Annotated in this window: 55 protein-coding genes and 5 pseudogenes (2 of these 60 running past the window's edge); 35 read left to right on the forward strand and 25 right to left on the reverse strand. The window is 50.8% G+C overall.

The genetic code is table 11. The annotated features are described in order from the left end of the window. Nucleotides 1-342: the 5' portion of a hypothetical protein gene (locus VV869_RS19030; protein ID WP_337736500.1), read on the reverse strand. The gene continues 192 nt to the left of window position 1, outside the view; the window shows 342 of its 534 coding nt (coding positions 1-342); the start codon lies at nt 340-342; its stop codon lies off the left edge, out of view. Nucleotides 343-523: 181 nt separating this feature from the next. Between VV869_RS19030 and hrpA the strand changes: the two genes are divergently transcribed. Then, the gene (hrpA, locus tag VV869_RS19035; RefSeq protein WP_337736501.1) at nt 524-4,438 is read left to right on the forward strand and encodes an ATP-dependent RNA helicase HrpA; all 3,915 of its coding nucleotides are present in this window, start codon (nt 524-526) and stop codon (nt 4,436-4,438) included. Between the two features lie 456 nt (nt 4,439-4,894). Then, a complete protein-coding gene (locus VV869_RS19040) occupies nt 4,895-6,907 on the forward strand; it encodes a methyl-accepting chemotaxis protein (protein ID WP_337736502.1) in 2,013 nt (670 codons plus the stop codon). A 145-nt stretch (nt 6,908-7,052) separates the two neighbouring features. Here VV869_RS19040 and VV869_RS19045 read toward each other — a convergent pair whose 3' ends face one another. Continuing rightward, nucleotides 7,053-8,357, reverse strand: coding sequence for an inosine/guanosine kinase (locus VV869_RS19045; protein ID WP_337736503.1), 1,305 nt, complete (start codon nt 8,355-8,357; stop codon nt 7,053-7,055). A 211-nt stretch (nt 8,358-8,568) separates the two neighbouring features. Then, nucleotides 8,569-9,264: a DUF2786 domain-containing protein gene (locus VV869_RS19050; RefSeq protein ID WP_337736504.1), complete on the reverse strand. Its 696-nt coding sequence runs from the start codon at nt 9,262-9,264 to the stop codon at nt 8,569-8,571. Between the two features lie 149 nt (nt 9,265-9,413). Between VV869_RS19050 and VV869_RS19055 the strand changes: the two genes are divergently transcribed. Beyond that, nucleotides 9,414-10,391 carry a hypothetical protein gene (locus VV869_RS19055; protein ID WP_443147343.1) on the forward strand — a complete coding sequence of 326 codons (978 nt, stop codon included), beginning with the start codon at nt 9,414-9,416 and terminating at the stop codon, nt 10,389-10,391. 85 nt (nt 10,392-10,476) lie between these two features. Here the strand turns inward: VV869_RS19055 and VV869_RS19060 are convergent, their stop codons facing one another. Further along, nucleotides 10,477-10,923 (reverse strand): DUF411 domain-containing protein, encoded by a 447-nt coding sequence (locus tag VV869_RS19060; RefSeq protein ID WP_337736506.1) that lies wholly within the window; start codon nt 10,921-10,923, stop codon nt 10,477-10,479. A 737-nt stretch (nt 10,924-11,660) separates the two neighbouring features. Here VV869_RS19060 and VV869_RS19065 point away from each other — a divergent pair. The 11 genes from VV869_RS19065 to VV869_RS19115 all read left to right on the forward strand — a co-directional run bounded on the left by VV869_RS19065 (nt 11,661) and on the right by VV869_RS19115 (nt 19,866). Beyond that, nucleotides 11,661-12,017 carry an XRE family transcriptional regulator gene (locus tag VV869_RS19065; RefSeq protein WP_337736507.1) on the forward strand — a complete coding sequence of 119 codons (357 nt, stop codon included), beginning with the start codon at nt 11,661-11,663 and terminating at the stop codon, nt 12,015-12,017. A gap of 357 nt (nt 12,018-12,374) precedes the next feature. After that, on the forward strand, nt 12,375-13,037 hold the full coding sequence (locus VV869_RS19070) for a LuxR C-terminal-related transcriptional regulator (RefSeq protein WP_337736509.1): 663 nt from the start codon (nt 12,375-12,377) through the stop codon (nt 13,035-13,037). Continuing rightward, nucleotides 13,034-13,486, forward strand: coding sequence for a CsgE family curli-type amyloid fiber assembly protein (locus VV869_RS19075; RefSeq protein ID WP_337736510.1), 453 nt, complete (start codon nt 13,034-13,036; stop codon nt 13,484-13,486). The genes VV869_RS19070 and VV869_RS19075 overlap by 4 nt, the downstream gene beginning before the upstream one ends. A gap of 11 nt (nt 13,487-13,497) precedes the next feature. Further along, a complete protein-coding gene (locus VV869_RS19080) occupies nt 13,498-13,902 on the forward strand; it encodes a curli assembly protein CsgF (RefSeq protein ID WP_337736511.1) in 405 nt (134 codons plus the stop codon). Between the two features lie 11 nt (nt 13,903-13,913). Continuing rightward, nucleotides 13,914-14,750 carry a CsgG/HfaB family protein gene (locus VV869_RS19085; RefSeq protein ID WP_337736513.1) on the forward strand — a complete coding sequence of 279 codons (837 nt, stop codon included), beginning with the start codon at nt 13,914-13,916 and terminating at the stop codon, nt 14,748-14,750. 459 nt (nt 14,751-15,209) lie between these two features. After that, the gene (locus VV869_RS19090; protein ID WP_337736514.1) at nt 15,210-15,764 is read left to right on the forward strand and encodes a hypothetical protein; all 555 of its coding nucleotides are present in this window, start codon (nt 15,210-15,212) and stop codon (nt 15,762-15,764) included. 20 nt (nt 15,765-15,784) lie between these two features. Continuing rightward, on the forward strand, nt 15,785-16,444 hold the full coding sequence (locus tag VV869_RS19095) for a hypothetical protein (RefSeq protein WP_337736515.1): 660 nt from the start codon (nt 15,785-15,787) through the stop codon (nt 16,442-16,444). 295 nt (nt 16,445-16,739) lie between these two features. Beyond that, nucleotides 16,740-17,537, forward strand: coding sequence for a hypothetical protein (locus VV869_RS19100; protein WP_337736516.1), 798 nt, complete (start codon nt 16,740-16,742; stop codon nt 17,535-17,537). Between the two features lie 4 nt (nt 17,538-17,541). Beyond that, entirely contained in the window at nt 17,542-17,859 is a 318-nt protein-coding gene (locus tag VV869_RS19105) for a hypothetical protein (RefSeq protein ID WP_337736517.1), read from the forward strand. Nucleotides 17,860-17,981: 122 nt separating this feature from the next. Further along, nucleotides 17,982-18,242, forward strand: coding sequence for a hypothetical protein (locus VV869_RS19110; RefSeq protein WP_337736518.1), 261 nt, complete (start codon nt 17,982-17,984; stop codon nt 18,240-18,242). A gap of 67 nt (nt 18,243-18,309) precedes the next feature. Next, nucleotides 18,310-19,866 (forward strand): BCCT family transporter, encoded by a 1,557-nt coding sequence (locus tag VV869_RS19115; protein ID WP_337736519.1) that lies wholly within the window; start codon nt 18,310-18,312, stop codon nt 19,864-19,866. A gap of 85 nt (nt 19,867-19,951) precedes the next feature. Here the strand turns inward: VV869_RS19115 and dgcN are convergent, their stop codons facing one another. The 8 genes and pseudogenes from dgcN to VV869_RS19155 all read right to left on the reverse strand — a co-directional run. Then, entirely contained in the window at nt 19,952-20,956 is a 1,005-nt protein-coding gene (dgcN, locus tag VV869_RS19120; RefSeq protein WP_337736520.1) for an N-acetyltransferase DgcN, read from the reverse strand. A gap of 155 nt (nt 20,957-21,111) precedes the next feature. Next, nucleotides 21,112-21,651, reverse strand: a complete 540-nt coding sequence (locus tag VV869_RS19125; protein ID WP_337736521.1) for a hypothetical protein — start codon at nt 21,649-21,651, stop codon at nt 21,112-21,114. A 159-nt stretch (nt 21,652-21,810) separates the two neighbouring features. Then, nucleotides 21,811-22,530, reverse strand: coding sequence for a DUF3581 domain-containing protein (locus VV869_RS19130; protein ID WP_337736522.1), 720 nt, complete (start codon nt 22,528-22,530; stop codon nt 21,811-21,813). A 179-nt stretch (nt 22,531-22,709) separates the two neighbouring features. Beyond that, nucleotides 22,710-23,156 carry an NUDIX domain-containing protein gene (locus tag VV869_RS19135; RefSeq protein WP_337736524.1) on the reverse strand — a complete coding sequence of 149 codons (447 nt, stop codon included), beginning with the start codon at nt 23,154-23,156 and terminating at the stop codon, nt 22,710-22,712. A 365-nt stretch (nt 23,157-23,521) separates the two neighbouring features. Then, nucleotides 23,522-25,303 (reverse strand): bifunctional molybdopterin-guanine dinucleotide biosynthesis adaptor protein MobB/molybdopterin molybdotransferase MoeA, encoded by a 1,782-nt coding sequence (locus tag VV869_RS19140; protein WP_337736525.1) that lies wholly within the window; start codon nt 25,301-25,303, stop codon nt 23,522-23,524. After that, nucleotides 25,300-25,890 carry a molybdenum cofactor guanylyltransferase MobA gene (gene mobA / locus VV869_RS19145; protein WP_337736527.1) on the reverse strand — a complete coding sequence of 197 codons (591 nt, stop codon included), beginning with the start codon at nt 25,888-25,890 and terminating at the stop codon, nt 25,300-25,302. The genes VV869_RS19140 and mobA overlap by 4 nt, the downstream gene beginning before the upstream one ends. Continuing rightward, the gene (locus VV869_RS19150; protein ID WP_337736528.1) at nt 25,871-26,494 is read right to left on the reverse strand and encodes an ATP-binding cassette domain-containing protein; all 624 of its coding nucleotides are present in this window, start codon (nt 26,492-26,494) and stop codon (nt 25,871-25,873) included. The genes mobA and VV869_RS19150 overlap by 20 nt, the downstream gene beginning before the upstream one ends. Beyond that, nucleotides 26,495-26,587 (reverse strand): annotated as a pseudogene (locus VV869_RS19155) (tungsten ABC transporter substrate-binding protein); the annotation flags it as partial. It lies immediately after the preceding gene. 60 nt (nt 26,588-26,647) lie between these two features. On the opposite strand from VV869_RS19155, the pseudogene VV869_RS19160 reads away from it, so the two are divergent. Then, nucleotides 26,648-26,848, forward strand: a pseudogene (locus tag VV869_RS19160) (ATP-binding protein); the annotation flags it as partial. Between the two features lie 467 nt (nt 26,849-27,315). Here VV869_RS19160 and VV869_RS19165 read toward each other — a convergent pair. After that, complete coding sequence (locus VV869_RS19165) at nt 27,316-28,491, reverse strand: transglycosylase SLT domain-containing protein (protein ID WP_337736529.1); 1,176 nt, start codon at nt 28,489-28,491, stop codon at nt 27,316-27,318. Nucleotides 28,492-28,830: 339 nt separating this feature from the next. Between VV869_RS19165 and VV869_RS19170 the strand changes: the two genes are divergently transcribed. The 6 genes from VV869_RS19170 (at nt 28,831) to VV869_RS19195 (ending at nt 33,018) form a co-directional block, all read left to right on the forward strand. Next, a complete protein-coding gene (locus VV869_RS19170; RefSeq protein ID WP_337736530.1) occupies nt 28,831-29,349 on the forward strand; it encodes a lecithin retinol acyltransferase family protein in 519 nt (172 codons plus the stop codon). 234 nt (nt 29,350-29,583) lie between these two features. After that, nucleotides 29,584-29,862 (forward strand): polyhydroxyalkanoic acid system family protein, encoded by a 279-nt coding sequence (locus VV869_RS19175; protein ID WP_337736531.1) that lies wholly within the window; start codon nt 29,584-29,586, stop codon nt 29,860-29,862. 216 nt (nt 29,863-30,078) lie between these two features. Continuing rightward, a complete protein-coding gene (locus VV869_RS19180; RefSeq protein WP_337736532.1) occupies nt 30,079-30,711 on the forward strand; it encodes a phasin-related domain-containing protein in 633 nt (210 codons plus the stop codon). 126 nt (nt 30,712-30,837) lie between these two features. Beyond that, the gene (locus VV869_RS19185; RefSeq protein WP_337736533.1) at nt 30,838-31,197 is read left to right on the forward strand and encodes a phasin-related domain-containing protein; all 360 of its coding nucleotides are present in this window, start codon (nt 30,838-30,840) and stop codon (nt 31,195-31,197) included. A 341-nt stretch (nt 31,198-31,538) separates the two neighbouring features. Then, nucleotides 31,539-32,426: an alpha/beta hydrolase gene (locus VV869_RS19190; RefSeq protein WP_337736534.1), complete on the forward strand. Its 888-nt coding sequence runs from the start codon at nt 31,539-31,541 to the stop codon at nt 32,424-32,426. A 214-nt stretch (nt 32,427-32,640) separates the two neighbouring features. Then, nucleotides 32,641-33,018 carry an MmcQ/YjbR family DNA-binding protein gene (locus VV869_RS19195; RefSeq protein WP_337736535.1) on the forward strand — a complete coding sequence of 126 codons (378 nt, stop codon included), beginning with the start codon at nt 32,641-32,643 and terminating at the stop codon, nt 33,016-33,018. Nucleotides 33,019-33,187: 169 nt separating this feature from the next. Here VV869_RS19195 and VV869_RS19200 read toward each other — a convergent pair whose 3' ends face one another. The 4 genes and pseudogenes from VV869_RS19200 to VV869_RS19215 form a co-directional block, all read right to left on the reverse strand. Continuing rightward, on the reverse strand, nt 33,188-34,147 hold the full coding sequence (locus VV869_RS19200; protein WP_337736536.1) for a hypothetical protein: 960 nt from the start codon (nt 34,145-34,147) through the stop codon (nt 33,188-33,190). A 262-nt stretch (nt 34,148-34,409) separates the two neighbouring features. After that, the gene (locus tag VV869_RS19205; protein ID WP_337736537.1) at nt 34,410-35,042 is read right to left on the reverse strand and encodes a TetR/AcrR family transcriptional regulator; all 633 of its coding nucleotides are present in this window, start codon (nt 35,040-35,042) and stop codon (nt 34,410-34,412) included. Between the two features lie 39 nt (nt 35,043-35,081). Continuing rightward, on the reverse strand, nt 35,082-35,597 hold the full coding sequence (locus tag VV869_RS19210; RefSeq protein WP_337736538.1) for a DUF2505 domain-containing protein: 516 nt from the start codon (nt 35,595-35,597) through the stop codon (nt 35,082-35,084). A gap of 615 nt (nt 35,598-36,212) precedes the next feature. Further along, a pseudogene (locus VV869_RS19215) lies at nt 36,213-37,029 on the reverse strand (substrate-binding domain-containing protein); the annotation flags it as partial. Between VV869_RS19215 and VV869_RS19220 the strand changes: the two are divergent. The 5 genes and pseudogenes from VV869_RS19220 to cobB all read left to right on the forward strand — a co-directional run. Continuing rightward, nucleotides 37,019-37,186: pseudogene (locus VV869_RS19220) on the forward strand (DUF3305 domain-containing protein); the annotation flags it as partial. The pseudogenes VV869_RS19215 and VV869_RS19220 sit on opposite strands and share 11 nt — an antisense overlap. Next, entirely contained in the window at nt 37,176-37,808 is a 633-nt protein-coding gene (locus VV869_RS19225; RefSeq protein WP_337736539.1) for a DUF3306 domain-containing protein, read from the forward strand. The pseudogene VV869_RS19220 and the gene VV869_RS19225, both read left to right, overlap by 11 nt. Before the next feature lie 324 nt (nt 37,809-38,132). Next, nucleotides 38,133-38,372, forward strand: a complete 240-nt coding sequence (locus tag VV869_RS19230; RefSeq protein WP_337736540.1) for a hypothetical protein — start codon at nt 38,133-38,135, stop codon at nt 38,370-38,372. Continuing rightward, nucleotides 38,335-38,766: pseudogene (locus VV869_RS19235) on the forward strand (formate dehydrogenase subunit gamma); the annotation flags it as partial. The gene VV869_RS19230 and the pseudogene VV869_RS19235, both read left to right, overlap by 38 nt. A 213-nt stretch (nt 38,767-38,979) precedes the next feature. Next, nucleotides 38,980-39,696: a Sir2 family NAD+-dependent deacetylase gene (cobB, locus tag VV869_RS19240; protein WP_337736541.1), complete on the forward strand. Its 717-nt coding sequence runs from the start codon at nt 38,980-38,982 to the stop codon at nt 39,694-39,696. A 32-nt stretch (nt 39,697-39,728) separates the two neighbouring features. On the opposite strand, the gene VV869_RS19245 is transcribed toward cobB, so the two are convergent. From VV869_RS19245 to potA, 6 genes are all read right to left on the reverse strand, one after another. Beyond that, nucleotides 39,729-40,178, reverse strand: coding sequence for a PACE efflux transporter (locus VV869_RS19245; RefSeq protein WP_337736542.1), 450 nt, complete (start codon nt 40,176-40,178; stop codon nt 39,729-39,731). A gap of 184 nt (nt 40,179-40,362) precedes the next feature. Next, nucleotides 40,363-41,406, reverse strand: coding sequence for an extracellular solute-binding protein (locus tag VV869_RS19250; RefSeq protein WP_337736543.1), 1,044 nt, complete (start codon nt 41,404-41,406; stop codon nt 40,363-40,365). Between the two features lie 310 nt (nt 41,407-41,716). Continuing rightward, nucleotides 41,717-42,748 carry an extracellular solute-binding protein gene (locus tag VV869_RS19255; RefSeq protein WP_337736544.1) on the reverse strand — a complete coding sequence of 344 codons (1,032 nt, stop codon included), beginning with the start codon at nt 42,746-42,748 and terminating at the stop codon, nt 41,717-41,719. A 91-nt stretch (nt 42,749-42,839) separates the two neighbouring features. Beyond that, a complete protein-coding gene (gene potC, locus VV869_RS19260; RefSeq protein WP_261602724.1) occupies nt 42,840-43,610 on the reverse strand; it encodes a spermidine/putrescine ABC transporter permease PotC in 771 nt (256 codons plus the stop codon). Next, complete coding sequence (gene potB, locus VV869_RS19265) at nt 43,610-44,467, reverse strand: spermidine/putrescine ABC transporter permease PotB (RefSeq protein WP_337736545.1); 858 nt, start codon at nt 44,465-44,467, stop codon at nt 43,610-43,612. Before potB ends, potC begins: the two co-directional genes overlap by 1 nt. Beyond that, the gene (potA, locus tag VV869_RS19270; protein WP_337736546.1) at nt 44,451-45,569 is read right to left on the reverse strand and encodes a spermidine/putrescine ABC transporter ATP-binding protein PotA; all 1,119 of its coding nucleotides are present in this window, start codon (nt 45,567-45,569) and stop codon (nt 44,451-44,453) included. The genes potB and potA overlap by 17 nt, the downstream gene beginning before the upstream one ends. A gap of 419 nt (nt 45,570-45,988) precedes the next feature. Here potA and VV869_RS19275 point away from each other — a divergent pair, with 419 nt between their 5' ends. Genes VV869_RS19275 through VV869_RS19285 form a run of 3 tightly spaced genes read left to right on the forward strand, consistent with a single transcriptional unit; the run spans nt 45,989 to nt 48,240 of the window. Then, on the forward strand, nt 45,989-46,786 hold the full coding sequence (locus VV869_RS19275; RefSeq protein ID WP_337736547.1) for a hypothetical protein: 798 nt from the start codon (nt 45,989-45,991) through the stop codon (nt 46,784-46,786). A 35-nt stretch (nt 46,787-46,821) separates the two neighbouring features. Continuing rightward, the gene (locus VV869_RS19280; RefSeq protein WP_337736548.1) at nt 46,822-47,577 is read left to right on the forward strand and encodes a glucosaminidase domain-containing protein; all 756 of its coding nucleotides are present in this window, start codon (nt 46,822-46,824) and stop codon (nt 47,575-47,577) included. 3 nt (nt 47,578-47,580) lie between these two features. Continuing rightward, nucleotides 47,581-48,240, forward strand: a complete 660-nt coding sequence (locus VV869_RS19285) for a DUF2987 domain-containing protein (RefSeq protein WP_337736549.1) — start codon at nt 47,581-47,583, stop codon at nt 48,238-48,240. Nucleotides 48,241-48,378: 138 nt separating this feature from the next. On the opposite strand, the gene ptsG is transcribed toward VV869_RS19285, so the two are convergent. Then, the gene (gene ptsG, locus VV869_RS19290) at nt 48,379-49,815 is read right to left on the reverse strand and encodes a glucose-specific PTS transporter subunit IIBC (RefSeq protein WP_337736563.1); all 1,437 of its coding nucleotides are present in this window, start codon (nt 49,813-49,815) and stop codon (nt 48,379-48,381) included. A 215-nt stretch (nt 49,816-50,030) separates the two neighbouring features. Between ptsG and VV869_RS19295 the strand changes: the two genes are divergently transcribed. From VV869_RS19295 to VV869_RS19320, 6 genes are all read left to right on the forward strand, one after another. Further along, a complete protein-coding gene (locus VV869_RS19295) occupies nt 50,031-50,732 on the forward strand; it encodes a response regulator transcription factor (protein ID WP_337736550.1) in 702 nt (233 codons plus the stop codon). A gap of 23 nt (nt 50,733-50,755) precedes the next feature. Continuing rightward, entirely contained in the window at nt 50,756-52,189 is a 1,434-nt protein-coding gene (locus VV869_RS19300; RefSeq protein WP_337736551.1) for an ATP-binding protein, read from the forward strand. A gap of 11 nt (nt 52,190-52,200) precedes the next feature. Then, entirely contained in the window at nt 52,201-53,445 is a 1,245-nt protein-coding gene (locus VV869_RS19305; RefSeq protein ID WP_337736553.1) for an ABC transporter substrate-binding protein, read from the forward strand. 266 nt (nt 53,446-53,711) lie between these two features. Beyond that, nucleotides 53,712-54,947, forward strand: coding sequence for a peptidase T (pepT, locus tag VV869_RS19310; protein ID WP_337736554.1), 1,236 nt, complete (start codon nt 53,712-53,714; stop codon nt 54,945-54,947). 349 nt (nt 54,948-55,296) lie between these two features. After that, nucleotides 55,297-55,701, forward strand: coding sequence for an MbcA/ParS/Xre antitoxin family protein (locus VV869_RS19315; RefSeq protein WP_337736555.1), 405 nt, complete (start codon nt 55,297-55,299; stop codon nt 55,699-55,701). Next, complete coding sequence (locus VV869_RS19320; RefSeq protein WP_337736558.1) at nt 55,702-56,382, forward strand: RES family NAD+ phosphorylase; 681 nt, start codon at nt 55,702-55,704, stop codon at nt 56,380-56,382. An 88-nt stretch (nt 56,383-56,470) separates the two neighbouring features. Here the strand turns inward: VV869_RS19320 and VV869_RS19325 are convergent, their stop codons facing one another. After that, nucleotides 56,471-57,372: the 3' portion of a carboxypeptidase M32 gene (locus VV869_RS19325; RefSeq protein ID WP_337736559.1), read on the reverse strand. The gene runs 583 nt beyond the window's last position; 902 of the gene's 1,485 nt are visible here — the last part of the coding sequence; the start codon falls outside the window, past its right edge; its stop codon occupies nt 56,471-56,473.

The raw sequence follows: 57,372 nt of genomic DNA on the forward strand, positions 1-57,372 counted from the left end.
CGCGGTGTAGTTGGCAAAACCCAGGTCAGCGCCTTTCGCATTCCCGTCGTTCCAGTTCGCCAGGCCCAGTTTCAGACCGGTAGACTGGCTGGTTACGCGGTTGACACCAAACAGCATCCCGAAGCTGACTCCGGTGAACTGGCTGGTTTCAGACAGACCCAGAATCGGCACATTCAGGCCGGAAACCTGCTCTGTCTTTCCGTAGATCAGGCTGGCACGAAAACCTTCGACATTACCTGCAGGCAGGTTGGTCTCAGGTAGAGAAAGTTGAACAGGTTGCGCAGCAAAAGCCGGGGCCGTCATAGCAGTTGCCAGGGCCAGGCTCATTAGTGTTTTTTTCATGATGTGACTCAGAGTTACGTGATAAATCGCGCGGATAGTACCTGAAGGGGGATGCTGCTTGCAATGGAAGCACTTTGCTGCTTCCTTTAACGAAGCAGGTTCCGATACCGCACCCGGCGCAGAGTTGTGGTAGAATCGCGCCAGTTTTATTCAATACCCAGCTGAAAAATCAGGAATTCCTTTGACTCAGTCGAATACTTCTCAGCCAGACGTTTTCAATAATGAAAAAACGCTGAAAGACGCGATTCAAGATTGCATGATTCGCGATCGCTTTCGTTTGCACAAGCGTGTGCAGGGCGCGGCCAGAATTAAAAATGAACAAGCCAGACACGCCGTGTTTGATGAAATTGCTATGGATATTGCCAAATCCATGCAAATTGCTGAACTGCGGGCCACACAGCGCCCGAAAGTGACCTACCCGGCGCAGCTCCCGGTCAGCCAGAAGAAAGATGATATCGCTGAAGCGATTCAAAATAACCAGGTGGTGATTGTCGCTGGTGAAACCGGATCGGGGAAAACTACCCAGTTGCCGAAAATCTGTTTGGAACTGGGTCTGGGCACCAAAGGGATGATCGGGCACACCCAGCCGCGTCGTCTGGCAGCGCGTTCGGTGGCGAGCCGGATTGCCGAAGAGCTTGAATGCGAGATGGGTTCGGCAGTCGGTTACAAGGTGCGGTTTAACGATCAGGTGTCTGAACGCAGCCAGATCAAATTGATGACCGACGGTATTCTGCTGGCCGAAATTCAAAATGACCGTTACCTGAACCAGTACGACACCATCATTATCGATGAGGCGCACGAGCGGAGCCTGAACATCGATTTCATTCTGGGCTATTTACGCGAGGTGTTGCCGAAGCGCCCGGATTTGAAGGTGATTATTACCTCGGCCACCATCGATCCGGAGCGTTTCTCCAAGCATTTTAACAATGCGCCGATCATTGAAGTCTCCGGGCGAACCTACCCGGTGGAAGTCCGCTACCGTCCGGTGAGCGAAGATGGTGAAGACAGTGACCGCGATCAGCTCCAGGCGATTTTTGATGCCGTGGACGAGCTGTGCGACGAAGGCCTGGGCGATATTCTGATCTTCATGAACGGAGAACGCGAAATCCGCGATACCGCCGAGGCACTGGAAAAGCGTAATTTGCGGGATACCGAGATCCTACCGCTCTACGCACGCCTGTCGGCCGGGGAGCAAAACCGTGTCTTCCAGGCCCATGCCGGACGCCGGATTGTGCTGTCGACCAACGTTGCGGAAACCTCGCTGACGGTACCGGGAATCCGCTATGTCATCGATCCGGGGACTGCCCGGATCAGTCGTTATAGCTACCGGACCAAGGTACAGCGCCTGCCGATTGAGCGGGTCTCTCAGGCCAGTGCCAATCAGCGGAAAGGCCGTTGTGGCCGGGTCGCGGAAGGGATTTGTATCCGTCTGTACTCGGAAGAAGACTTCCTGTCGCGGCCGGAATTTACCGATCCGGAAATTCTGCGTACCAACCTGGCTTCCGTCATCTTGCAGATGACAGCGATTGGCTTGGGGGATATTCAGGCGTTCCCGTTTGTGGAAGCCCCGGATAATCGCAATATCCAGGATGGTGTCCGCCTGCTGGAAGAGCTGGGCGCAATGAGCACCAACGCCAAAGATCCACGCAATCGGCTGACGGCGATTGGTCGCCAGCTGGCGCGTTTGCCGATTGACCCGCGTCTGGCCCGGATGGTACTCGAAGCGCCGAAACATGGAGCGCTGCGTGAGGTGATGGTGATTGCTTCCGCGCTGTCGATCCAGGATCCGCGTGAGCGGCCGATGGAGAAACAGCAGGCTTCCGATGAAAAGCACCGCCGTTTCTACGACAAGGAATCCGACTTCCTGACGTTCGTCAACCTGTGGGAGTATGTTCAGGAGCAGCAGAAAGCGCTGTCGGGGAACCAGTTCCGCCGTCAGTGTAAGAAAGATTACCTGAACTATCTGCGGGTTCGGGAATGGCAGGACATCTACTTCCAGGTTCATCAGGTGGTTCGCGAGCTGGATCTGCGGATGAACCAGCAGGAAGCCAGCTATGAAGGGGTCCATACCGCGTTACTGGCGGGGATGCTATCTCACGTCGGCCTGAAAGATCAGGAAAAGAACGAGTACCAGGGGGCGCGAAACGCCCGATTCAACATTTTCCCGGGCTCCGGTATTTTCAAGAAGCAGCCCAAATGGGTGATGGTGGCTGAGCTGGTCGAAACCTCCAGGCTGTGGGGGCGGATTGCCGCCAAGATCCAGCCGGAATGGGTGGAGCCGCTGGCCGAGCATTTGCTGAAACGCAGCTATAGTGAACCGCACTGGGAGAAGAAGCAGGCCGCTGTTGCCGCGTTTGAGAAGGTGACCCTGTACGGGATCCCGATTGTTGCCAAGCGAAAAGTGAACTATGGCAAGATTGACCCGGTGCTATCCCGCGAGCTGTTTATTCGCTCGGCGCTGGTGGAAGGGGACTGGGAAACCAAGCACAAGTTCTATCATCAGAACCGCAAACTCTTGCAGGAAGTGGAAGAGCTGGAGCATAAATCCCGCCGCCGCGATATCCTGATTGACGATGATGCGCTGTTTGAGTTCTACGATCAGCGCATTGATCACACGGTGGTTTCCGGACGTCACTTTGATACCTGGTGGAAACAGGCGGCCAAGGACAATGCCGAGCTGCTCAACTTTGAACGGGAAATGCTGTTCAGGGGCGATGCCAGCCATGTGACCGATCTGGACTATCCGAACTTCTGGCATCAGGGGAACCTGAAACTGAAGCTGAGCTACCAGTTTGAGCCAGGAGAAGACAGTGACGGTGTCACGGTTCATGTGCCGCTGCCGATCCTGAATCAGGTGGAGCCAGATGGTTTCGACTGGCAGATCCCGGGTCTGCGTCAGGAGCTGGTCGTCGCACTGATTAAGTCGTTACCGAAACCGGTTCGCCGCAATTTTGTGCCGGCACCGAACTACGCCGATGCGTTTCTGGCCCGTTGCGAAGCCATGGCGATGCCGTTATTGGATGCGTTGGAGAAAGAACTCAAGCGCATGACCGGTGTGACTGTTTTGCGTGAAGACTGGAATCTTGACCAAGTGCCGGATCACCTGAAGATCACGTACCGGGTGGTGGATCATCGCAACCGTAAGCTGAAAGAGAGCAAAGATCTGTACAGTCTCAAAGACGGCTTGAAAGAGAAGGTACAGGAAACGCTGTCGAAGGTGGCGGATGATGATATTGAGCAGGACGGCCTGAAAACCTGGAGTTTCGGGAAGTTGCCGGAGCGTTATCAGCAAAAGCGGGGCGGCTTTGAAGTCAAAGCCTATCCGGCGATTGTTGATAACAAGGACTCGGTCGGGATCAAGCTGTTCGAAACCGAAGAAGAGCAGCGCACGGCAATGCAGCAGGGTCAGCGTCGTCTGGTATTGTTGAATGTGCCGTCACCGATCAAGTATCTGCATGCCAACTTGCCGAACAAGTCGAAACTGGGTCTGTACTTCAACCCATACGGCCGGGTGATGGATCTCATTGATGACTGTATTGCCTGTGGCGTCGATAAGCTGATCGAAGCCAAAGGCGGGTTGGTTTGGGAGCCGGATGCCTTTGAAGCGCTGAAAGAGTATGTTCGCGCCGAGCTGGGCGATACAGTGGTAGACATTGCTAAGCAAGTCGAAGCGATTCTGACCACCGCCTTTAATATCAACAAGCGTCTGAAAGGCCGGGTGGATTTGACCATGGCTTTCGCGTTGTCAGATATTAAAGCGCAGATTGAAGGATTGATCTTCAAAGGCTTTGCAACCGAATGCGGCTGGAAACGCCTGCCGGACATTCTGCGATATATGAAAGCCATTGAGCGTCGAATGGAAAAGCTGCCGATTGATCCGAACAAAGATCGCATGCACATCATGAAGGTCGAATCGGTGGTGTCGGATTACAAAGAGTTGCTCAACAAGATCCCAAAAGGCCAACCGGTGCCGGAGAAAGTGAAAGAGATCCGCTGGATGATCGAAGAGCTGCGGGTCAGCTACTTTGCTCAGCAACTCGGGACGCCGTATCCGGTATCCGATAAGCGAATTCGTAATGCGATCAACGAATGTTGATTTGACTTCAATCACGTTATGAAAACAGAGCCGCAAAGGCTCTGTTTTTTTTACCCTTTCAAGTTCATACCTTATAAAAATAAAAAATCCTCTATGGCTATAGTTCGATCTCGATATATCTGCCTTGAGAATCCATTAGTTCAACTTGAACGCCAAATTAAAAATAATGATCCAAACTTATATCATAAATGAAAAATAATGGTTGCTTTACCGTGATATGCACATTTTGAATATAGTTATCAACTATGCTAATTTTTATATGAATTAATTCATGCTCTTTTCATAATAAACAAATTCCTTCACCTGATAGCCTTTAAATAATAATTTGGAAGAAATGTTAATTTTTATTATTTAGTTTTTGGTGATAATTAACAAGGAACTTAAATGAATTTCTCGAGTATTAAGCAGCAGCTACTCATATTTTGTGGCGCAAGCATACTGACGGTGTCAGGCGCGATGTTAGGATATGGATATTATAGCGGGAACCAACTCCTTGAATCGCTCGATAATCTGGTGTTGAATTACGCAAAAGATTCACTAAAACAAGAGGTTAGACTATCTGCTCAAGTAGAGGCCGGGAACATCAATCTGGTGTTCAATGAAGCCATGGAAGTGTCGAAAACGCTTGCAGCATCATTTACCCATCAGGATCCAAATATTTCTCGAGACAGTGTGATTCAGATGATGGGGAATACTATTGATAATATCCCCAATATAATTGGTATCTACTCTGGTTGGGAATATAACAAATTTGATAATCTAGATGAACAATATGTCAATACGGAGTATGTTCAAAAAAATGGCGAGTTTGCGCCATATTTTAACCGCTCGCCATCCGGGAATATCATTCTGGAAGCGTCTTATCCTTTTTACGATATCAAGAAAAATGAAAATGGTATTCGTGGTTCAGAATGGTATTTGTGTCCGAAAGAAACATTATCGGCCTGTGTGATTGATCCTGCCAGCTATGTGGTTCAGGGAAAATCGACTTTAATGAGTTCTTTTACTGCGCCAGTGCTTCGTAATGGTGAGTTTGCTGGTATGTTCGGGGTTGATTACTCGCTCGACTTTCTTCAAACCCTGGCTGTGAACACCAGTAATAATTTATTGGAAGGCCAGTCGCGGGTATTGATCATCAGTGCATCGGGGATCATTGCTGCCGATAGCGGTGATGACGGCAATATCGGCAAGATGCTGGGGAGCACAGAGGTCAGTCAACTGATCCGCGAACGTCAGCATGGCGAGGTGGTGTTATCGGGCGAATCTATCATTGCCAACGAGAGTTTTACCACAGTCGGAACCAATAAGCCTTGGCATGTCGTGGTGGTGGTCCCTGAGAAAGTGGCACTGGCTGGTGCCTATGGCATTGTCGAAACGCTCAGTGCGCATTTCAATGCCAGTCAGACAGGACAAATGACGGTTGGTTTGATCACGGGTTTGCTGGGAATGGGCATGATTTGGCTGGTGGCGGCATCGATTTCCGCACCAATAACGGTTTTGGTGAAACGGGTCGAAGCTTTAACCCGTTCTGGAGGGGATCTGACTCAGCAAATTGAGATCGCCCGCCGTGATGAAACCGGGCAGTTGGCGAACCATCTGAATACATTCATTCATGATGTCCGGGGCATTGTCGGGGATGTTGCCGGCTCGGTGCAATCTCTGACGAGCAGTGTTGCGGCTACGTCTGATATCGCCAAAGAAAGTCAGACTCAGATCGCGTTGCAGAGTGACGAGATTGATCAGGTGGTCGCGGCGACCACCGAAATGGCCTCGACGGCGCATAGTGTCTCGGACAATGCCCAGGAAACAGCGTCAGCGGTAAGTCTCACGCAGCAGTCTGTTGAACAGGGGCATCAGGTGGTTGCTGCCAGTGCGGAAGGTCTGCGTGAATTGGCCGGTAATGTTGAGGGGGCGGCCAAAGTGATTGAAATTTTGGAGCAGGAAACGAATAACATCGGCAGTATCCTTGAGGTGATCCGCAATATTTCTGAGCAAACGAACCTGCTGGCACTCAATGCGGCGATTGAGGCAGCACGTGCAGGTGAGCAGGGCAGAGGCTTTGCCGTGGTCGCGGATGAGGTGCGTAATCTGGCAACCAAAACGGCTCAGTCCACGGATGAAATTCAGCAGATGATTGATTCACTGCGCCACAGCAGCAAAGATGCGGTGGAGAAAATGCGTCACAACCGCAGCCTGAGTGATGTCTGCCTGGAGCATGCCCAGCAGGCGGTGTGTTCGCTGGAAGAAGTGCGGACGCATAGCGGGAAGATCCAGGATATGGCTCATCAAATTGCCAGTGCTGCCGAGGAGCAGGCTGCGGTGACTGAAGAGGTGAATCGCAGTTTGGTGGCCATTAACGAAGTGGCGGGGAAAATTGGTACAGGGGCAAATCAGACTCTGATCGAAAGTGAACGGGTCTGTGGTTTTACCCAGGATGTGAGCAAGAAGATCAATTTCTTCCGCTATTAATCCAGGGCGTGACCACGATTGCAAACAAGCCCTATGGTGCGGGTTTGCAGTCTGCCTATATGAACTGTCTATATAATATGCGGCATAATAAAGCGGCGCCTGTTCAGGCGCCGCTTTTGTGTCTTGCGGTTTCTGTCTACCGGGATCAGCGTTCCCAGTACGCTTCTTCCAGACAGTCTTCACGCTCAGGCAGCCCGCGGGATAGCCGTGGGGCGTGCTGCGTCAGCACTTCGTAGCTGACTCGGTTCGAGTACTGGCAAATTTGCGAGAATGAAGAGTAGGTCAGGAAGCTGCCGTTATGCTTGGCAGAATTCGGGACATTGGCCTTGTGATAGCGGTTGGCTGACATGTCATGCAACAGGGCTGACAGGGCGGCATCACCGGCACCATTGGTGTTCTTGATCTGTACCGGACCGCCCAGGTAAGGCGCGATGTGCGAGTAAACCCGGATTGGGTGTTCACAATCCGACTTTTTCATCGGGCGGCTGAATTCATAGCGGTTGAAGTCAGCAATCTGACCCGGCAGCAGGGGCAGGGAAGATTCACGCTTGAGAGCATCTTCGGTGTAACCGGCCATATACAGACCGACCGGACCTGCGGTGCACAGCACCATGTCGACCCAGTTCAGCGCTTTGTCGGCCGCCATCAGCGGGTCTTTCTCTCCGGTCAGGGCTTCAGCTTCTTCCTCGTTCATCGCCACGCAGGTGACATGCTCTTTCAGAAACTCGATCCACCAGTCCTGTTTGCCTTCGATCACGTACTTGGTTCCCAGGGTCAGGACAACCGGCACATTGAATTTTTTCGCATGTTCAATGGCTTTGAGGGCAGAGTCTTTCATCGGGTCGGTGGGCTTGCCGCGAACCAGATAAGAAGACAGCACCAGTGCAGAGGCGTTTTCAAAAATCGATTCCGGAATGAACTCCGGGCGCAACTGGTTCATCTGACCTTCATTGATGGCGAAGGTGCGTTCGCCGTCTGCGGTGATCAGCGTATAGCAGCGACCAATCGGTCCATTGACCGGTTGCAGATGATCCAGATCCATTCGGCTGGAGGTATTACACAAGTAACGGTAAGCATAAGAGCCGATCTTCAGATCCTGGCTCATCACACCGAGCAGAATCGATTTATCGTCTGCCAGTACCGAGTAGTTGTGCAGGGTATTACCGATGGTATCGCCCGGATATTCGTGGCTGATCAGGTTGCGTTCTTTCAACTCCTGGTAGAGCAGCTCGGCTTTGTCCTCTTCGAGGACCAGAGAGTGCCCTTTGCTCAGGTGATGACGTGCCAGAAAGTCATCGTCAACGCGGGCTTCAATATCAACAATGGTCTGTCCGACGCCAACCAGGTGGGCACGAGACAGCGGGTTTTCTTGTTGAATTTGAGCAACTAATGGATCGCGGGCATTGACAGGAAAGTAATGCTTGGACTTACGCTGACCAGGGAATTTCATTTGTGGAGGCTATCGGTTTTAGGGAATTTTGTTCGATCATACCACAGAAGTGAGATTTATATCTCACTTCTTTGCAATATGATGACATTCATGGTTCTTTTGCTTCTTTTTTCGCCATTGAAGTCGGTTGCATTCAGCGCTGATTCAATGCGTTGGAGATGAAAAAACAGCTGCATGATGCAGCTGTCGGGTCATTTAGGTCGTTTTCGGGTTAGCCGAGGAGTTTCGGCTCATGGGCCCGGGTGCCCCCGACGGGTCGGTTGACTGAAATCGAGCGGCCTTTTTTCATACCTTTCTCGTAATCATCGGTCAGGGCCTTCATCGCTTCCTGGAGTTGCTTTTTAAATGTCTCTCGGTCGATGTTTTCAAATTCTTTATCGATGTAGTTGCTCATGCGCTTGTCATGATCATCATCGGTATTGAGTTCCGGCAGCTTTTCCAGCGCCCCTTCAATCCAGCCCGCCAGAAACGAGCCAACCCGACGTGTGACTTCGGTGGTGCTGGTTCCGGTGCCGGCAAAGCTGTTGCGGAACTGGCCGGTTTGCTGATTCATTTCCCGGTACACCACATCAAATGCAAACGCTGCGAAGATGGCACGCTCGGCCACACCGATGAATTCAGCTTGTTTCAGTCCTTTGTAATTGGTCAGGACACACTCAACGCCAAAGCGTCGGTTGATGCCACGAATAATCTTGAGGATCTGTGGGCTGATGTCTGTCGGCAAGAGGGTCGCCGTTTTGGTTTTACCCATTTGGATAAATTCAATATCGTCTTGTTCCAGACCATATTTCAGCATCAGACGGTGTGCCATTTTAATGGCTTGTGCGGCTTCGTTGACGTTCGCAGAGTTACCCAGCTCTAGGCATTTTGCAATTTTCTTCAGCGCCTTTCGCTTCTGTTCAGACATTCGATCACACTCATTCTCTACCGGGGGCGCGTATTTTAACGTGTTCAACCCGCTTGTACAATTCACGGATGATAAGTACCTGATACTTGAGAACCATGACTACGCCCCCCATAATGAGTCAAGATTCAGGCCAAACGAAGAACTTCATGATGACTAAAGCCTATCAATCGATTGATGTGCCTTTTGAGTACCGCCATACCTGCTGGTTTTGCGGCGAACCTTATTTTGAGTCGTATGCCTTTATGCCGTCCCCCAATTACGAACAACAAACGGCACCCGTTCTTCTGCCTTGCTGTGAAGAGTGCTATGGCTTTTGTCATGGCGTCAAAGTCAGTGGACTGGATTTGCTGCGGGATAAGGTCAAGGAGAAACTGCACCGCAAATATGAAAAGCATCTACAAATCGGTGCGAACTGGACCCAGGAAGAGTTGGCGGCATCCGAGTTTGAAGGCAAAGCCCTGGAAGGCTTCCGGGAAAGTGCCTGGACTATGTTTGAGATTGCCAAAGCGCGGGTCAATTATTCTGGCTGGCCGCTGACCATTGACGGGCTGCCGGTCGTCGGGCTGACGGCGCGGTTTCAGATCGAATTTGACGGGATTGTCTATACCAGCCTGGCACACGCGATTGAACAGCTGGCCAAAGCATACGCGATTCCGCAGTCCTATCTGGCTCAGGTGGTAGAAGTGGTTGGACGTCAGCGTCTGGCTTATGCGATTCGCTTTGCGAAGTCGACGGGGGGATACTCCGAGGCAGAGCGGGAAGCCAGCATTCGCAGTTTGCAGCATTTAGTGGCAGAAGAAGCAGCGCTGGACACGGCGCATCCCGAAGCGAGCGCAGGTGTGGCCGTTGCGTTGGATGACATCCAGCCTCTGATCATTGCCCGAATCCAGGTCATGCCCCAGGCCATCCATTGGGCGTTAAAACATGGGATCACGACATTGCACCAGCTGTCAGCGCAGGAAGAGGCTTTCTTTGAGGATTTTATGCCTGAATCTGAGTTGGTAGCCTTTACCTATTTTAACGGGTTACAGGTGTATTTTGAGAAGCGGGAGAGCGACCCCCACTGGGCTGCCCATCAAGATCCGAACCGCGATTTGTTTGCAAAGATAAATCGTTTGCCAGGTTAATTACCTGACCACGTTCCCTTGAGCGTTGAAAGACAGGTTTTAGGGTGCAGGCAGAGCGTTGCCGCTCTGCCTGTGTCGTATGTGGTTACTGGTGATGGCGAGACCAGACCTGAGTGTTGCCGTCTTTGTCGAATGCAACCACGTTATACGGATCTTTCTGATCGTTATATTCCATTCCCGGGGAGCCCATCGGCATCCCAGGTGTCGCCAGGCCGATTAAATTGGCCGGTTTTTCGGCCAAAAATCGCTTAATTTCTTCCGCCGGTACATGGCCTTCAAAGGTGTACCCCTGAATTTCAGCCGTATGGCACGACGCGTAGGCAGGGCGGATCCCCAGCTTTGTCTTGGTCGGGGTCAGATCCTGCTGGTATTCGATGTCCAGTTTGAACCCGTTCTCTTCCATGTGCTTCACCCAGTCTTTACAGCATCCGCAGTAGGGAGACTGATAGTTGGTGCCGCGAATCATATCCGAGGCTAGCGCAACATGGCTGGCCGTTAGCAGAGTGATGGCAAAAAATACGTGACGTTTCATTCGTTAATCCTGTTTCTTTTCATGGGGTAATCAAGGGTCTCACGCTGTGCGCTGCACAGGTGTTGATCTGTTTTGAGTCAGAAATCAGGCAAGAATGGGTGGTCGGTCGACCCGATCATGATAGAAGCGGAGCGAACTGACGGGCTCCGTAAACAGCGGGCTCGCTGAAGGTGATATCAGTTGTGGCGTGCTCGTCAGAATTGCCAGCGGCAACGAGTACGAGTGGCAATCAAGATGCTGGCATTGATCCCCATGCAGGTAAGGCATCTCACCGGCGGGATGATGACAGTGATGCTCAGCCGGTAAAGTCGTCTCAGCACAGCAGTCGGGCATGGCGGGTGTCATACACGGTGCATTGGTGAATAGCATTGAGCCCCCTTGCCCGGCAGAAACAGGCGCAACAAGCATTGCAACGAGTGCAAGCAAGACGGCTAGTTGTGCGAAAAGGCGGTGAAGGGTCACAGTCGCTGAGTCCAAAGAGTGTATAACAGGCTGATTATAATGTGCTTGAAGGCGATGCGAAATCTCTGTTTTTGGAAATCGTGAATTTATTGTCTGAGATCATCTTCCCGAATCGCCGTTAACGGGGGAATGATACCGGCAGGTGCAGGACAAATGATTGTAAATTTTTTGTCAGAAGTTAAAAAAGTAACACTCGCCTTACGTGGCTCTGACAATGGACCGGAAGCGTTGCGGTTTAATTTTATATAAAGCAGAAAATCGCGAAGGTATATGAGATGCAATATACGGAAAGAGACCGTGAAGTGTTGCTGGAAACATGGATGAGTTATAAGGCGAAAATGCGGGTTACTCAGATTGAGATGGCCAAAAAACTAGGCATGAGCCAGTTGGAATTTTCAGATGTACTCCGGGGACAAACCCTGTTGGAACATGGGTTTGTGACCCAGTTCTGTCAGTTGATTGGCGTTGATCCGGTCCTGACGTTACCCTCATTGCGAGAGCAGGTTGGGGGCGTGATCCCAGGAACCGTCACGTTGAGAAACACCTATATTGTTGATGGCAATATAAAAAATGTTCGTTATAGCGGAAATCAAATTATTGTCGAGTATGAACATCACGTTCAGGCGTGTTAACCCCTTTTGACGTATCCGCCATAAAGTTGAATGAAATGAAGGCCTTGAACTTTTCAGTTCAAGGCCTTCTTGTTTATATGTGTCTGGTTTTGTATAAATATTTGTCAAATATAATAGTTACATTTTTTGATTGCTTGACTGGTAATGTATTGACGATTTTTAATTCAATTGTCTACAGAATTTTAATTAGGAATATTTTATTTTTGTCTCAGCATTGAGATTGTGATAATACCTAATAAAAACAGCTATCTATAAGCGTTGAAATTGTTTTTGATTTTTTCAGTCTTGATGTTTTGACACTCTGTTCTAGATTTAAAAAGTCTTAGTAATAAGATGATTACATTAAGGGAATATAAGATGTCATGTATTCAATATAATGATTTTGTCTTCATCTGTGACGCCAGCTTACAATCCTCTCTCTTTCGGGATTACCTTGAGAAGGCGTTGGACCTTAGGATCAAAACGACCACGATGGAAGGGCTACCGGGACTGAACCTGCGGCCGAAGTCGAACATTCTGACCATCATAGACAATACCCAAATTAACGATGAGTCTCTGGATCTTTACATCAGCTATCTCGTTGAAAATTCAATGACTGCCAGTGAGGTGCTGATCAATGCACCGAGCGATGTGGCAGCCAAGGTCATTGCCAAGTGGCCCAATATGGTCGGCGTGTTCTTCGCCGGAGATGGGATTGATGTGGTGGCCAAGGGAATGAAAAAAATCTTTGGCGGTGAGCTGTGGCTTAGCAGAAAACTCACCAATGAATTGATCTCCGCATATCGTCACAAAGACACCATGATTGCCAAGCCATGCGCCAACCTGACCAATCGGGAAAAGGAGATTATGCAATTACTGGTGCTTGGCGCGTCCAATACCCAGATCGCCGAACGGCTGTTTGTGAGTGAAAATACCGTTAAAACACATCTTTATAATGTGTTTAAGAAGATCAATGTGAAGAATCGAATGCAAGCCTTCATGTGGGCCAAAAGCAATCATTACAATGACTTACCCCTATGAGACTGATTGAGCTTATCTTACCCGTTTTATTGATAAGCGCTGTGCCTGTCGCGGCACAGGATGATCAGCCGCCGCTTGAAAACGGTCAGCCGCTCGAACAAAACGGGACGCTGGATGATTTAAAAGAAATTAGTGGTGCCGTGATTGACCAAACCATGACGCGTCTTGGGGAAGAGTTTTATTCGCGGTTTGCGCAAAAGCTCAGCGATGAATTCGATGATTTGGAAGAGAACCTGACCATCAAGGAGCGGCCAACGGCTTTGTCCGGCAGCATTATTTCCATTTTGCATCGACGAAAAGCAATCTATCGAACGGCTTTGTCTCCGGGACGAGATCAGATTGAAGCAAAGGTCGATGAAGCGATCAAAGTTGTTCGATCGTACGTGGCTCGATGGCGTGTCGAACGCTATTTACAAGACACGTTTGATGTTGATTACGACGAAATTTAAGAGGGCTTACCATGAAAGGGAGCAAGCTGACCATTGCCGCGTTGATCGCCATCTCGGCGCAAGCCTCGGCAACGGAGTTGGTCTATACGCCGATTAATCCCAGTTTCGGCGGTAATCCGTTGAATAGTTCCCATCTCCTGGGCGTGGCCAATGCCATCAATGACCACAAAGCACCGGATGATGATTTGCTGCTAGGGGAGCAGTCGGACCTCGAGCGATTAGCGGCCAGTCTTGAATCACGTCTGATCAGCCAACTGTTATCGGATGTCGGTAACGGGAACACCGGGCAATTGGTGACGGATGACTTCCTGCTCAACATCATTGATGACAACGGGAACTTGATTATCCAGATCACAGATAAAGAAACCGGTGAGTCATCAACCATTCAGGTGAGCGGCCTGATGCCGGACATGTAGGGAGAAGTTGGATGAAAGCGTTCATTTGGGGAAGTATGTTGTTGATTCTCTCAGGATGTTCGATGTCGCTTGAAACCCCGGAAATTAATAAAGAACCGACGTTGATGGCACGAGGTGCAGCCTATCAGGACTTGACGTCGCTCCCGTTACCAAAAGGGAAAGTTTATGTTTCCGTGTATGATTTTCGGGATCAAAGCGGCCAGTATAAGCCACAGCCGAACAGTAATTTCTCGACCGCGGTTCCGCAAGGCGGGGCGGCATTGCTGACAACAGCGTTGCTCGATTCGAAATGGTTCATCCCGCTTGAGCGGGAAGGGCTGCAGAATTTGTTAACTGAGCGGAAAATCATTCGGGCAGCACAGAAGAAGCATGAAATTCCGGCCAACCACGGTCCTTATCTTCCTTCATTGGTGTCGGCGAATATCATGATTGAGGGGGGAATCGTTGCTTACGATACCAACCTCAGAACAGGCGGCGCCGGGGCCAGGTACCTGGGGATTGGTGCCTCGGGACAATATCGGACCGATCAGGTTACGGTGAATATCCGGGCAATCGATGTACGCAGCGGCCAGATTTTATTGAGTGTGACAACCAGCAAAACCATTCTGTCGAAAGAATTGCAAACCGGCGTCTTCAAGTTTGTCGACTACAAGGACTTGCTGGAAGCTGAATTAGGCTATACCACGAATGAGCCGGTGAACCTCGCGGTGATGTCGGCCATTGATGCCGCGGTGGTCCATGTGATCGTCGATGGGATCAAAACGGGCCTCTGGCAACCCTTGCGCGAAGCTGATCTGCAACATCCGATAATCCAGGAATACATGCAGCGTCGTCGCCCGATTATTTAACGGATAGGCGGCCCATCAAAAGCCCCGGAGCAATCTTGCTCCGGGGCTTTTGGGTTTCTGAGCACTGCGTATTGAAGCGCGATACCTAAGACCAATCGTAGTAAGTAACTGGTTATCCAAGCTTGTTAAAACGCTCGATAACTGCGTTAGAATTTTTGATTGTAGAATAACTATTTATTGAAAATTTCGTCTTGTTCTCAAGCGCTTTTCCTGCGCTATTTCTGACCACTTACTCACGGTGAATGGTGTAATCGCCTGAAAACAAGAGTCTCAGTTCTCATAAATAAACTAATTGACTAACTTGTTACTTAAAGTCTCGTTGTTTTGAATGAGAGAGTGGCTCTGCAATAACGATAAAAGCATTAAAAGTGAGATTTCAGTTTCATGAATAGGTTGATGGCATAAAACCTGAGAAAATCGATACTGAAAGTACGAAATGAATCTCGTGGCCTGGAAACAATGAAACTAATACGTATTAAATTAATTGCATTGTGTATAACAGGTGTTGCTTTTCATGTTCACTCAAGTGACCTTGCGCTAAATGAATTGAAAGATCTTTCTGAATTCCAGTTGGGTCTGGATAACTCTGCGGTGATTGATCTGGAAGAGGCAAGTTATAACTCTGCAGTGATTGATCAACAAAGTTACGGGCTCAATGCAGGGAATGCAGCTAAGATAAAGCAACGTGGTAATTATAATGATGCATATATTGCACAGCAAGGTGGTCAAAATATTGCTTATACAAATCAAAATGGAGAGTATAACAAAGCAGCAATAACGCAAGATGGATATGAAAATGAGGGTGTGATTTATCAGCTAGGGAATAATAATAAAGCCGGTATTGTGCAACAAGGAAAAAGGAATAAAGGAACAATTACACAGTACGGCGATGATAATACGGCACTCATTGTTCAGAAAAGTAATGTGAGTCAATTCCGTTCTAATATTCGACAGTCCGGAGGGCAAACACATGTCATCATCAATGGTATGAATAAAAATATCACTGTTCGATAACACAATCTAAGGAATTTTTCATGAAGAAGTTAGCTCTATTTATCTCAATGGCTTTGGTATCTGCAACTGCTGCTGCAACTGGTGGCGGTGGCCCGTTGGATAACAAATCTGATGTTAAAATTAAAAAAGGAAGTGACTATAATAACGTATCTATTTATCAGTCTTCGTACTATAAAGGGAATCATTCGAAAGTTGATATTAAACATAACTCAGACTATAACACCGTTACAGTGAATCAGTATGGTTCCCAGAATCACTCAGATACGGATATTAAACATAACTCAGACTATAATTCAGTTTATGTTGGTCAAACAGGTTTACGAAATCATTCAAAAGTTGCTATTAGTCACGATGCTGATTATAACCATGTCGGTGTTTATCAAACTGGAAAAATGAATCATTCTGACATTAAGATACGTCGAGGGGACTGGAACACTGTGATGGTCGGTCAACGAGGTGAGCATAACCAATCACACGTTAATATTTCCGGTGATTATAGTGACTATAACTATGTCGACGTCGATCAGTATGGTAACGGTTCAAAGTCGAAAGTGAATATTTCCAGCAACTACAGCCCAGCGATGTATAACACTGTCCATGTCACACAAAATGATTACGATCATTCGTATGTCGATATTTCAAATTCTTCATACAACAACGTGTACGTAACACAGTACTAATGAACACCGGTACTGGAAATACAAGCTGTGCCTGAGACAGGCACAGCTTTGATCGTCTGCTCATGCTCCAGAACTGTCGACGTATGGAAGTGAGATTTTGTAATGATAGGGTGTTTTGGTTCTTTGGTTCTTTGGTTCGACAGTTATCGTATTGCAAGGACACAGGAGAAAATGATGATACCTGTGAAAATGTACTTTATTTTATGACATGCCTCTTTGGTAAGTCGTCTGCTTGAGTGTTCAAGATCATTTTCACAAATAAATTGTTTATGGCGATTAATCTAAGGAAAAGGTTATGAAGAAATCAGCTCTATTCATCTCAATGGCGTTAGCCTCGGCTTCTGCATCAGCTACAATCGATAACAAATCTGATGTCATGATTCATAATGGCAGTGACTATAATAAGGTTTCTGTCTACCAGGCATCCCATGACTATGGGAATGATTCAAAAGTAAAAATTGATTATGATTCTGACTATAATAGTGCAACGATTAGTCAATATGGGAAGGGTAATTATTCAGATGTAAACATCAATTATAAGTCGAATGATAACAAGGTTTACGTGACCCAACATAGCATGTATAACGCAGCTCATGTGAATGTGGGTTATGACTCTGATCAAAACTTTGTGCGAGTCTATCAGGAAGCGACAAATAACAATGCCAATGTTTACGTATCTGCTTCTGATTATAATACCGTCATACTGAAGCAAAAAGGAAACTACAATATATCGCAGGCGAATGTCGTTGCCTACGCGAATTATAATCTTGTTGATGTCAGTCAAACCGGTAACTGGAATAAATCGAATGTTGATATTTATTCCGGGGATTACAATACTGTAAAAGTGAACCAGTATGGTGACTACAATACGTCGGATGTGGATATTCTGGGCGGCTCTGCCGATCATAACTATGTTAGCGTGATGCAGAATGGGGACTACAGTCATTCGACAGTGAAAATTGACGACGGCGTCTACTACGGTGGGTCGAGTAGCCACAACAGCGTCTATGTTTCGCAAACAGATTATGACTATTCAAATGTCAATATCTCTCATGGGTCGTCATACAACACTGTTTACGTCAACCAGAACTAAGCAAATGAAACGCTCGATTCTCCTCCTACTATTTATTGTCGCTGCGCTCCCGGCAAGTGCAGCGACGTTTACCCCGCTGGCCGTACGATGTGAGCCCGCTCATGATGACGTGCGGCTTGTGGTCACCAACACCAGTCAGGATTATGTGCAGGTGAAGGTGATTTCGAGCCGCAACAATGTCATGGTGACCGGGAGTGGTGGCCAGAGTCGGTCGATACTGACCCTGAGCCGGTCGCAGTTTCCCGTGACGCTGGAGACTGGTCCGGATCAGCAGATACGTATCGACAGGGATTGCCAAATTGAACCGTTGAACGCTTCGTAAGAAGCGTTTTTTTTGCCTCGCGTATCGTGTCATTCCCGAATCGTTCTCACCCGTAGTCATTGGTCTCGTTGTACTTATTGTTGTGTTTCGGGAGTCAAGAGCGTCTGAATCGCAGTGTTTGTATGATTGCTGCATTGGAATGGCAGCGGATGAATGGCAGCGTCACAAGGGTGTGCCAGGCAATGAGGCGAAGCCTCGATGGCTCGCGTGAATGTTCAGCCAAGAGATTGATGCGCAGGAAGGTGATTTGTTTGAGTACTAACGATGCGGTGGGCGGCGGTGAGTCGATGGTATCGGTTATTGACGATGAAATAAGCACTGATTTTGACCTGATTTCAGATCCTCCAACCGTAAATCTCCCTTTACTGAGTACAGAAAAGTGATTTTTCTCTGGTTATTTACGGTATGAGCTGATAATGTGCCGCCCCTCACAGCAAAAGTGAGAATCTTATGTTTACCTCGACAGAAAAAGTGAGTGATAAATTGGTTCCATCTCTAACGATTGGTTTCATCAGTTTGTTCCTCCTTTCCGCGCTTATTGACTTATCGCTTGTTTCTCAGGTGATTCAGTCGATGTTTTCTGATGCAACTGCAACCTTTGGCTCCTTCTGGCAATGGCTGATGGCTCTGAATTTTGTGGTGGCTATCCTGATCGCCCTCAGTAACAAAGGCAAACTGCGCTTAGGCCGGCAGGAAAAACCGACAATCGGCACGTTTCGCTGGATGGCGATGATCATGTGCACCTTGCTGGCAGGCGGTGGTGTGTTCTGGTCGGCTGCAGAGCCGATTTACCACTTCATGACGGTGCCGCCAAGTTTTCCGGATACCGCGGGGGGACTTGCAGAATCTGCGGCTCCGGCGCTGAGTCAGAGTTTTTTACACTGGGGCTTCCTGGCCTGGGCGATTTTGGGAACGCTGGCTACCATCGTACTCATGCATGCCCACCATCAGGGTGGGGTGAAACTGCGTCCACGTGCGTTGCTGTACCCGCTGGTCGGTGATAGGCTGGAGTCGCACTGGCTGGGTTCGGTGATTGATGCCTGCTCGATTATTGCGGTCGCTGCCGGAACCATCGGTCCGATTGGTTTTCTCGCATCTCAGCTGGGCTACAGCTTTGAAGTGGTTCTGGGAATCGGCAACTCGTCATACAGTCAGCTAGCGATTCTGGCAGTTGTGGTAGCCATCTACTCGATTTCGGCATTTACCGGCATGGACAAAGGGCTGCAATGGCTGAGTCGGTTGAATGTCATCGGTGCATTTGCCTTGTTGCTGGCGATGTTGGTACTGGGCCCGACGCAATTTTTGTTCACACAATTCGGCACGGCTTTTGCGACCTACTTGCAACATTTGCCACAAATGAGCCTGAACGCCGATGCACCGCAGTGGAATGCCTGGTGGACCTGGTTCTTCTGGGGATGGTTTATCGGTTTCGCGCCGATGATGGCTATCTTTATTGCACGGATTTCTGAAGGTCGCTCAGTACGGGAGCTGATCCTGATGGTGGCTATTGGCGCACCTGTTGTCACTAATTTCTGGTTTACCGTGCTGGGTGGAACTGGGATCTATTTTGAGCTGGAAATCCCGGGTAGTATTTCACAACCATTGAATGATGCCGGATTACCAGCGGTTCTGCTGGCGACGCTAACCCAGTTGCCATTCAGCGACGTGCTGGTCGCGGCATTTTTGATCCTGACGACGACGTTTGTGGTCACGACCGGTGATTCCATGGCTTATTCGATTGCGATGGTCGTTAGTGGCGATAACGAGCCGAAACCGACTCAGCGCCTGTTCTGGGCTGTGGTGATGGGTTGCGTGGCCGGTGTGTTGCTGGTGGCTGGTGACGGGGGACTGAATGCGCTGCAATCCTTTATTGTGATTACGGCGGTTCCGGTGTCGTTGCTGATTGCGGCGACGCTAATCACCGGACCGATGGCCGTGATGCGGATGCAGGCGGACAAAACACGCCAGGCTCATCCGGGCCAGCTGCAATGCGCTTCAGCATCGTAATAGCACGGAAAAACTTCTCTTATACGCTTAGAAAACACTCCTTCGGGAGTGTTTTGTTATGTTCGAGCGCTGTGAAGGGGATGGTTTAAAGGGAATGAAGCTTTTCGACGATTGATGCCACGCCAAATCGGATTGGGTCGGTCACGGGCAACTGATACTCTTGCTCCCATTGTCGGCAGAGAGCCAGCGCGTCGCCTTCGTCAAGGGCACTTGTATTTAAGCTGATACCGACAAAGCGGGCGTGTGGGCTGGTGAGCCGGGCTGCGGACAGGTTTGCTTCCAGCGTCGCTTGTATCGAAGGAATTTGCATGTGCGGTAAATGGCGGACATGTTGTCGGCCGATCTCATGGCACAGCACCATCGCGTCAGGTTGAGAGCCGTGGAGCAGGCCCAGGCTGACACCGGCAAAAGCAGGGTTTAACAGGGAACCTTGCCCTTCAATCACATCCCAGTCGTGATCAGTGAACTCAGGACTGATGGCTTCCGCCGCCCCGGAGATAAAATCGGCCACTACCGCATCGACCGAGATCCCTTTGCCGGAAATCAAAATCCCGGTCTGACCGGTTGCGCAAAAGTGGGTTTTCAGTCCCTGGCGATTCATCTCCGCTTCGAGCGCCAGCGAGGTGTACATTTTTCCGACCGAGCTATCGGTGCCCACGGTCAGCAGGCGCTTTCCTTGCCGGGGGATCCCGGTGCCGATGGTCATCGGCTGGTCAACATGACGGACATCATAGAGACGGCATTGGTGAATATTGGCAGCATGGTTAATAGCCGGAAAGCTGCTGAGCCGTTGGTGCATCCCGGAGGCAATGTGATAACCCAGCTCCAGAGCTTCTTGCAAGGTGGCCAGCCAGGTTTGCGGAATAAAACCGCCGGCATTGGCTGTGCCGATCACCAGGGTTTCTGCGCCCAGGGCTTTGGCTTCTTCCAGGGACAGATCGGTCAAACCGAGCGAGACGGTTTCTTGGGTCAGCCGAAATTGGCCGAGGCACTGCTGCGGCCGCCAATGCAGGATCCCTTTGGCCGTTTTTGCTGCCAGTGGTTCGGTCACATCGCCGAGAAAAAGGAGGTAAGGTTGTGGGATTCTCATGGTCTTTCCTTGTCCTGAGGGCCGGGGATATCTCTGGTATAACACCTGATAACATATCATGATGTTTGGTTTCTGATGAGCTTATTGGCGATAAATATCAGAAAACTGTGAGGTGTAAGAATGTAATAAACCCGCCACAGGGCGGGTTTCATGAGTTATTTTGCATCAACCGGCAGCATAATGTGGGCGTACGGTGTGTCTTTCCACATCACGTATGGCCCGCCGGTACTGGGATCGTCGGTGAACCCGCTGAGCATCGCGCGCGGGACAATCATCATCATGTGTGGGCCGGTTTCGACATAGTCGTCGGCGTTTTTAGGATCCGGGTGGAAGGGATCTGAATTGCTGACACCGGCGCCTTTGTCACCTTGCAGCATGTAAGAAAACCCGATGCTTTTGGTGTCAAAGTCTTGTTTATTCATCATCGCACCCAGCATTTCCATCCATACCGCATCATTACACATGGGCATGTTATCGCCTGGGAAGGTATCCGGCATGCAAGTCCAGCCGTTATTCCCTTCAACAACAACTTTGCCGTCGACCACGACAGTCGCGTGATCACTGACCGCTGATGGCGCCGCTGACTTCGCCCGGGCAACGCGTGCATCTAGGGCTTCGTCGGCGAATGCAGCGGGTAGGCTGAGCGCACTGATCAGTAAAGAGAGTGACAGCCTCGAAATTGAACGATTAACCATGATGGTACTCTCCACGGTTGGTATGATCAGTCTGCTTTAACAGACCGGGGCCAAAAATGGCACCCTTTAGTATAGGCTGTCGGGAAAGTGCAGGGAGTACAGGAAAAGAAAACGCCGACTCTAAAGTCGGCGTTTGCAACAGAATCGGGACCGTTCAGATCAGGCCGCCAGCAGGGCGCTGAAATCATCCTTGCGCTGATTGAACCGGGTGACCAGATCGTCGATGTCGATTTGGCAGTAAGGCTTGAGGCCGCTCATCAGCATCCGCTTACGGCCGGTACCGACGATTTCCCCGTTTTCCTTGAAGCAGAACTTCAGGGTCACGCTGCCGCGTTTGCCGTCGACATCGATGTCGGAGCCGGTCAGCTCAACGGTGGGTGCACTGATATCCAGACGTTCGAAATCCAGTTCCATGCTTTCATAGATCACCAGCGGGCGAGCCGGGTTGATCATGATTTGCTTGGATTCCATCAGTGGAACCATGATATGCGGGAAGTTCATTCCGGAAAACTGCACGTAGTTTTTGGTCACTTGCTCAATCAAAGTTTGATTGGTGGTGGTGTCGCCGCTACGGGTGACGTGCAGATACTCTTTACCGCCGCCGTCCACCATGGAGAAGTCGGTGTCGGACTTTTGATCGATCCGTAAAGGGATCCCGTCGGTGATCATGCCTGCAAACTCGAAGCGCATGGACTGGCTCAGACCGACCTTGGAGAGAATGACAGAGAAAAGCAGGTCGCCCGGCACACAGAATCGCTTATTGTCTTCATCGTGAATCGGGTTGAAATCTCCAGCGATTTTCTTGGCGAAATGGCTGGCTTGCTCACGGGTGAAAGACACTTCACTGTTCTGCTCAGAGTAATACGAATCTAACAACATGCCTAACTTATGAATACCTTAGTTAATCAAACTGCCACGTAGTTTACATGAGAACTTCATCAGAGAGGTCTAGCCAGTGGCAGGTGTTTATTGCTTGACTCTCGAACGAAAAAAAGCTTACCACGATTATGGTTTTATCGACACGCGTTCTGCGCGTCATAAGAGTCGTTTACCTTGCCTTACAGTTTATGACCTTGATAAATATGAGGAAAGTCTTTGGTTTGAAAGTGACGGGCCAGCTCTTGCGGGTAGAAGCGTACGGTCGTCAACTGAGCCAGCGGCAGCCATTCATAGCCAATTTGATTGGGATCGATCTGACTTGCAGGGCTGGTGAATGTCAACGAATGGGCTTCGACAAAGATTTCTATCTGATGAAAATCCGGGCTCGGGAAGGGGATCGGACTGCGTTCGGCGATGAAATCCCGGATGCAAAGCACGTCTCCCATTTGCGCTTCGGCGCCCAGCTCTTCGCGCAATTCCCGGTGGAATGTGTCTGCCAGTGTCTCGCCATGTTCGACGCCACCACCGGGGGTGATGTACCAGATACCGTCGTGATCTCGGTGTTTGCAGAGTAAAATGTGACCCTGTTTATAAAAAACTGCACGGACTGAAATGCGAGGTGTCATTGGCTACAATTCCCCCTGTGTGATCAATGAAGCGCTCATCAAAGTAAAATTCTGAGATTTATAGGTGCAACGAGCCGCATAATTATGTAAGCTTTCTTCCACATAACAAAGCTAATGTACATTTTATTAGCAAATAAAAAATGAATTCTGGCTGGGTTACTTTATCTGAGCGATAAAAAAGTACCGAATACGTACGACAATCATCTTCTAGACGTGTAGAAGCTCAGGAAAATAAGTAGCACGGAAGCTGCAAATAAAAGCACTCAGTAAACGGCGGTTCGCTGCCGTTTGCTGAGTGCTACTAAAATCAACATCTCCCGCGTTAGAAACTATTCCTGATTTAGAAGCTATTCCCGATTTAGAAACTATAGCCGTCCTATCAGCGGAATAATCTTTACCATCTCACCAATCTCCGCACCCGGTTGTTCCGGTGTGATCTCAACCAGGCAATTGGCTTCACTCATTGAGCGCAAGATCCCGGAACCCTGTTGGCCGGTTGATTTCACCGTGAGTCGGCCGTTGGCATCAAGTTGGTAAATGCCCCGGCTGAATTCGGTCCGTCCCGGCCGGGAACGGAAAGGTTCGGCTGCCCGTGCTGAAAGTACGGTTGGTTGCCATGTGTGGCCCTGAAGCTTGCGGATCGCCGGCTCGACAAATTGCAGAAAGGCGACCATCACCGCGACCGGATTCCCCGGCAGGCCGAAGAAAGGGATCTGCTGAATCTGGCCAAAGGCCATTGGCCGACCCGGACGCATGTTGATCCGCCAGAAGTTCACTTCCCCAAGTTTTGCCAATGCTGTTTTGATGTAGTCGGCATCACCGACTGACACCCCGCCGGAAGACAGAATCACATCCGCCTGCTGGCTGGCTTGCATTAAAGTGGCCTCCAGCGCAGCCTGATTGTCTTCAATAATCCCGAGATCGCGCACCTCACAGCCGAGGTTGGTAAGCATGGCGTGCAGGGTGTAGCGGTTGGAATCGTAGATACAGTTGGCTTTTTGTGCTTCTCCCGGATGCTGGACTTCGTCGCCGGTAGAGAAAATCGCCACGGTCACCGGCCGGTTGATGGCGACGGTATCGATCCCAAGTGAGGCGATCATGCCAAGTTCAGGGGCGGTGACTTTGGTGCCGGCGGCCACGGCGGTCTGACCAAGGGCCAAATCTTCCCCGGCCTGACGCACATTTTGTCCGCGTTTGACCCGGCTCTGACTGAGATCAAACGTGACCATGTCACCTTCCTGGGCGGCTTGCTCACGCATGATCACCGTATCCGCATGTTCAGGAACCGGGGCGCCGGTCATGATTCGCACGGCCTCGCCAGCCTGGAGCGGTTGATCGTAATGATGGCCGGCCATGACTTGTGCGACAACCCGGTAGTGCTCGCGGTCCAGATCATCGCCGCGAATGGCATAGCCATCCATGGCCGAGTTGGTTTGCTGCGGTACATTGACCGGAGACAGGATATCCGTTGCGACAATTTGTCCCAGCGCCTGCTTAAGCGAGACGGTTTGGGTCGCATCGACCGGGACAATCTGATCCAGGATCCGGGTGCGGCTTTCATCTACGGACAGCATGGCTCCATCCACGGACGGCATGGTTCCGAAGTCGCTGCAGCTCAGGCCGGATGCTTGCGGCTGCCTGGCAAAGTTCACGACAAAATCGGTGATTTGGGTCAGATTATTGATGTCGAGTTGCGGCAGTTCAGTGTCGGCCGCAACATTGGCGGCCACGGCGATAATGTTTGGATCGTCCGGGTGCAACCAGGGTTTGCCGACTTCCTGGCGGTGGAGCTCAATTTTCGGGAAGTTGAGCTGTTTGAATCCTTCTACCAGAATCAAATCTAATTGGGTTTGGTCCAACTGCGCAATGAGTTCAGGCAGGCTGGCTTCCGCATCCGGTGTCTCCGTGATCAGGGCCCGGCGGTAACGGGAGGAGATCAGTATTTGACCTGCACCGGCCTTGCGCAGCCGGTAACTGTCTTTGCCTTCTTTATCAATATCAAAGTTGTGATGGGCATGTTTGACCACGGCTACGCGAATGCCGCGAGCGACCAGTTCGGGCAGCATGGCTTCCAGCAAGGTAGTTTTGCCGGTACCGCTCCAGGCCGCGAAGCCCAGCAACGGCAGGGTTGCATTCATCTGACTCATGATTCCTGTCCAAATTTTTCGAGTTCTTGTGGGGTATTCAGGTTTACAAAGGCATGGGGTTGATCACTGAAATCAACGGTGATCATCTTGCACTGTCGGTAGAGCAAAATGATTTTGCGATCGCCATTTTCCAGAAACTGCTCCAGTTTCGGTAAGATCTGTCGATTGATGAGTGTCACGACAGGCTGAATATGCTCCCCGTCATGGGCGACGGCGATATCTGTCTCTTCCTGGCAGGCGGATGCCATCCGTGCGACCAGATCACCCGGCAGGTTGGGGCAGTCACAGGGCACAAAGCCAATCCATTCCGCCTGCAAATGATGCAAGGCCGCATGCATGCCGCCCAGCGGCCCTGGGTAGTTCTGAATATGATCGCCAAATACCGGGCCGTAGCTTCGGTAGCGATCCTGGTTCCGGTTGGCATTGATGCTGATCGCGCTGGTTTGCGCCGCGAGCCTCTCCAGGACATGCTCAATCATGGCCCGTCCGGCCAGCGAAACCAGCCCTTTGTCGTTGCCGCCCATGCGGCTGGCCTGGCCACCGGCCAGGATGACCCAGTGCATATTTTCAGGCGTAGGCTTGCTCATGGTTTTCCTCTTTGACGAGCTGTAAATCTGCCCGCTCTTTTAATTGTGTATCTGAAATGGTCGATTGACGGCAACACAGTGCTGTCAGGGCATTGTGTTGGTGGCTGGTGATCACCAGGCTGCTCCCGCGTGCAAGCAGATCCCGGGCCATCGCAACCCGCTGCCGTTCGCCGCCTGACAAGACCGAAACATGTTCATCCGCCAAGGTTTCTAACCCTACCATACGTAGGGCATTAATGGCTTCTGCTCTGCGCAATTGCGGGCTCCGAATGGCGAATTTCAGACCGTAGCAGACATTTGTCAGGACCGTGCCGTCAAACATATAAGGCGTTTGATGCATATAAATGACGCTGCCTTGTGCCTGACCGCGAAAGAGCCGGGTCAGCCAGGGCGATTGTTGCAGGTTCACGGCGCCTGTCGTGGGCTGCTGGAGACCGGCCAGCACTTTGAGTCGAGTGGTTTTGCCACGGGCGATAGAGAGGATGAATTTCAGGCCGGGCGCCATCAGGGAGACGGAGAAGGAAACACCGACTATTCCCCAGAGTGCCGGATCGCCGCTCAGCATCAGCTGAACGGCTTGTTGGGTGGTGAGCCAGATATCCATTTACAGGGTAGAGGCGTTGGCTACAAATAGTTGCTCACCATGGCGTTGGTAACTGTTGATCAAGGCTTGGGCTTTCGGGTTTACCAGCCAGTCACCAGCTCAGCCAACGAAACGGGCCGTTTGTCCCGTTAAACTGTGGTGCCAGTGCGCCCTCGAATTTTCAACCCGTTTTTTACCACCAAGCGAAGCGGAACCGGTCTGGGCTTGTCGGTCAGCCAGGGGATCATCAGTCAAATCGGTGGTGACATTCGGGTGACGTCTACCCTGGGGGAAGGCTCGACTTTCTCGGTGTATTTGCCGGAGAAATCTGCGCTGACCATGCAGTTGGCGATTTTAGATGAGCATGGGATTTGAGGCCGTGTTTTGCAGTCGTGTTTTAAAGCAGTCGTTTCAAAGCTGTTTTTTAAAACTGTCGTTTCAAAGTTGTCCTTGTAAATAAGAGGACAAAAAATAAAGGCATGAGTTATTCATGCCTTTATGATTGGGTAAACCAACTGAATACCGATTTTAGCATCGCCATAAAATTATCATCTTTTTGTCATCCGAAATTGTGTTACAGAAAGATCAGCCCGACAGCCAGAATTGCGGCAGCCGTGAACACGGTCCGGCGGATGATCCCCATATCGGTCGGTACAATCATTTCAATATGATTCATAGCAGCTCCTTGTTGTGTTGGTTGTTGTATCGATTGTGAAAAAACCTCTCCGGTCAAATTAACTATAGACGGCTTCAATGGGAATTGTGAAAAAATTGTTATCTTTCAATCTGGTATACGCCAATTTAAGCCATTCAATCGGGTCGGGGCGAGCCAGCCTTCAGTGCTAATAATGTGGAATAAGGAGCTGTTGTCCGGCGAAAATCGTTGATCCGGTCAGATCGTTGGCACTCATGATCCGGGCGACCGTGGTGTTATTGCTTTCGGCAAGTTCACTCAGGGAGTCACCCGGTTGAATATCGTGAATGATAAATTTTTGCTTCACGTACTCATCGCCGAGTCTGTTGTTGTAAAACGTTTGGCGAGTGTCATGCGGCAGCAGGATTTTGTTGTCCCGGTTGGCATGGGTGTGGCCGCTGAGATATCCCGGGTTCAGGGCATACACGGTTTGGCTGTCGAGCCCGGCGTGCCGGGCGATGAGTTCTAGTTTCACCTGGTTGCGGACCACCACTTCCGTCAGCATCGGCTGAGGCTTGATTTCCAGCAACGGTAGATCATGCTGGTGGCGCTGTTTGACCAGATCGGCCATGGCCAGCAGCTTGGGAACGTAGAGCCGGGTTTCTTGCGGCAGTTTGAGCGACCAGAAATCGGTGGATAACTGCTTGGCGTGATTGTTCTTAATCGCCCGCCGGACACGGCCCTCACCGGTATTATAGGCAGCAATGGCATGGAGCCAGTTCCCGTTAAACTTATCATGCAGGTATTCAAGTAAATCCAATGCCGCCGTGGTTGATGTGACAATGTCACGACGTCCGTCATACCCTTGCAAATACTCCAATCCGAATGTTTTTCCGGTCGGCCGGGTGATCTGCCATAACCCGGCGGCCCCACGGTGGGAATAGGCTTTGGGGTTGAAAGCACTTTCAACAAACGGCAGCAGTACGAGCTCAAGCGGCATATCGCGCTTGTGGACCTGTTCATAGATATAGAACAAAAAAGGTTCAGCGCGTTTGGTCACGGTATCGAGGTGGTGCGGGTTTTTCAGATACCAGTCTTTGTAGTACAGGACGCGCTGATCGTTCGGTACCGGTAAATGAAAAGACCGGCTGAGAACTTCCCATAAATCCTGAGGCTGCGGCTCGGGAGCCTGCACGCTGGCATTCGCCGGTAAGGGCGCCTCTGCCGATGGTTCGGGCATCCGGATCACACAGTGGTGCCCCAGTGATTCAAGTAACTCATCTTCATGTTGAAGCGGATCGGCTCCGGGTGTCTGCTCTACGAATTGCAATCCCTGGCAACCCGTCAGAAAGAGGGTGATTAAAATTACTGCTCTGTACGTCATAAGCATTTCTTCCACTGAAGGAGCCCGCGATCGAGTGTTGTTCAACTGAACAGAGTGTGATTTTTAGCCACAAAATTTTGATAAGTTCTTATATTTATAGCAGCAAAATAGTGATAGTACCCAAATGTGCTCAGGGAGCCAGACGATTATGCACAGAGAGTCTTACAATTGAGACACTTTGATGTCTTTGATTCGGGGGAGCAATCTTAAGTCCGGGGAAGTGCTGTATTACACTGAGTAATGTTGATTACAGTCGAGTTCGTGCTCGTGTTGTTGGTTGCCGTGATGTGAGTTGCTAAAGCGAGCGGCAATCCAACGAGGTTACCCGGGGGAAGTCAAATGGCAGATGAGCAATATTCAGTCGGTACGGTCCTGAAGGTGCGTTGCAGTACTTACTGGCATTACGGAATTTCGGACGGTGCCGACGGAGTGATCCATAACTCAAAGAAAAGGCGCCAGGTCCAATATGACTCCCTGATGGAATTTGCCGAAGGGCGCGCAATCGTGGTCAGCGACATTACCAGCGCGCAACCGGCACTGGCTTATGAGTACGCTGCGGCGCAGATCGGGCGCTCTTATAATTTGTTCAGTCAAAACTGCGAGCAGTTCGTACGCGAAGCCCACGGGCTCTCTGTTGAATGTACCCAGTTTCAGCAATGTCTGTTGGCGTTTGCCGGGGGCTACATTGCATTGAATGCGCGGCTGCCGGTGCTGAGAATGGCCGGAATTGGCTTGTTGCTTGGCGCGGTCACAGCGCCGAGTGAGCAGCGGCCGTACCGGCGGGCTGTGAAAGGGGCCAAAATGGCGGCTGCCGGTTCCATGTGGTTGGCGCATTGGGCCAGGAAGTTGACCTTTTAGGCTCCATCACGCTCTGAACTTAACATCTCGAACTTAACATTTTCAATTCTAAAGTCAGTGCTTTGAGCCACAGGTTAACGCCTCTCGTCTCAGGCATGTGTCTTGACGGTAACGCCACAGCTTAAGACGGGCACGGATTTGTGACTATTGGATCTCTCCCACAGAATTCATTCTGGTGTGCAGGTATGTTAATAAAAAGTAATTGAGCAATTGCACTAATCGAGTGAGATTTCTGTGACGATTTTAATTGAACGTAACCATGACATGCCGATGGATGATATTACGGCGTTGTCAGAGCAAATCGCCGGGGAGCTGGCGCAAGAATACGGGCTGAACTGGACGTGGCAGGGGAACCGACTGATGATCCGTCACGCGTCTGCCAGAGGGTTCTTGTTATCGGAAGAAGGCAAGGTCACGATTGAGCTCAAGCTTGGGTTCGCTGCTAGTTTTTTTTCAGCCAGTATTGAAAGTCATATCTCTGAGCGGCTCGACAAGCTGCTGCTTGCAAGCTAATCCCGCTACCGCTGCGACCGGGGCCACCCACTCAGGCCCTGCTTTTCAAACCGTCTTGTCTTCGCCAATCCGCTGTTTTACGAATCTTTGATCCAGTCCACGATAAATCGTTGTTTTAGTAAGACCATTCTAATTGAAATTCTTATTCTCTAGTTAAGCAGTCAGGCAATACCCACTGGCTGACACAGTTATCACAGAGATACGGAGGGCAGATTCATGGGCATCTTTAAACAGACTGCGGAAGAATCCAGAAAAGAGCAGATTCGGGACGCGATGGTCTACAACATCTGGTTAGCCGGCTTGGGCGCTTACGCGAAAAGTACCGAGGAAGTGAATCAGCTGTCAGATAAAGGTAAAAGCTTATTTGATGAGTTGATTGAACGGGGCCGGATGGTTGAGTCAAAAACCAAGGAACGCGTGCATACCGCAAGATCTCAGACATCGGTTGCGATTGAAGAGCGGGTTCACACCATGGTTCAGAAATTGATTGGCATTGATAACGATCGTCTGGATCGGGTTGATGACAAGATTGACCAGTTGACCGCCAATATTGAAGCGCTACTGGCTCGCCAGGAGGCAAACGCTGGCAAAGCTGCTGCGAAACCGGCTGAAAAAGTAGCTGAAGAGAAACCAGCGGCTACTCCAGCCCGTAAACCCAGCGTCGCACGCCGTAAGCCGGTGAAAGCCACGGCTGCTTCCACGGGTAAAACGGCAGAAAAACCGGCCGCTGCGGCGGCATCGGCGGAAAAGCCATCGGTTGAGAAGCCATCCACAGCCAAGCCTTCGACGGCGGCAGGTGGGACGACCGCAGTAACAGCGGATGACAAAAAATCAGCCGCGGATTCATAACCCGCGGCAGGTGAAGGTGAGCGCATCAAAGCACCATCACCGTTCAGCATGAATACCGGGCATCAGCGGTTGCCGGTGAGAACATTAACTCTTTTTATCCAGCGTTGAAGCGCGGGGGAGATGACAATGAGCGATAACACAGTAGTGAAAGCGGCGAAAAATGTCGTGGAAAGCGGTGAAGGGATTGCGCGCAACATTTGGCTGGCGGGCCTGGGTCTTTACAGCCGTAGCCTGGATGAAGCGCAGCAATTGAATGAAAAAACCACACAGGCATTCGAGGAGCTGGTTGAACGCGGTAAGCAAGTGGAAACTGAAGCGAAAGAGTGTATCGGTAAAAATGCCGAGAAAGCGACTGATGAGGTTGAAGCGGGGATGAACGATCTGTTCTATCGCTTGAGCGGCGTTGATCGTGAAAAGCTGGAGCGCATGGATGAGAAGATCGATAAGCTCACCGCTGCGGTCGAGAAATTGGCGGCCGAAAAATAGTCGCTGATACAGAGTTACCACTTTTATGCCAGTCAGATCAATAGGTAACTCTGTCGGGTGAATGGTCGACCCAGTCAGCAGATCATTTACCTTTTAGGTTGCGCGTGGGCCATGCACGCGCACCTTTTTTCTGTTGCGAGTCAATCTGTTGTAAGACAAGCAGAAACTGATGGAGTGTGTTGGAATCGCCGTATCAGGAGCAGTCAGGTCAGGATAGCGAGAGTTGTCGGATATTGACCAGTACGGATATTACATTCTAAATTTGTAACTGAGATGTAATAAAGGTGGTGCTTATGGATAGTTGGCGAAATAGGGCTTTCAATAAGGTTTTATTTCGAATCATGCGGCAGCGGCTTGCCAATTGCCATTCGACCGAAGAAATGCGTGATTTGATTTTAAGCATTGATAATTACGGTGCTTTTATTTCATCTCCCAGTGGGATGGAAGTGATCCCGACCCGCTTTGCCGATGTTTCCTGTGACTGGGTCAATATGCCGCACAGTAATGGAAAGCACATTATCCTGTATTTTCACGGGGGTGGTTTTTGCTTCCACAGTCCTAAAATCCACAATGCATTCCTCGCCCGTCTGGCGAATGCAACCAAATCCCGGGGATTGATGGTGAATTACCGTCTGGCACCGGAGAATCCGTACCCGGCAGCCCCGGATGACTGTTTCGCGGTATATCGGGCCTTGTTACACAAAGGCTATCTGCCACATCAGATCATTCTGGCCGGGGATTCGGCGGGCGGGAATCTGGCGATGACGACCATGCTCCGGGTGCGGGAATCCAATTTACCCATGCCGGCCGGGGCGATTTTGATGTCCCCGGTGTCGGATATGGCGGTCACCGGCGAATCGGCCTTTAAGAAATGCAAGGATGATCCGTTTTTCGACCTTAGTACCTTGCTCTTGATGCGCAATAACTATATCGGCTCGCAAAACCCATGTGACCCGGATATCTCGCCTTACTATGCCGAGCTTCATAGCCTGGCGCCGGTCTTTATTACCGCCGGGACGGAAGAGTTGTTGATGGATGATGCCCTGCGATTGGCCGAGAAGGTTGCAGATGCTGGCTGCGATGCGACGATTAATATCGTGAAAGGGGTCCCGCACGTCTATCCGCTGTTTTACCAACTCAGCGAAGCCCGGGATGCCATTAAACTGATGGCAGAGTTTGTCCTCGACCGGTACAAGCAAGCCAAAATGGAACATAAAGAAGCCTGTTAGTCCGAAGAAGTCTGCCAGCGACAAGCACAGGCTTTCGCCAGCCAATTTCTGTCTGTACATCTCACTCATGGCCAGATATATGTTCAGGGCTCCTTCCGCCCTGATTGAAAAGCCTGTGTCGTCATGCTTTACCCGGCCTCGGGTTGCGGTTATTTGCAGATTCGATATGCTCACCCATGCATTAATAGCCGACCGTTGTCACAGGAGTTTTGAGATGGAAGCGCAACAACTGACGTCGTACCTCGATACATTACCGGCCGCAGAGCCGGGGTATCCGTTCGGCCCGGAAGCACTGGTGTACAAGGTGAAGGGAAAAATGTTCGCGCTGGTGGGCGAGCATGAGGGTACAACGCGGGTGACGTTGAAATGCCAACCTGCTGACGGTGAGCTGTTGGTGAGTCAGTTTGATGGGATTATCCCCGGTCATTACATGAATAAGCGTCATTGGATAACCGTGTCTTTGGCAAGCGATGTCGATGATGCCATGTTGTCCGATCTGGTCAGCAAGTCATATGCGCTGGTCGTCAGCAAATTGAAAAAGGCAGATCGGGAGTCCCTGGAAATTCCGGGAAACCTGACGGCGGATTCATGAAGATTTGATTCATGAAAATTAGTTAGCGGGTCCAGTTGTCTGAATCGCAACTCAGTGGGTATGAGCTATCGTTGAAAGCTGCATTGCTGGCGTGTCACACCAGCGATGCATTATGAGTCAGGCTTGTTTGGCTTAGACTCGTTGTCTTGCTTAGGCGTCGTTGTACGGCCTAGAAGTTGTAGGTGAGGCTGACTGGATTTTCGATGTCCTGAATGGTCGACTCCTGACGGCCATCATACTTCGCCAGTACGGCATATTTCCCTTTCGAGACCTTCACCATCACCTCGTTCCCTTGACCGACCGGTTGCCCGTCCAGGTAGAACTGTGCATGTTTGTTGCTCAGTAAACGGATGTCAAAGGATTCCACCCCGACTTCCTTCACAATCTGAGCGTCGATTTTCTCGTCATACTGAACAAACAGGTTCAGCCCAACCTGGTACTCGACATTGCCCTCGTAGTCCATGGTTGCTGCCATCACCTTGAAATTGTTCGTCGAGCTGGTGATGTCGATTTGGCCAAAGCGATTTTCAATGGCATCGTTGATCAATTTAGATGTAGTTTGCTTGCTCTCAAAACAGGCGCGGATGGACTGGTAAGGTGAGCACTGGAGCTTGCCGGACACGGACATCGGGACCGGGTTGGCAAACTCGGCTTTCAGGCGATTCACGACCGCGCTTCTGACGGCATTGAGCTTGTCGCTGTAGGCTTTCTTCGACTCGCGTAGCGCGCCGTTGAGTTGGTCGATTTTGTGGTTCAGTTGTTTAATCTGAGCGGCATTCTTGCTGATCTGTTGTTGGTTTTGTTTAATGGCCTGTGAGGTTTTCTTCATGGCCCCGAAGTAAAACTCAGTTTTCTCACCACTGCCGGACAGCATCTCGTCACTGAGTTTCTGTTGATAGTCCAGATACAGTTGCTTATCCCTGTTAATCGCGGTATTCAGATCTTTGCTTTGCGTACTGAGAGAGAAGATCGTACTGCTGACCTTGGTAAGCTCTTTCAGCTCAGTCGTGTTGTTGTACTGGGCTTGCAGCGCCTTGACCTGTTCGGCCTCGCTGTCGCTGAGTAACGTCGTGCCATGGCTGTTGAAGGACAAACCAACAGCAGCCAGAAGAATCGCTTTCTTAAACATGGGGTGATTAACCTTTGGCAATGATTATTTTCCACAGACATGCCAGGTTGTTTTGTTGTAGTACGACACATCTTAATCAAGCATTTACTGTAATCACAATTGTGAAAAGATGCATGCTTTTTATCTTGAATTGCCGTAAAAATAATACATTAATCAAGTTTTTATCTGTGGTTTTCCAGCTTGTTGCGATGGGCGAAAAAATAACGCCACGAGAGAGCGGCGTTATTTCAGGTTTGATGAGGGCCGATTCGGGCGTGTTGGGCTAACTGACCAGCTCGTCCAGCAGATCCTGGTGGGTGTAAAAAGGCGACTGGGCTGACTCGGTCAGGTAAGGCTCGACCATCGAAATCAACCGCAACACGCCGGCGCGGATCAGGTCATTTTCGCTGTATTTGTCATCCAGCAGGGTTTGATAGTTCAGCCAGTTGAGACTCACCAGCAGCAGGTTATCCGCCAGCAACGGCAAGCTGGCCTGATCGCACTTGAGTTTCCCCAGGCTGATCAAATGCGCCAGCATATCTTTGCTGAGTTGGCGGAGTTTGAGGATCAGGGCGCGGATTTTTCGTTTGATCTGCGGGCTCTGGCTATTGAGAGTCTCTAAGTTTCTGAACAAGAACCGATAATGGGTAAACAGCGCCATAATGGTATGCATGAACGGCCAGTAGTCGTTGAAGTCTTTGACTTGCTTCGGGTACTCGTTGCTCAAGGTTGTCACGGAGTTTTGCAGCTCTGCGACCAGGGTGGCGATAATTTCATCCTTACCGCGGAAATGGTAATACAGGTTGCCCGGGCTGATCCCCATTTCCGTGGCAATGATCAAGGTGCTGACCTGAGCGATACCGTCACGGTTAAAGAGTTCAAGGCTGACTGCTAAAATCCTGTCACGGGTTTTCATAAGAACTTCCTTGTGTTGAAACCGGTTGTTGGGAAGAGACTATTCCTCAGTCTCTAACTGCGGCAGTTTGTCGCATAAGAATTGATACTCGCTTTGCATCTGGTGCTTGATGTCATCGCAGATGAAAGAGACCAGTGTGCTGCCCACCAAAGGCACGGCTGAAGTCACGGTCATACTGACATCATTCCGTGTGGCAATGCCCGGCATTTCTCCCGGTTCGCTCAACAGCATTCGGCCGCTGACGGACGCCGGAACGCCAACCAACTCGACTTCCATGTTGCACAACAGTTGCTCGTTTTCCTGCCAATGCCAGCTCTCTTTCTGACGCACGGTGTTAAAGCTGCCGAGAAAGCGCTTGAGAACCCCTGGGACATTTGCCGGTACTTCTCGTTGTGTTTCGATGAAAAAGCCGTCTTCAGTTTCTTCGATTTTCAGGACCTGGATATTTCGGGCACCCAGTTGCTGATACTTTTCAAGGATCAATGCTTCTTCACTGAAATAGCGGAGCAGGGTGTCCAGATCTTCCTTGTATTCATGAATGGCGGTGACTTGCATAACGTTTCCTTCCGTTTTTGATTTCGTGCCTGACCAGACCGCGCCGGTGATTCGATTGCAGTAATCTGGTCGGATGACTTACTTTCAGTGTGCATCCGAACGGACAAAAAACAAACACCGGCCTTTTGAAATCAGGGATGGATCAATATTCCATCTGGGTATTTTGACGATTTAGAGTAATTGTTCACAAAAGCCCGGCAGGATTTATGAAACGTACATGTGCAGTCTTTTGCGAAGAATGTGTTCGCAGGAGGAGCAGATGAGCTGTGATATGGCAACGCATGGTTGAAAGAGAAAAGTTGTTTTGAAGGAGATGCTACTTTGATGGTAAAAGTGGAGGATTAAATTGATAGATCTTTAAATTGATGGATTTCCTTCTGGCAGAGTCTTTCGCGATTGATTAAAAATGCTATCAAAGTGAGCGGTGTGCCTGACAGGCGGTTGCGCTAGGTTCAGGCTTTGCTTAGCCAGAAACCTGTCGGTATTCCCAGAAAAATACGGTGACTATGACGCGCTCGCCATCGCTCTGTGTTCTGCCTTACCTGACTGACACCGTGTCGAAACACCACATTATCGAAACACTACAGTGTCGAAAATGTGGTGCTGCCGGGACCGTTAGCCATCTGTCCAGACCTGCCGCCCGGTGCGCTCGAAGTTATAGCCGCCGAGCTGAACGCCTTTGGCCTGAATGGCCGGGTCAGACAGCAACTGCATTAGCTGCTGGTGGAGCGCACGAAAGTAGATATTCCTCGGGATCACCAGCTCAAAGGCTTCCCGGCACAGCGGAATGAAGCCCAGTCCGAATTCACCCGCAGTGCTCTGGCTGGCACAGCCGACATCCGCCTGTTCACGGGCAATCGCCGAGGCCAGTTCCCGCTCGCTATGACAGATATCAACCTGGTTCAGCATCTCAATATTGCTGGCGTAACCGTGGAGCCATTCACTCAGCGCACGCATGCTCCCGGCACCTTCTTGTCTCAGGACCCATCGCCATCGCGGGGACAGTAGTTCCTGCAGAGTCAATGAGCGGTTGTTGATGCATGCTGCAATGTCGTGACTGACGACCAGGCCCTGCTGGCGTTCAAACGCATGGATCAGCACCCAGTTTTTTGTGACCAGGGTATTGTTGCAGCAGTGCCGGGTGGCGGAGCGGGGCTTCGTCGGCTTGTCCCCAGTGGATCGCACAGACATCGACATGACCTTTGGTGAGCATCGACAATCCCAGGCGTGTTCCGGTGGAGGTATAGCCGACTAAAGTGGTACTGCCGAGTTTGTTGGCCAGGAGACTGACAATCATCTGCAGGAGCAGATCATCAGAGCCAGCGATTAGCAAGCGATCCGTCAGCACGCCATTGTGGCAGGATTCAAGCAGCCACTTATCGAGTATGGATTTGGGAAACAGCCACTTGCCGGTGACTTTCGTCGCCGGGAGCTATATGGATGGTGAGTATCAGGTGTTGCATGTGGCGATCCCGTTGCCTGTTCAGGCCTGGATGGAAGCGTTTATCGGCCGTCATGGCGAGCTGATTGAGGTGAAGCGTAAGAAAGGTCAGGGCAAGAAACAAAAGGGGCGCTCCAGTGGCAACTAGTTTTTTACAGCGTTGGTCTCAACGTAAACGTGCTGCGGAACATTCGGAACCGGATGAACATCGCACGAATAAGGCGGTTTCCGATGGCGTGTCAAAGCCCTCACAAGAGGTCTCGTCAGCGAATATTGCTGATATATCCCTCGATAAAACTGGTGCCGATGGCGACGAATCTGCGGCGCCTGTGCTTCCCACCATGAATGAAGTGGCTGCTGTCAGTTATGAGCGCGGCGTAGCTGCCTTCATGCAGGCAGGCGTTGAGAAGGCCGTGAAGAAGGCTGCGCTGCTGAAGCTGTTTCATTTCGACGAGTATAACTACATCAGTGACATGGAAGATCACACAGAGGATTTTGCCGGTGTTGCGTCTTTGGATCGGCAGGTGACACAAACTTTACGTCGATGGGTCAATCAGGCGGTTGAGCAACCCACATCTGCGTCATCAGCAGCAGAGCAATGGCAGCTCGATGTCGAAAAAAAAGCGAATGTCGACACGTCAGCGGGTGTGGCTGATGCGTCATTGGTTTCATCTCAAGTTAATGAGACGGAAAGTCAGGATGCAGATGCATCTCAGGAAGGAATCGTTGCACTGGAGACATCGGGTGCCTCGAAAACCGAGGAAGGTTGAGGTAACCCTAAAAAGTCTCGGGACAATTTGCCCCAGGGGAGTGTTTCGGATGAGACAAATTGTCCCAATACAAAGGCAGTGATGAACCCACTTCTGACTTTAACGCCTTTTACGTCATTTCTTTACATTCAAAGTTGGTTCGTTAATTGCTCTGTTAAAGCCGCAGTTCGAGCAGAAGCTTAAAAGCGCGCTGCATCCTAGCGACCCAATGTGACAAAACAATAAATCGGTTGCTTATCCCGTTTGCCTCTCGCAAGGGCCAGCAAGTATCCCCCTACTCAAGATGCTTGTTGTGATGACGGGGATACGTACATAGGAATTATCATGATAATCAGCACACTTGAAGCATATTCAGATCCAAACGGGCGAGCGAGGCAGGTTGCTGTCGCCAATACGGTCGAGTTGTCTAATTTGATCCCGCCGACGGTTTCTTATGAAAGCCGGGGCCATGTTCTCCTGATTGGCGGGCAACATATGATTACTGCGTTAGTGAGCCAGTTTTCCGCGTTGAAGTCTGTGACCCTACTGGTGCATGAAAATGGGCGGCATGGTGGGGAAGCATAAGGGCAGCCATCCATCGGCCGGTTTTTCGAACGGCGGTGAGAAGGTGATTTACTGGCTTCTGATGTTCTTCGGCACCTTTATTGTGGTGAGCGGTTATATTTTCGATTTCCCGATTTTCGGCCAAACCCGACGGGATATGGAGTGGTCCAGTCTGATCCATATGTTTGCCGCGCTGATCCTGATTTGTGGCTTTGTGTTCCATATTTATATCGGTTTGTTCGGCATGGAAGCGGCATTGGATGGGATGATTACCGGCGAAGTTGATGAAACCTGGGCCAAAGAGCACCATGATTTATGGTACGAAGAGGTGAAACATTTACCGGAAAATCAGCCGAAACAGACGTCAGAACCATCTGAATCGGCGTTGTCATCACCGAGTATCAAAGGCGTTTAATCGCTGCGTCAGCCGGTCGCAACAAGGCGATCGGCTGGGGTTGCAACACTTTGTGATATAACTCAATTTCAGTGGTATCAATTAGATAAGTCATCTAATGCACTATAACTTTGTGTCTTGTTCTTCATATTCGACCAATGTCGTATACATTTGACTTATAACACCCTGAAAACAATGCTATAAATAGCTTAACCAGACAAAGAGGGCGGATTTATGCTTTTCCCATATCGAAATATTGTTGTATTGACCGGCGCGGGGATCTCTGCGGAATCGGGCATCCGGACCTTCCGGGATCAGGATGGATTATGGGAAAGTCATCATATTGAAGACGTCGCCACGCCGGAAGGCTACCGCCGAAATCCCGCGCTGGTTCAGGACTTTTACAATCAGCGACGACAGCAACTGCTCGGTGATACGGTGGCACCAAATGCGGCACACCTGGCGCTGGCAAAACTGGAGCAGGAGCTCGACGGCAAAGTGACCATTGTCACCCAAAATATCGATAACCTGCATGAAGCCGCGGGTACCCAGAATATTATTCACATGCATGGTGAGCTGCTGAAAGCCCAATGCAGCCAAACCGGCCAGACCGTGAGCTGGCAAGGCGATATTTCTCTTGATGATCACTGCCACTGTTGTCAGATGCCGGCGCCGATGCGTCCTAATGTGGTGTGGTTCGGAGAGATGCCGATAGGGATGGATCGGATTCATGACGCGCTGGTCGAAGCTGATTTGTTTATCTCAATCGGAACATCCGGTGCAGTGTACCCCGCGGCCGGATTCGTCCATGAAGCCACGATGCATGGCGCGCATACCATTGAGCTGAACCTGGAGCCGAGCGAAGTTGAAGATGAGTTCGCTGAGAAACGCTATGGCCCGGCTTCGGTTCTGGTACCGGAACTGGTCGACGAGTTGCTCGGCCGTCAATAACATCCGATATAGCCGACCCATGAAATCGCCCGCTATTCGCGGGCGATTGTCTTTCCGGAACTGACACAAGTGGATTTGAGGAGCCATTTGGCGCGAGTGAGATCGTAGAGCCAGTTGAACACCATGGCGTAAACCAGAAAGAAGACCACCACACCCAGATCCAGGATCAATACAGTCCAGAAGTCCAATTGCAGCGCCCACATGAGCAAAGGCACCGTGACCACCAGTAAACCCAGTTCAAACCCGAGAGCATGACCTGCTCTCGTGAACCATGTTCGCATGATGCGCTGGTGACCGAAAATCTGATCTAACATCAGGTTATAGAGGTAGTTCCACACCATTGCCATCAAAGAGAGGAGTAGCCCAATCCCGCCGACCAGCGTTGGGTCATGACTGGTAAACAGGCTGGCGCCCAGCATCATCATGAGCAGCGCGAAACACTCAAACAACATCGAGTGCAGCAGACGTTTTTTGACCGACATTGCCTTTTCAGTTGAGAAAAATTCTGCCTTGTTCTCAAGTATTTTTCCTACGCTATATCTGATCACTTACTTACTGTGATTGGTATTACTTTGATTGGGATAAATTTGGCGGAGAAAGGGCAGGGGCTACGCATAAAAAACTCGGGCCTGGGCCCGAGTTTGTAAGATTTGAAGCGCTCGGGGATTACTGACCCGCTTTCAGCTTCTGGAAGTATTCTTCGTACAGTGTATTGGCACTGCCGACATTGTTCTGCCATTCACCGGCATCCATCACCGCTTGTGGCGGGTAGATGTTGGTATCATTGACAAACGAGGCCGGCAGCAGCTTTTTCGCACCTGCAACCGGAGTCGGGTAACCGATCTCCAACGCGATTTTCGCGGCGTTGTCCGGGCGCAGCAGGAAGTCGATCATCTTATGAGCGGCCTCAACGTTCTTCGCGGCAGCCGGAATCGCCAGGCTGTCCATCCAGAAGATAGCACCTTCTTTCGGCCAGATGATCTCAACCGGAGCACCTTCCTGACGGGCCATATAGGCGGAGCCGTTCCACAGCATGCCCAGAGAGGTTTCACCCGCCATGTACGGGTTGGCCGGGTAATCTGAGTTGAATACCAATACGTTCGGCATCAGTTTCTTCAGCTCTTCATAGGCAGTTTTGATCTCTTCCGGCTTGGTGGTGTTGGCTGAATAGCCCAGTTTGCGTAGCGCAATGTGGAAGAACTCACGGGCATCGTCCATCATCATCAGCTGGCCTTCCCATTTCGAATCCCACAGGTCTGCCCAGCCACTGATTTCGGCTTTATTCATCATATCCGTGTTGACGCCAATTCCGGTCGCGCCCCAGATATACGGAATCGAATAGTCGTTGTTTGGATCGAATGGTTTGCGCATGAAGTTCGCATCCAGCTGTTCAAAATTGGACAGCTTAGATTGATCGATTTTCTTCAGCATGCCTTCGTCACGCATTTTAGACACGTAGTAGGTAGAAGGGACCACCAGGTCGTAGCCTTCACCATGCGTCTTCAGCTTGGCATACATGGTCTCATTGGACTCATATGTTGAGTAGATCACTTTAATGCCAGTTTCTTTCGTAAACTGTTCCAGTACCTCGGCTGGAATATATTCAGACCAGTTGTAGAAATACAGCTCTTCGTCCGCCGCTGTAGCCATGCCGGAAAACATAGCCATCGCGCAGACGCTGCCGGTCATTAAAGAAGACCATTTGTTCATTGTTATATGCTCCAAATTAACAGGAATTCTGAGAGTATTCTCAGGCGAGGATTCTTGCAGCTGAAGTGCCGAAGAACGCTGTTTCGCCTTCCCTCATTTCGTTGCCATTGTGGGGAGGCTCCCGTGCAATGACGTTAACATACTGAGTTATCAGGTGGAATATTATAGCAGAAGTGGGCAAAAGCGCAGGCGGTGAATTGTTTCAGGGTGAGTTGTCTGTCGGCAATCTGAGCAGAATGGTCACAATTGCGAAAGCAATTGGGGGAGTGGGGCGTGCAGGCAGCCGGGCGGCTGCCTGCAGCAATGGAGATTACTCTCCGGCTTTCAGTTTCAGGAAGTAGTTTTCATAGCGAATGTTCATATCGCCAACTGAATCCTGCCACTCACCGCGATCGAGATCTTCTTGCGGTGGGAACAACGTCGGGTTGTCCTTGTACTTGGCATTTGACGCCTTGATTGCAGTCAGGTAGCCCGTATCTTCAGAGATCTTGGCTGCAATTTCAGGGCGCAGCAGGAAATCAATCATCTTGTGGGCAGCATCGACATTCTTGGCATTCTTGGCAATAGCCAGGCTGTCTACCCAGAAGATACCGCCTTCTTTCGGCCAGATCAGTTGAATTGGCAGACCTTCACGCTGAGCCGCGGCTGCAGAGCCGTTCCACAGCATGCCCAGGCCAACTTCACCGGCCAGGTATGGTGCTGCTGGGTTATCCGAGTTGAACACCAGGACGTTCGGCATCAGTTTTTTCAGCTCTTCATAAGCTTCGTCGATCTGTTTTGGATCCGTTGTGTTACCGGAATAGCCCAGCTTGCGCAATGCGATGTGGAACACTTCACGCGTGTCGTCCATCAGCATCAGCTGGCCTTTCAGCTCAGGGTTCCACAGGTCAGCCCAGCTGTCGAAATCAGCCGGATCATACATGTCGGTATTGACCGCCAGACCGGTCATTGCGATCACGTGCGGGATCGAATAATCGTTTTTCGGGTCAAAAGGCTTGTCCAGGTAGTTGCTATCAAGTTCTTTGAAATTGGTTAGCTTTGATTTATCGATTTTCTGTAACATGCCTTCATCGCGCATTTTCGCAACGAAGTAAGTTGACGGCACGACCAGGTCATAACCTTCCGGGTGCGCTTTTAACTTCGCATACATAGTCTCGTTCGACTCGTAAGTCGAATAAATCACTTTAATACCAGTTTCTTTTGTGAACTGTTCACGAAGCTCCGTAGAAATATACGGGCCCCAGTTCATAAATACTAATTCCTTGTCTTCTGCATTGGCGAAGCTGGAAAACAGAGCTGCTACACATGCAGTACCGGTGAGAAAAGCGGACCATTTTTTCATTTGATTATCGTCTCCAAAACCCGTTTAGGGTATTGATAAAAAACAAGTGGCCGGATTGGGCCACTTGCTCCGTTATTGGCAAGGTGCCAAATTACTTAATTTTTTCCCGAGCCAGCAGCTGGGAGCTGATCACCAACACCAGGGAGACAATCAGCATAATGGTTGCCAGGGCATTCACTTCCGGTGAGATCCCGACTTTAACCATAGAGTATATCTTCAGCGGCAGAATCTCATAGCTCGGCCCGGTTACAAATGAGCTGACGATGACGTCATCCAGTGACAGGGTAAAGCTGAGCAGCCAGCCGGCAGCAACCGCAGGTTTTGCCAGCGGCAGGATGATTTGTTTCAGGATCACCCACTCGCTTGCGCCTAAATCCCGTGCGGCTTCCAGCATTTTGACATCAAAGCCTTTCAGGCGGCTGTACACAGTCACCACCACAAACGGCAAACAGAACGTGATGTGCGACAGCAGCAGGGTTAAAAAGCCCAGCTCAGCGCCAATCAGGATAAATAGCGCCAGCAGCGAGATCGCCATGACGATATCCGGTGACATCATCACCACAAACAGCATCCCGTTGACAAAGCCTTTGCCGCGGAACTGATAGCGGAACAGGGCGACGGCTGTCAGGCTGCCGATAATGGCGGCTGCAGTTGCCGAGAACACCGCAATATTAATCGAGTGCCATGCCGCCTGCATCAGGCTGTCATTGCTGACCAGTTGTTCGTACCATTTGGTGGTAAACCCGCCCCATTTCATGCCGAACTTGCTGGCATTAAAGGAGTTCACAATCAGAATGATGATTGGGGTATACAGGAACGCATACACAACCGTCATCAGGCTGAATTTAAATAGGCGTCCCATTATTCCAACTCCACTTTACGGTTTAACAGCTTGCCGGCGCGGTAGTAGGCATACAACATGACGGCCATGGCGATTGTCAGTGCAATACTGGTTGCCGCACCAAACGGCCAGTCCCGGGCGTTGAGCACCTGGCTCTTAATCACGTTACCGATCAGCAGGTTCTTCGCGCCGCCCAGCAGGTCAGCCACATAGAACATTCCCAGCGCAGGCAGCAGAACCAGCAGGCTCCCGGCAATGATGCCCGGCATGGTGAGCGGGAAAATCACCTTCACAAATGTCTGGAATTTGTTGGCGCCTAAATCCCGCGCCGCTTCGATGTAGTTGTGATCCAGCTTCTCAATCGCGGAGTACAACGGCAGTACCATAAACGGCAGCAGGATATACACCAGGCCGATCATCACAGCATATTCGGTGTACATAATGCGCAGCGGCTTATCAATGATGTCCAGGTAGAGCAGGGTATTGTTGATCACCCCGCGGGTTCCCAGCATGATCTTCAGGCCATAAGTCCGGATCAGGGAGTTGGTCCAGAACGGTACAATCACCAGGAACAACATGAACGGACGCCACTTCACCGGCATTTTGGCGATCGCATATGCGAACGGGTAGCCAATCAGCAGGCAGAGCAGGGTCGCCACCAGCGCCATATAGAATGAATGCAGCATGACCTTGGCATACAGCGGGTCAAACAGCCGGATATAGTTCTCAAGCGTGAAGGTCATCTCGATTAGGTTGGCATCATCCCGGGTCAGGAAGCTGGTTCCGATGATCATCAGATTCGGCAAGAAGACGAACAGGACCAGCCAGCTGACAATCAGCGTGATGATGATTGTCTGAAGATTAAGCTTCTTGTTCATCAGCCAGCACCACTTCCCAACTATCAACCCAAGTAACAGCGACTTTCTGATCAAGCGAGTGGTCTACATCCGGATCATCTTCGTTGAAAAATTCGCTGACCATGACCGATTGCCCGGATTCCAGTTCCACAACTGAATCCAGCGTCATGCCTTTGTATGTCCGTTCACGTACGTAGCCAATCATGCCGTTCGCGGAATCGCCGTTGTTCAGCTCTTCCAGGCGAATATCTTCCGGACGCAGCAGCACTTTCAGCTTATCGCCGGCAATGACCGGCAGCTTGCAGTGCAGCTTCGCCGGGCGGCCTTCCAGCTCGGTGAGGATTCGCTCATCATCCAGGCGCTCGGTTACGGTGGCGTCAAATACATTAATCTCGCCAATGAAGCGGGCAACGAACAGGTTTTTCGGCTCTTCGTAAATTTCACGCGGTGAACCATCCTGTTCTATGTTGCCGTTGCGCATGACGATGATGCGATCGGACATCGACAGGGCTTCTTCCTGATCGTGAGTCACGAAAATAAAGGTGATCCCCAGTTTACGCTGCAGCTGCTTGAGCTCAATTTGCATCTGCTTACGCAGCTTGTAGTCCAGTGCGGAAAGTGATTCATCCAACAGCAGAACCTTCGGCTTATTGACCACAGCACGAGCAATGGCAACACGCTGCTGCTGGCCACCGGAAAGCTGATGGGGTTTGCGCGGGGCATATTCATCCAACTGGACCATGCGTAGCGCTTCCATGACGCGAGGCTCGATGTCGCGCTCAGCAACTTTCTGCATGCGAAGGCCAAAGGCGACGTTGTCAAACACCGTCATGTGCGGGAACAACGCATAACTTTGAAAGACCGTGTTGACATGACGTTGCTCGGCTGGCAAATCAGTGACGTGACTGCCTGCGATCACAATGTCACCGGCGTCAGCATTTTCGAAACCGGCAATCAGTCGGAGAACGGTTGTTTTTCCGCAGCCAGATGGGCCCAGAATGGTAAGAAACTCACCATCATTCACATTCAAATCAAGACCCGTGATGATTTGCTTTCCATCAAAGCTTTTGCTCAGCCCTTTGAGCTGAATCACCGGCGCTTTCGTTGTATCTGCAGCGTTCAATTGTACGTGATCTCCACCTTGGGGTTTCATAGGAGCCCCCCAACTATTCGGATGAATTTAGGGGGCGCATGATAGTCGCCTAAACGCGTAAATTAAAGCGTTTTTTCATGGTTTTTTTAGCATTATTTCATTGTTGCTGTCGCCTATGTATGACAGCTGTCATCAGGCCCATCATAGATAACATTTTTCGTGGGCAAAGTGATGACAGTCTCAATGTATTTCAATGCGATAAAAACATTGAAGGCGTTGTTTTTTCCGTGGCGGGGAATAGCTGTAATGAATAGATTGTGCTGAATTTCGGCCAACTTGTGGGTGCGCCCATCAGGAATCTTACGGATTTCGGGCTGAACGATTTTTATATCGTTCTCAGCTGTCGTACAATCACGCCTTTATGACTCTGCAAAAGTTGATGAAACAGAATGAACAATAAAACTTTCCATGTTGGCGGATCGATAGAGAAAGCGATGAATGGCAGCGCTGAACTTCAGGCGGTCGCCGTGCTCCAGGAAGCCTGGAAGGTTACAGCCAAAAATTTCTTCACTTTCTTTCCCGCGATTGTCGGTTTGTTCCTGGCTCAGGTCGCGTTGCTGATGGTCGGGCTGCAAGTTCAGTTGGGCGATCCGGCGATCTTCTTCGATGCCATTATCTCTGGTGAAATGATCACCCCGGAGATTATTCAGGCCGGCTATATGGCAAACTTTTGGTCGGATGTACTGAGCGCGCCGCTTTATGCCGGTTTGAGCCTGATGGCATTGAATCACGCCGTGGGCCTGCCAACTAAGCCGAGCCATTTGGTGAAAGGTTTCCCGTTCACGCTGGTATCTGTCGTGACCATGCTGTTGATTTCCTCGCTTCAGGGCGTTGGCAGCGCTATTTTCCCGCTCATCGGCCTGTTTTTGTCGATGGCGTTCAGCATGGCGATTATTTTGGTTTGTGAAAAACGGATCAGCCCGCTGAAGGCGATTCAATATTCTGTGGTTGCAACCATCCGTAAACTGTTGCCGCTGACGGCGATCTTCCTGGTCATTCTGATCCTGATTTCCCTGTCGTTTGCGACCTTCGGCTTGGGCCTGATTTGGACCGTGCCGTTTTTCTTCAATGTCAAAGGAATTATCTATCGGAACCTGTTCGGCATTACGCTCCAGGTGACCAATATGAAGCCGGGCAGTGGTGACGATCCATCAAAACAAGAAGAGACAAAGGTTTTTAACGCGTGATCCCCCTGAAAACAAAAATAAAAAAAAACACATGGATGATGGTGCTCGCCGGGCTGACGGCCTGTGGCGAGCCCCCCCCAACGACACCGACAACCGCCAGTGAACCCCTCCATGCCGTGTACGCCACCAAACCGGATTTCCGCGCCATCACCGATGTAAAGCAGCGCAAATCCGCTTTCTTTGATTACCTTCGCCCGGCGGTGGTGTTTGAAAACCAGCGCATTGAAGGCGAACGTCAGTTTCTGCTCGATATTCAGCAGCAAATGGATGCCGGGCAGCCGCTGGGCAGTGATGTGATGGCGCAGGTCAATGATTTGTCCCTGGCCTATATGGTGACCCTGGATAGTGATGCGGTCACTCAGCCCTGGCTGAACAGCATGCTCAAACGCGTGGATGTCCTGCCCGAGAGCCTGGTGCTGAGCCAGGCTGCGAATGAATCCGGGTGGGGCAGGTCACGCTTTGCCGTTGAAGGGAATAACTATTTTGGTCAATGGTGTTATCGTGAAGGCTGTGGTTTGGTCCCGTCCGGTCGAACGGAAGGGGCAAGTCATGAAGTCGCGGTGTTTGCTTCGCCTCATCTGTCGGTGAAGGCGTATTTTATGAACGTGAACCGTAATCCGGCTTATGCCGAGTTACGGGAAATTCGAGCTTTACAACGTCAGGCCGGCCAGCGTGTTGAAGGTCAGCGACTGGCGGAAGGGCTGCACCGCTACTCTGAACGTGGTCATGCGTATGTTGATGAAATCCAGTCCATGATCAAACATAACAATCAATATTGGCGCCAAGGATAAAGGATGAAGTTAGGCCATTGGCTTTTGGCTGGCATGTTGGCCAGCACAACGGTATTCGCCCAGGATGTTGCTGCTCAGAACATTGAATTACGCTACAGCGCGCTGTACGGTAAGCTGAAGCAGAATGTGAAAGAAGGTCACGACGATGTTCGGATTGCCTTGTTCCTGTTGGAGCAAAACACAGGAGAAGTCTGTCGCATTCATCATGGCTCGATGCGCAAAGACAAGCACTATGAAGAGCTGGTGATCCCGGCCAACAACGAGCTGCTTGTGCCCATCGATAATAATCTGCGTCAGGCCAACCCGGATGTGACCTTTGTGATCGATGACGGTATTACCTGCGATATGTCCATGCAGGTGATTGCGAATCAAACGTATGGGCAGCAGATCAGCCGGGCTGATATTGCGGCATTGACCCCGCAGATGGATCAGCTTCTGGCGGATTTGGGCGGCATGTTCTCCAGTTGGTTTATGCCGGAAGTGGGCGGTGTGGTCCTGCATTTTGATCAGGAGATTGCCGATGGTTTGTCGACTTCTCAAGGCAAAACGATTGTGGTCAACCAGCGCAAGGCCGTGATCAAACTGGCCGAGTTGTCGGAGGGTGAAGTGGTTTCCTTACCGGTTCCGGCCAACAAAGTGACGCCTTGGATCCCAAAAAGCTAATCTGACACCTTGCGATGCAACGCTAGTTTATTCGGCTTTCATTAGCGCTTTGAATACAAACGGCCCGGGTAATGACCCGGGCCGTTTTTTTCTTTCCTGTTGAGCGATCGTTTGAACAATCGCTGAAACGGATATTACTTATGCCAGGACTTGCTGTATCTCAGTCTTGATGCTGTCGGATTGGGTGCCGAAGATCGCTTGCAGGTTGTCTCCAATCACCAGTACCTCCCGGGCGCCTAACTGCTTTATCTTCTTAATGTCCGCTTGCTTGATGTCGTGTACAGACACGCGCAGGCGGGTGATACAGGCATCCACATGCTTGATGTTGGCTTTACCGCCCAGGGCACCAATCAAATTTTCAGCAAGTTCAGAGCCGATTTCCGCAATCTGGCTGACCGCACTGGCTTCTTCTGTTTCCCGTCCCGGCGTCATCAGGTTGAGTTTGGTGATCAGTAGGCGGAACACGGTGTAGTACATCAGTGCCCACAGCGGCCCGATGATGATAAATAACCAGGCATTTTGTGACAGTGGGTAGTAGATCAGAAAGTCGATCGCACCGTGAGCGAACGTGACACTGTGATGAATGTCCAGCGCACTGACCAGTGCAAACCCAATGCCGGTGAAGATACAGTGGATCACATACAGGACCGGTGCAACAAACAGGAAGGAGAATTCCATCGGCTCGGTGATCCCGGTCAGCCAGGAAGTCAGGGCCGCTGAAACCATGATCCCGCCGACCAGCGCACGTTTCTCCGGTTTGGCCGAGCGGTAGATCGCCAGGCCAATCGCCGGGAGTGCCCACATGGAGTACATGTAGCCGCCCGCCAGATTCCCCGCAGTCGGGTCACCGGCAAGGTAACGTTGGATTTCCCCTTTAATCACGGCGCCGGTTTCCGGGTTGACGTATTCTCCGACTTCAAAGAAGAACGGCACATTCCAGATGTGGTGCAACCCGAAAGGGATCAGTGCCCGCTCAACAAAACCGTAAATACCAAAGGCTAAAGTCGGACTCTGATAGGCTGCCCAGTGGGAGAAGGTGTCGATTTGATTGCCGATCGGCGGCCAGACATAGCTCATGACGACCCCGAGGGCGATGGCGGTCACACCGGTAACGATCGGGACAAAGCGCTTCCCGGCAAAGAAGCCGAGGTATTCCGGCAGGCGGATGTTATAAAAACGCTTGAATAACACCGAAGCGATGGCCCCGATGATAATCCCGCCGAACACGCCGGTGTTGATGGTTGGGATCCCGATGACAGTGGCGGTTTCGATGCCGTGGAGCTTGGCCATCACCCCCATGGTCGCCGTCAGGATTGCAAATCCCACGGTGGCAGCCAGCGCTGCAACCCCATCGTTATCACTGAGCCCCAGGGCGACCCCGATGGCAAAGATCAGGGCGAGGTTGCTGAACACCGCGTCGCCGGACATGGCCATGATGTCTGACACCACGGTAGGGAGCCAGGAAAAGTTTGCCGAGCCAATCCCGAGGAGCAGACCGGCAATCGGTAAGACGGCGACCGGTAACATCAGTGACCGGCCGATGCGTTGTAACAGACCAAAAGTAGAGTTGATCATCATTATCGTCCTTGTAGTAAGTGGTACTTATGTTCAACGCTTACTGTACGGAATATAAATATCGTGAAGGTAAGGTATGGTTATCGGTTTGTAAGAAGACGCTTACAAACCCATTCAAAATTGATCTTTTTATGCCGGAGATAATTGATAGAATGAAATTTATAAAATATGTTTATTGTTTGTTCATTGCGACTTTGACCCGGTGAGACATAACTTTGCACAAGAAAACAATTTTGGTTGTCGATGATAGTGAAGAAATTCGGGATGCTTTGAGTGAATATTTAGGCCGTTCCGGGTTTGAGGTCTTAACCGCTGCTGATGGGGATGAAATGTGGCAGCACTTTCACCGCCGGGAGCCGCATTTAATTGTGCTCGATATCATGTTGCCGGGCGATGACGGGCTGACCTTATGCCGGGAAATCCGCACCCGCTCTCATGTGCCGATCCTGATGCTGACTGCGGTCTGTGATGAAGTGGATCGGGTCGCCGGGCTGGAAATTGGCGCCGATGATTACATGACCAAAACCTTCAGCCCGCGGGAGCTACTGGCCCGGATCAAAGCTTTGCTCAGGCGCAGCCAGTTTAACCGCAGTGCTGCGACAGGCCGCCAGATCCAGTTTCTCCACTGGACTTTTGATACGGTCAAACGCCAGTTAATCCACCATAACGGGGAGATCACCCAACTGTCAGGCGCTGATTTCTCTTTGCTTAGCCTGCTGTTACAGCATCCGAACCAGCCCTTAAGCCGTGACGACATTGCCCGCTTTGTCTGGGGGCGTGATGCCGATCCGCTGGAAAGAGGGATTGACGTGCAAATGAGCCGGCTGCGCAAACATCTGCAAGATGACGATCGCTCGATTATTATCACCGTCAGAAACAAAGGGTATATGCTTGCTGTCGATGCCCGGGGCGAATGAGGATTGGCCGGAGGGGGCGCGCAGTGAAGACCGGTTTTTTCAAATCCATCACGTTCCGGGTGGTGATCACCTTGCTGACCACGATTCTGATTGCCGAATTGCTGGCAGGGCTGATCTGGTATCAGACCAATAATGCCGCCAAGGAAGAGAGTGCCCGCCATACCATCGCCAATATCACCAAAGCCGCTGCCGATACGTACAACTATTTCCAATACCTGCCGGTGAATTATCGGCATTTGATTTTGAACCAATTACGCGAAGTCGGCGGGACCCGGTTCTTTATTTCGATCAACCATCGGTATATCGAGATGGATGCGGTGACCGATTTATCGTTTACCGATTGGTTAACGGTGTTTGCGGCCCAGCAGCTGAACCAGCAAGTCGGGGCCGATCGCCATGTTGCGGTGACCATTACCCGCCGGGAAGATATTCGCCTGTTTAATTCCGGGATTAAGCTCGCAGAGCTTCCCGAAATTTGGACTAAATACAGCCTAGTACTCGGGGAGTTGGATTTACCGATTGTGGTGATGCAAATCAAAATATCTGAGCAGGAATGGTTCTATATTGCTTCGGTGTTGCCGGTGCCATTTTCTTCACTGACCAGCCAGTTTATTGATCAGCGCCAGTTGTTATTTCTGGCTGTCGCTTCGGCGTTACTGATGTTCGGTACAGCCTGGGTACTCCAGCGGGAAATTCGGCCGATTAAATCCCTGGCGAAAGCCGCAACACTGATGGGGAGCCCGTTGACAGTCGCTGAAATTGCAGAAGCCGGCAGTAATGAAACCCGCAGCGCCATTCATGCATTTAACAAAATGAACCGCCGGGTGAAAGCTTATATTCGGGATCGGGAAATGCTGTTCAGCGCTATTTCACATGATCTGAAAACGCCGCTCGCCTGCCTCAAACTACGTACAGAGATGCTTGACGACGCGCGAACCCGCCAGCGGTTTGAAAAATTGCTTGATGAAGTCGATTTAATGTTGAAAGGGGCGCTGCAGTGCATCCGGGATACGGATATTCACGAAGAGCCGGAGTGGATTGATATCCAGCAGATCCTGCAGGGATGTGCTGATTACCATAATCGCCAGCAACCGCGGGTCACGATTTATCCCGCGCAGCCCAAACCCTACCTTGGCAAACCCATTGCCGTGAAGCGTTGTATTTACAACGTTATTGATAATGCAGTGCTCTATGGAGATCGCGTGGAAGTTCGGGTGACTGATTCGGCGGATGCGCTGCATCTGCGGATCCGGGATCATGGGCCGGGGATTGACCACAAGCTGCTGGAGAAGGTGTTTGAGCCTTACTATCGTGCAGGCAGAAAGGATGACACCGGCTCCGGGCTGGGGTTGACGATTTCCCGCAGTATTGCCCGCTCTCATGGCGGTGATCTGAAGCTCAGGAACCATGACGAGCAGGGACTGGAAGTTGAGTTGTGTTTTGCGAGAGACAGATGAAGTTTTTATTGATGAAGTTTTTATGGATATTGATGCTGAGCGGCTGGACGCTCACCGCACATGCCGATCAGACCGTTCATTTTTTGCATTGGTGGACCTCACGGGGGGAAGCCAATGCGACTGCGATTGTTGAGCAAACCCTGAAAGCTTCTGGATATTCGGTGGCCAGTGTGCCGATTCAGGGCGGTGGAGGCGGGACCGCAAAATCTATTTTGCAGGCGAGAGCCATTGCCGGTAATCCACCGGACATGGCGTTGCTGGAAGGGCCGGCCATTAAGTCCTGGGCGGCTTTGGGCTTTCTGCATTCATTGGCACCGATTGCCCAAAAGCAGGCATGGAACCAGCACCTGAACCCGCTGGTACGCGATATTCACCAGTTCAATCAGGAATATGTCGCGATCCCGATCACCATTCATCGTCTGAACTGGGTGTGGGTGAATCATGAGGTTCTGGCGACCTATAAGCTTCCGGTGCCCCGGGACTGGCAGGAGATGCTGACCGTTTTTCGTCAGCTGAAGCAGCAGGGGGTCCCGCCATTGGCAATTGGGAATGAGCCGTGGCAGGTGGTGCAGTTGTTTGAAAATATCGCGTTTGGTCTGGGTGGGCCGGATTACTATCGTCGCGCTTTCATCGAGCTGGATGCTCAGGCGCTCGACAGCGCGGTAACCCGGGAAGCTCTGAGCCTGTTTCGCGACATCAGCGAGATTGTATTGCCGGACCTGACGCGTCAGCGTTGGGAAGAAGCAACTCAGGCACTGCTGAGCGGTCAGCGTGCTTTTCAGATCACGGGGGATTGGGTGGCCGGGGAGCTGATTGCACTGGCCGGGCAGTTTCCGGAGACCATTTCTTGTTACGCAGCACCGGCCCGGCAGCCCGGCTTCATTTACAATATGGACAGCTTTGCGCTGTTTAAAAGTCCGACGCTGAGCGAGCAACAGGCGAATGACATTGCGGGAGTGCTTTCCAGCCCGGACTTTCTGCGTCAGTTTAATCAGACCAAAGGCGCGATCCCGGCTCGTCGGGATATATCGTTGGCTGGGTTTAATGCCTGTTCGGTCAAGGCCATGGCTGATTTTCGGCAGGCGGAGCAAACCCAAACGCTGGTTCCCAGTATCATTGACTCCATGGCCGTCAGCCCGGTGATCCAGAAAGCAACCACCAGTGAGCTGTACCGGTTTTTCAATCATCCTTCGGTCTCCGTGGACGATGTGATTACACATATCAAGAATATGGAAGCTAGCGGGTTAACACTGTAACGCCATGATTTTGTGGCTGTGCCGGGCCTGATTCGCACCCCATGAGCTCCTGACGCGCGGTAATACACTCTGGCGAGGGTTTTCCCGCGCGTTTTTCGACCCTCCGGCCGAAAAATTCTCACCAATTAACGAAAAACTGATTCACCGCAATTCATTTCCCGAGTCTCTCGACGATACTTGGCTTGTATTTGGGAGGGAGGTAACAGTTTACCGCCCTCCGTTTTCACGCATCTGTACAGCAGAATGAATACAACGAAGAGTGGGACATGGATAAATTAATTGATCGGTTTTTGCGTTATCTGAGTATTGATACTCAATCAGACGCTTCCTCTACCCATAGCCCAAGCACGGAAGGACAGAGAGTGCTCGCCGACGATATCAGGCAAGAGCTGATCGCATTGGGGCTGAGTGATGTCGATTTGGATGAAAACGGTTATCTCATGGCCCGTTTGCCTGCGAATGTAGACTATGACGTCCCGGCGATTGGTTTTATTGCGCACCTGGATACGTCACCGGATGCTTCCGGCAAGCATGTTACCCCCCAAGCGGTTGAGAATTACCAGGGCGGGGATATTGCGTTGGGGATTGGCGATGAAGTGTTGTCACCGATCCAATATCCGGAGCTGCATCGGCTACATGGCCAGACGCTGATTATGACTGACGGGACCACGCTGCTCGGCGCCGATAACAAGGCCGGGATTGCCGAGATCCTGACCGCTGTAGCGCATCTGATTGCCAATCCGGATATCCCACATGGCGAGATTTGTGTTGGCTTTACCCCGGATGAAGAAATCGGGCGGGGTGCTGATCGATTTGATGTCGAGAAGTTCGGCGCCCGGTGGGCTTATACCATCGATGGCGGACCGGTCGGTGAACTGGAGTATGAAAACTTCAATGCCGCTGCGGCCAAGGTGACTTGCAAAGGCGTGAATGTCCATCCGGGCACGGCCAAGGGTAAGATGGTGAATGCGATGCACATCGCCGCTCAGTTCCAACTAATGATGCCGGCAGATGAAACCCCTGAGTGTACTGAAGGTTATGAAGGCTTTTATCACTTAGTGGCGATGGAACCGTCCGTTGCAAACACCACACTGCATTACCTGCTACGTGATTTTGACCGTGACGGCCTGGCAAAGCGTAAGGTCGTAATGCAGGAAACGGTCGACGCGCTGAATCGGCAGTTAGGAAAATCGCGAGTGACGCTGGAGATCACGGACAATTACGCCAACATGCGAGAGATGGTCGAGCCGCATCCGCATGTGATTGAATTGGCGAAGCAGGCCATGATTGCGTGTGACGTGCAGCCGGAGGTCAAGCCAATTCGCGGAGGCACCGATGGTGCGCGCTTGTCTTACATGGGGCTACCGTGTCCGAACATTTTCACCGGCGGTTATAACTTCCACGGGATCCATGAATTTATTACCCTGGAAGGCATGGAAAAAGCTGTGAGTGTCATCGTAAAACTGGCTGAGAAGACCGCGCTTCATTATCGTCCGGCCTAGCGGCTATGTTTTTCGTCATGCCTTATTTGGCTGTGGCGTAAGCAGCGCCCTAAGACAACTCTTGATTGAGGTGCTGAACCCTATCCTCCAATGTGTGCCGCTGCGAAGGCGGCGCCATTTGTCACAATCTTCCCAAATTTCTTCTCACTTTCATGTCTTTACTGCGAATTTTTCCAGTGGCGGTAAGGTTTAAGCGATTTTTATTTCTGTCCATATTTGTACATTTAGTGATTCTCCAATGGTGAATATTCACAGATTTATACACTGATCACCCGTACATATTGGCTATCCGTGGTTAGTGGTGCTAAAGTTGTCCATATATAGACATTGTCATAGTCAAGAGGTGGCGATGAACGCATCCCAAGCCACAAATCAGGCCATTCAGGCAAATACCGGGAATCAGGTATTGCCCGTCGTGTTTAATATTCTGGATAAATGGTCCTGTACCCAGGCGCAGCAAATGGCGCTGTTGGGACTGAGCAGCCGCTCCACGCTGAATAAGTACCGGAGTCATCCGGAATCGGCCAAGGTGTCGAACGACTTACTGGAGCGTATGAGCTATATCCTGAATATTCATAAGTGTCTGCGCATTCTGTTCAGTGCCGAAGAGAGTGTGTATCAGTGGGTCCAGAAGCCGAATGCCCATCCGTTTTTTGCCGGTCGTTCAGCCATGGATGTGATGACACAGGGAAAAGTCGTGGATTTATATCAGGTGGCATCTCGCCTCAATGCCTGGCGAGGTGGGAAATCGTAAATGGCATATCCACAGCAGTCCTTTCGGGATCAGCACTGTTTTCGTTTGATCCCATCCAAGTATCCGCCTATTAACTTGTATGAAGATGTCGCCTCGCCAGAGCAGCTCGAAGCGGTGTTTGCCGTCGAAGCCCTGACAAATCCGCGTCTGTCGGAAGAAGTCGGCAATTTCAGCCAGATCCCGGCAGATGAACGACTGGTCGGGATCCCGCATTGCAGTTATGTGATGGCGGCGTTTACCCATATCAATCCGGATGGCGCAAGGTTCAATACCGCGGACTTTGGCGGTTACTACGCGGCACCGGATGTGAACACCGCCATCAAAGAAACCGTGCATCATATGGAGCGGGTGATGGGTTACACCCAGGAGCCTGCGCAGGATATTCAAATGCGCTGCATCGATGCCTGGTTCAGCGCCGAGCTGACAGATTTAACCGCCCAGCCTTATCTCGATTCTGATCTGTATCACCCAACCAACTACAGTCATTCGCAGGCACTGGCCACAGAAATCAAAACTGAAAAGGGGGACGGGATTGTGTATCAGTCCGTCCGTCACCAGGGCCATGCCTGTTATGTACTGTTTAAGCCGAATCTGGTCAGTAAAGTTTGCCAGACCCGCCATTACACTTACAAATGGAACGGAGTATCGGTGAACTCGGTGCTGGAGATGAGTTTGATCTGATCTCAACGGTTTCATCATTGGAGTAAAGTAAAACGCCCTGGCATGTGCTCAGGGCGTTTTGTTTAACGTTACGGAGGTGAGGGCATTACTATTTCAGGTAACGCTCCACCAGATGGTTTCTGAAATGCTCCGCATTCAAGCGCTCGCCGGTGGCTTCAATCAGCAGCTTGTCGGTGGAGAGCGAGGAGGCTTTTTTCCAGATGTGCTTATCCAGCCAGTTGAAAATCGGCTGTAGATTACGCTCGCGGATCAGGTTGTCGACGTTCATTTCTTTGCGCATCGCGGCCATAAACTGAGCTGCATACATGGCACCCAGAGTATAGGACGGGAAGTAACCAAAGCTGCCGTCGGTCCAATGGATATCCTGCATACACCCGTCGGTGTAGTTTCCTTTGGTCGACAGGCCGAGATACTCGGTCATTTTCTTATCCCACAGCTCCGGGATATCCGCCACTTCAATATGGCCTTCAATCAAGTCACGCTCAATCTCGTAGCGCAGGATCACGTGTGCCGGATAGGTGACCTCGTCTGCATCAACTCGAATAAAGCCCGGATTAACGCGGGTGTTGAGCAGCGTCAGATTCTGGCTCGACAGAGCCGGGTCATTGTTGCGCCCGAATGCTTCTGCAGCCAGCGGAGCCAAAATTTCCACGAACGGTTCACTACGGGCGAGCTGCATTTCAAAGAACAGGCTCTGGGATTCGTGAATGCCCATGGAGCGCGCTTCACCAATCGGCAGGCCATGCCATTTTGTCGGCAAGCCTTGTTCATAACGGGCATGGCCGGTTTCATGCACCACGCCCATCAATGCGGAAGTGAAGTCATCTTCATCATAGCGGGTGGTAATGCGCACATCGGTCGGCACCCCGCCACAGAATGGATGGACACTGACGTCCAGCCGGCCATGGTGGAAATCAAATCCGAGTTTGGACATCACATCCAGGCTCAGCGCTTTTTGCTGCTCAATCGGGAACGGGCCAACCGGTTGAA

Source organism: Photobacterium sp. MCCC 1A19761, from assembly GCF_037389125.1.
Lineage (GTDB): Bacteria > Pseudomonadota > Gammaproteobacteria > Enterobacterales > Vibrionaceae > Photobacterium.

What these genes read in the sequence shown, in the direction of transcription:
- VV869_RS19275 (WP_337736547.1), top strand. Translation starts at nt 45,989, where the DNA reads ATGAACAATAAAACTTTCCATGTTGGCGGATCGATAGAGAAAGCGATG.
- VV869_RS19305 (WP_337736553.1), top strand. Translation starts at nt 52,201, where the DNA reads ATGAAGTTTTTATGGATATTGATGCTGAGCGGCTGGACGCTCACCGCA.
- VV869_RS19200 (WP_337736536.1), bottom strand. Translation starts at nt 34,147, where the DNA reads ATGTTTAAGAAAGCGATTCTTCTGGCTGCTGTTGGTTTGTCCTTCAAC.
- VV869_RS19125 (WP_337736521.1), bottom strand. Translation starts at nt 21,651, where the DNA reads ATGGTTAATCGTTCAATTTCGAGGCTGTCACTCTCTTTACTGATCAGT.
- mobA (WP_337736527.1), bottom strand. Translation starts at nt 25,890, where the DNA reads ATGAGCAAGCCTACGCCTGAAAATATGCACTGGGTCATCCTGGCCGGT.
- VV869_RS19050 (WP_337736504.1), bottom strand. Translation starts at nt 9,264, where the DNA reads ATGTCTGAACAGAAGCGAAAGGCGCTGAAGAAAATTGCAAAATGCCTA.
- VV869_RS19075 (WP_337736510.1), top strand. Translation starts at nt 13,034, where the DNA reads ATGAGACTGATTGAGCTTATCTTACCCGTTTTATTGATAAGCGCTGTG.
- VV869_RS19315 (WP_337736555.1), top strand. Translation starts at nt 55,297, where the DNA reads ATGAACGCATCCCAAGCCACAAATCAGGCCATTCAGGCAAATACCGGG.
- ptsG (WP_337736563.1), bottom strand. Translation starts at nt 49,815, where the DNA reads ATGATCAACTCTACTTTTGGTCTGTTACAACGCATCGGCCGGTCACTG.
- VV869_RS19245 (WP_337736542.1), bottom strand. Translation starts at nt 40,178, where the DNA reads ATGTCGGTCAAAAAACGTCTGCTGCACTCGATGTTGTTTGAGTGTTTC.
- VV869_RS19320 (WP_337736558.1), top strand. Translation starts at nt 55,702, where the DNA reads ATGGCATATCCACAGCAGTCCTTTCGGGATCAGCACTGTTTTCGTTTG.
- VV869_RS19170 (WP_337736530.1), top strand. Translation starts at nt 28,831, where the DNA reads ATGGCAGATGAGCAATATTCAGTCGGTACGGTCCTGAAGGTGCGTTGC.
- VV869_RS19115 (WP_337736519.1), top strand. Translation starts at nt 18,310, where the DNA reads ATGTTTACCTCGACAGAAAAAGTGAGTGATAAATTGGTTCCATCTCTA.
- VV869_RS19195 (WP_337736535.1), top strand. Translation starts at nt 32,641, where the DNA reads ATGGAAGCGCAACAACTGACGTCGTACCTCGATACATTACCGGCCGCA.
- VV869_RS19255 (WP_337736544.1), bottom strand. Translation starts at nt 42,748, where the DNA reads ATGAAAAAATGGTCCGCTTTTCTCACCGGTACTGCATGTGTAGCAGCT.
- VV869_RS19100 (WP_337736516.1), top strand. Translation starts at nt 16,740, where the DNA reads ATGAAGAAATCAGCTCTATTCATCTCAATGGCGTTAGCCTCGGCTTCT.
- VV869_RS19080 (WP_337736511.1), top strand. Translation starts at nt 13,498, where the DNA reads ATGAAAGGGAGCAAGCTGACCATTGCCGCGTTGATCGCCATCTCGGCG.
- pepT (WP_337736554.1), top strand. Translation starts at nt 53,712, where the DNA reads ATGGATAAATTAATTGATCGGTTTTTGCGTTATCTGAGTATTGATACT.
- VV869_RS19205 (WP_337736537.1), bottom strand. Translation starts at nt 35,042, where the DNA reads ATGAAAACCCGTGACAGGATTTTAGCAGTCAGCCTTGAACTCTTTAAC.
- VV869_RS19070 (WP_337736509.1), top strand. Translation starts at nt 12,375, where the DNA reads ATGTCATGTATTCAATATAATGATTTTGTCTTCATCTGTGACGCCAGC.
- VV869_RS19280 (WP_337736548.1), top strand. Translation starts at nt 46,822, where the DNA reads ATGATGGTGCTCGCCGGGCTGACGGCCTGTGGCGAGCCCCCCCCAACG.
- VV869_RS19210 (WP_337736538.1), bottom strand. Translation starts at nt 35,597, where the DNA reads ATGCAAGTCACCGCCATTCATGAATACAAGGAAGATCTGGACACCCTG.
- VV869_RS19055 (WP_443147343.1), top strand. Translation starts at nt 9,414, where the DNA reads ATGACTAAAGCCTATCAATCGATTGATGTGCCTTTTGAGTACCGCCAT.
- VV869_RS19045 (WP_337736503.1), bottom strand. Translation starts at nt 8,357, where the DNA reads ATGAAATTCCCTGGTCAGCGTAAGTCCAAGCATTACTTTCCTGTCAAT.
- VV869_RS19285 (WP_337736549.1), top strand. Translation starts at nt 47,581, where the DNA reads ATGAAGTTAGGCCATTGGCTTTTGGCTGGCATGTTGGCCAGCACAACG.
- potB (WP_337736545.1), bottom strand. Translation starts at nt 44,467, where the DNA reads ATGAACAAGAAGCTTAATCTTCAGACAATCATCATCACGCTGATTGTC.
- VV869_RS19065 (WP_337736507.1), top strand. Translation starts at nt 11,661, where the DNA reads ATGCAATATACGGAAAGAGACCGTGAAGTGTTGCTGGAAACATGGATG.
- VV869_RS19060 (WP_337736506.1), bottom strand. Translation starts at nt 10,923, where the DNA reads ATGAAACGTCACGTATTTTTTGCCATCACTCTGCTAACGGCCAGCCAT.
- VV869_RS19085 (WP_337736513.1), top strand. Translation starts at nt 13,914, where the DNA reads ATGAAAGCGTTCATTTGGGGAAGTATGTTGTTGATTCTCTCAGGATGT.
- VV869_RS19180 (WP_337736532.1), top strand. Translation starts at nt 30,079, where the DNA reads ATGGGCATCTTTAAACAGACTGCGGAAGAATCCAGAAAAGAGCAGATT.
- VV869_RS19130 (WP_337736522.1), bottom strand. Translation starts at nt 22,530, where the DNA reads ATGTTGTTAGATTCGTATTACTCTGAGCAGAACAGTGAAGTGTCTTTC.
- VV869_RS19230 (WP_337736540.1), top strand. Translation starts at nt 38,133, where the DNA reads ATGATAATCAGCACACTTGAAGCATATTCAGATCCAAACGGGCGAGCG.
- dgcN (WP_337736520.1), bottom strand. Translation starts at nt 20,956, where the DNA reads ATGAGAATCCCACAACCTTACCTCCTTTTTCTCGGCGATGTGACCGAA.
- VV869_RS19105 (WP_337736517.1), top strand. Translation starts at nt 17,542, where the DNA reads ATGAAACGCTCGATTCTCCTCCTACTATTTATTGTCGCTGCGCTCCCG.
- VV869_RS19150 (WP_337736528.1), bottom strand. Translation starts at nt 26,494, where the DNA reads ATGGATATCTGGCTCACCACCCAACAAGCCGTTCAGCTGATGCTGAGC.
- cobB (WP_337736541.1), top strand. Translation starts at nt 38,980, where the DNA reads ATGCTTTTCCCATATCGAAATATTGTTGTATTGACCGGCGCGGGGATC.
- VV869_RS19110 (WP_337736518.1), top strand. Translation starts at nt 17,982, where the DNA reads ATGATTGCTGCATTGGAATGGCAGCGGATGAATGGCAGCGTCACAAGG.
- VV869_RS19185 (WP_337736533.1), top strand. Translation starts at nt 30,838, where the DNA reads ATGAGCGATAACACAGTAGTGAAAGCGGCGAAAAATGTCGTGGAAAGC.
- VV869_RS19095 (WP_337736515.1), top strand. Translation starts at nt 15,785, where the DNA reads ATGAAGAAGTTAGCTCTATTTATCTCAATGGCTTTGGTATCTGCAACT.
- VV869_RS19040 (WP_337736502.1), top strand. Translation starts at nt 4,895, where the DNA reads ATGTTAGGATATGGATATTATAGCGGGAACCAACTCCTTGAATCGCTC.
- VV869_RS19250 (WP_337736543.1), bottom strand. Translation starts at nt 41,406, where the DNA reads ATGAACAAATGGTCTTCTTTAATGACCGGCAGCGTCTGCGCGATGGCT.
- VV869_RS19165 (WP_337736529.1), bottom strand. Translation starts at nt 28,491, where the DNA reads ATGACGTACAGAGCAGTAATTTTAATCACCCTCTTTCTGACGGGTTGC.
- VV869_RS19140 (WP_337736525.1), bottom strand. Translation starts at nt 25,303, where the DNA reads ATGAGTCAGATGAATGCAACCCTGCCGTTGCTGGGCTTCGCGGCCTGG.
- VV869_RS19190 (WP_337736534.1), top strand. Translation starts at nt 31,539, where the DNA reads ATGCGGCAGCGGCTTGCCAATTGCCATTCGACCGAAGAAATGCGTGAT.
- potC (WP_261602724.1), bottom strand. Translation starts at nt 43,610, where the DNA reads ATGGGACGCCTATTTAAATTCAGCCTGATGACGGTTGTGTATGCGTTC.
- VV869_RS19135 (WP_337736524.1), bottom strand. Translation starts at nt 23,156, where the DNA reads ATGACACCTCGCATTTCAGTCCGTGCAGTTTTTTATAAACAGGGTCAC.
- VV869_RS19090 (WP_337736514.1), top strand. Translation starts at nt 15,210, where the DNA reads ATGAAACTAATACGTATTAAATTAATTGCATTGTGTATAACAGGTGTT.